This is a genomic window from Actinoallomurus soli, assembly GCF_024055715.1.
Taxonomy (GTDB): domain Bacteria; phylum Actinomycetota; class Actinomycetes; order Streptosporangiales; family Streptosporangiaceae; genus Actinoallomurus; species Actinoallomurus soli.
The window spans coordinates 113,486-168,682 of the sequence record NZ_JAMXMV010000005.1; the positions used below are offsets into that span (position 1 = coordinate 113,486).

General features: G+C 72.1%; 56 protein-coding genes (1 of these 56 running past the window's edge). 33 read left to right on the forward strand and 23 right to left on the reverse strand.

Features of this window, described 5'->3' with window-relative positions; all coding sequences use genetic code 11:
• The first annotated feature begins 13 nt into the window (after positions 1-13).
• The gene (locus tag NDW01_RS14825; RefSeq protein ID WP_252820865.1) at positions 14-601 is read left to right on the forward strand and encodes a gamma carbonic anhydrase family protein; all 588 of its coding nucleotides are present in this window, start codon (positions 14-16) and stop codon (positions 599-601) included.
• Between the two features lie 70 nt (positions 602-671).
• Here NDW01_RS14825 and NDW01_RS14830 read toward each other — a convergent pair whose 3' ends face one another.
• A complete protein-coding gene (locus NDW01_RS14830) occupies positions 672-1,193 on the reverse strand; it encodes a GNAT family N-acetyltransferase (RefSeq protein ID WP_252820867.1) in 522 nt (173 codons plus the stop codon).
• A gap of 106 nt (positions 1,194-1,299) precedes the next feature.
• Entirely contained in the window at positions 1,300-2,160 is an 861-nt protein-coding gene (locus NDW01_RS14835; protein ID WP_252820869.1) for an aldo/keto reductase, read from the reverse strand.
• A gap of 217 nt (positions 2,161-2,377) precedes the next feature.
• On the opposite strand from NDW01_RS14835, the gene NDW01_RS14840 reads away from it, so the two are divergent.
• Positions 2,378-3,301 carry a LysR family transcriptional regulator gene (locus NDW01_RS14840; protein ID WP_252820870.1) on the forward strand — a complete coding sequence of 308 codons (924 nt, stop codon included), beginning with the start codon at positions 2,378-2,380 and terminating at the stop codon, positions 3,299-3,301.
• A 15-nt stretch (positions 3,302-3,316) separates the two neighbouring features.
• On the opposite strand, the gene NDW01_RS14845 is transcribed toward NDW01_RS14840, so the two are convergent.
• Positions 3,317-3,895 (reverse strand): GNAT family N-acetyltransferase, encoded by a 579-nt coding sequence (locus NDW01_RS14845; protein WP_252820871.1) that lies wholly within the window; start codon positions 3,893-3,895, stop codon positions 3,317-3,319.
• A gap of 43 nt (positions 3,896-3,938) precedes the next feature.
• Here NDW01_RS14845 and NDW01_RS14850 point away from each other — a divergent pair, with 43 nt between their 5' ends.
• Positions 3,939-4,445 carry a DinB family protein gene (locus NDW01_RS14850; protein WP_252820874.1) on the forward strand — a complete coding sequence of 169 codons (507 nt, stop codon included), beginning with the start codon at positions 3,939-3,941 and terminating at the stop codon, positions 4,443-4,445.
• Positions 4,446-4,495: 50 nt separating this feature from the next.
• Here NDW01_RS14850 and NDW01_RS14855 read toward each other — a convergent pair whose 3' ends face one another.
• On the reverse strand, positions 4,496-5,776 hold the full coding sequence (locus tag NDW01_RS14855) for an FAD-dependent monooxygenase (RefSeq protein WP_308211713.1): 1,281 nt from the start codon (positions 5,774-5,776) through the stop codon (positions 4,496-4,498).
• 18 nt (positions 5,777-5,794) lie between these two features.
• Here NDW01_RS14855 and NDW01_RS14860 point away from each other — a divergent pair, with 18 nt between their 5' ends.
• Positions 5,795-6,052, forward strand: coding sequence for an FAD-dependent monooxygenase (locus NDW01_RS14860; protein ID WP_252821445.1), 258 nt, complete (start codon positions 5,795-5,797; stop codon positions 6,050-6,052).
• Here NDW01_RS14860 and NDW01_RS14865 read toward each other — a convergent pair.
• Complete coding sequence (locus NDW01_RS14865; protein ID WP_252820875.1) at positions 6,042-6,752, reverse strand: TetR/AcrR family transcriptional regulator; 711 nt, start codon at positions 6,750-6,752, stop codon at positions 6,042-6,044. The genes NDW01_RS14860 and NDW01_RS14865 overlap by 11 nt on opposite strands.
• A gap of 138 nt (positions 6,753-6,890) precedes the next feature.
• Here NDW01_RS14865 and NDW01_RS14870 point away from each other — a divergent pair, with 138 nt between their 5' ends.
• The 4 genes from NDW01_RS14870 to NDW01_RS14885 all read left to right on the forward strand — a co-directional run bounded on the left by NDW01_RS14870 (position 6,891) and on the right by NDW01_RS14885 (position 10,802).
• Positions 6,891-8,015 (forward strand): FAD-dependent oxidoreductase, encoded by a 1,125-nt coding sequence (locus NDW01_RS14870; RefSeq protein WP_252820877.1) that lies wholly within the window; start codon positions 6,891-6,893, stop codon positions 8,013-8,015.
• A 186-nt stretch (positions 8,016-8,201) separates the two neighbouring features.
• Positions 8,202-8,993, forward strand: a complete 792-nt coding sequence (locus NDW01_RS14875; RefSeq protein ID WP_252820879.1) for an SDR family NAD(P)-dependent oxidoreductase — start codon at positions 8,202-8,204, stop codon at positions 8,991-8,993.
• Between the two features lie 42 nt (positions 8,994-9,035).
• Positions 9,036-10,076 (forward strand): amidohydrolase family protein, encoded by a 1,041-nt coding sequence (locus tag NDW01_RS14880; protein ID WP_252820881.1) that lies wholly within the window; start codon positions 9,036-9,038, stop codon positions 10,074-10,076.
• A 375-nt stretch (positions 10,077-10,451) separates the two neighbouring features.
• Positions 10,452-10,802, forward strand: coding sequence for a hypothetical protein (locus NDW01_RS14885; protein ID WP_252820883.1), 351 nt, complete (start codon positions 10,452-10,454; stop codon positions 10,800-10,802).
• A 187-nt stretch (positions 10,803-10,989) separates the two neighbouring features.
• Here the strand turns inward: NDW01_RS14885 and NDW01_RS14890 are convergent, their stop codons facing one another.
• A complete protein-coding gene (locus tag NDW01_RS14890) occupies positions 10,990-11,862 on the reverse strand; it encodes a patatin-like phospholipase family protein (protein WP_252820885.1) in 873 nt (290 codons plus the stop codon).
• Between the two features lie 138 nt (positions 11,863-12,000).
• On the opposite strand from NDW01_RS14890, the gene NDW01_RS14895 reads away from it, so the two are divergent.
• From NDW01_RS14895 to NDW01_RS14915, 5 genes are all read left to right on the forward strand, one after another.
• Positions 12,001-12,870 carry an AAA family ATPase gene (locus tag NDW01_RS14895; protein ID WP_252778190.1) on the forward strand — a complete coding sequence of 290 codons (870 nt, stop codon included), beginning with the start codon at positions 12,001-12,003 and terminating at the stop codon, positions 12,868-12,870.
• Between the two features lie 15 nt (positions 12,871-12,885).
• Positions 12,886-14,241 (forward strand): vWA domain-containing protein, encoded by a 1,356-nt coding sequence (locus NDW01_RS14900; protein WP_252821447.1) that lies wholly within the window; start codon positions 12,886-12,888, stop codon positions 14,239-14,241.
• Between the two features lie 98 nt (positions 14,242-14,339).
• The gene (locus tag NDW01_RS14905) at positions 14,340-14,849 is read left to right on the forward strand and encodes a DUF1360 domain-containing protein (protein ID WP_252820886.1); all 510 of its coding nucleotides are present in this window, start codon (positions 14,340-14,342) and stop codon (positions 14,847-14,849) included.
• Between the two features lie 199 nt (positions 14,850-15,048).
• A complete protein-coding gene (locus tag NDW01_RS14910) occupies positions 15,049-16,137 on the forward strand; it encodes a baeRF2 domain-containing protein (protein ID WP_252820889.1) in 1,089 nt (362 codons plus the stop codon).
• Positions 16,138-16,158: 21 nt separating this feature from the next.
• Entirely contained in the window at positions 16,159-16,818 is a 660-nt protein-coding gene (locus tag NDW01_RS14915) for an HAD family hydrolase (RefSeq protein ID WP_252820891.1), read from the forward strand.
• 55 nt (positions 16,819-16,873) lie between these two features.
• On the opposite strand, the gene NDW01_RS14920 is transcribed toward NDW01_RS14915, so the two are convergent.
• Positions 16,874-18,565, reverse strand: a complete 1,692-nt coding sequence (locus NDW01_RS14920; RefSeq protein WP_252820893.1) for a cholesterol oxidase substrate-binding domain-containing protein — start codon at positions 18,563-18,565, stop codon at positions 16,874-16,876.
• A gap of 304 nt (positions 18,566-18,869) precedes the next feature.
• Here NDW01_RS14920 and NDW01_RS14925 point away from each other — a divergent pair, with 304 nt between their 5' ends.
• Complete coding sequence (locus NDW01_RS14925) at positions 18,870-20,156, forward strand: alkaline phosphatase family protein (protein WP_252820894.1); 1,287 nt, start codon at positions 18,870-18,872, stop codon at positions 20,154-20,156.
• 60 nt (positions 20,157-20,216) lie between these two features.
• On the opposite strand, the gene NDW01_RS14930 is transcribed toward NDW01_RS14925, so the two are convergent.
• On the reverse strand, positions 20,217-21,626 hold the full coding sequence (locus NDW01_RS14930) for an NAD(P)-binding domain-containing protein (RefSeq protein WP_252821449.1): 1,410 nt from the start codon (positions 21,624-21,626) through the stop codon (positions 20,217-20,219).
• 139 nt (positions 21,627-21,765) lie between these two features.
• Here NDW01_RS14930 and NDW01_RS14935 point away from each other — a divergent pair, with 139 nt between their 5' ends.
• Together NDW01_RS14935 and NDW01_RS14940 are read left to right on the forward strand one after the other, a co-directional pair.
• The gene (locus NDW01_RS14935) at positions 21,766-22,392 is read left to right on the forward strand and encodes a TetR/AcrR family transcriptional regulator (RefSeq protein ID WP_252820896.1); all 627 of its coding nucleotides are present in this window, start codon (positions 21,766-21,768) and stop codon (positions 22,390-22,392) included.
• Between the two features lie 31 nt (positions 22,393-22,423).
• Positions 22,424-22,861, forward strand: a complete 438-nt coding sequence (locus NDW01_RS14940) for a Uma2 family endonuclease (RefSeq protein ID WP_308211715.1) — start codon at positions 22,424-22,426, stop codon at positions 22,859-22,861.
• A gap of 16 nt (positions 22,862-22,877) precedes the next feature.
• Here the strand turns inward: NDW01_RS14940 and NDW01_RS14945 are convergent, their stop codons facing one another.
• Positions 22,878-23,309 (reverse strand): nuclear transport factor 2 family protein, encoded by a 432-nt coding sequence (locus NDW01_RS14945; RefSeq protein WP_252820897.1) that lies wholly within the window; start codon positions 23,307-23,309, stop codon positions 22,878-22,880.
• 112 nt (positions 23,310-23,421) lie between these two features.
• On the opposite strand from NDW01_RS14945, the gene NDW01_RS14950 reads away from it, so the two are divergent.
• Positions 23,422-25,515 carry an ABC transporter ATP-binding protein gene (locus NDW01_RS14950; protein WP_308211707.1) on the forward strand — a complete coding sequence of 698 codons (2,094 nt, stop codon included), beginning with the start codon at positions 23,422-23,424 and terminating at the stop codon, positions 25,513-25,515.
• Positions 25,516-25,527: 12 nt separating this feature from the next.
• Here the strand turns inward: NDW01_RS14950 and NDW01_RS14955 are convergent, their stop codons facing one another.
• Genes NDW01_RS14955 through NDW01_RS14965 form a run of 3 tightly spaced genes read right to left on the reverse strand, consistent with a single transcriptional unit; the run spans position 25,528 to position 28,762 of the window.
• Positions 25,528-26,346, reverse strand: coding sequence for a TrmH family RNA methyltransferase (locus NDW01_RS14955; RefSeq protein ID WP_256511886.1), 819 nt, complete (start codon positions 26,344-26,346; stop codon positions 25,528-25,530).
• Between the two features lie 26 nt (positions 26,347-26,372).
• Complete coding sequence (locus NDW01_RS14960) at positions 26,373-27,380, reverse strand: cytochrome d ubiquinol oxidase subunit II (protein ID WP_252820900.1); 1,008 nt, start codon at positions 27,378-27,380, stop codon at positions 26,373-26,375.
• Complete coding sequence (locus NDW01_RS14965; protein ID WP_252820902.1) at positions 27,377-28,762, reverse strand: cytochrome ubiquinol oxidase subunit I; 1,386 nt, start codon at positions 28,760-28,762, stop codon at positions 27,377-27,379. The genes NDW01_RS14960 and NDW01_RS14965 overlap by 4 nt, the downstream gene beginning before the upstream one ends.
• Positions 28,763-28,821: 59 nt before the next feature.
• On the opposite strand from NDW01_RS14965, the gene NDW01_RS14970 reads away from it, so the two are divergent.
• Entirely contained in the window at positions 28,822-29,997 is a 1,176-nt protein-coding gene (locus NDW01_RS14970; protein WP_252820904.1) for a winged helix DNA-binding domain-containing protein, read from the forward strand.
• 62 nt (positions 29,998-30,059) lie between these two features.
• On the opposite strand, the gene hrpA is transcribed toward NDW01_RS14970, so the two are convergent.
• From hrpA to NDW01_RS14985, 3 genes are all read right to left on the reverse strand, one after another.
• On the reverse strand, positions 30,060-33,932 hold the full coding sequence (hrpA, locus tag NDW01_RS14975) for an ATP-dependent RNA helicase HrpA (protein WP_252820905.1): 3,873 nt from the start codon (positions 33,930-33,932) through the stop codon (positions 30,060-30,062).
• 190 nt (positions 33,933-34,122) lie between these two features.
• Entirely contained in the window at positions 34,123-34,830 is a 708-nt protein-coding gene (gene pgeF / locus NDW01_RS14980) for a peptidoglycan editing factor PgeF (protein WP_252820908.1), read from the reverse strand.
• Positions 34,831-34,862: 32 nt separating this feature from the next.
• Positions 34,863-35,903 carry an NAD-dependent epimerase/dehydratase family protein gene (locus NDW01_RS14985; RefSeq protein WP_252820910.1) on the reverse strand — a complete coding sequence of 347 codons (1,041 nt, stop codon included), beginning with the start codon at positions 35,901-35,903 and terminating at the stop codon, positions 34,863-34,865.
• A 130-nt stretch (positions 35,904-36,033) separates the two neighbouring features.
• Between NDW01_RS14985 and NDW01_RS14990 the strand changes: the two genes are divergently transcribed.
• The 10 genes from NDW01_RS14990 (at position 36,034) to NDW01_RS15035 (ending at position 43,831) form a co-directional block, all read left to right on the forward strand.
• On the forward strand, positions 36,034-36,786 hold the full coding sequence (locus NDW01_RS14990; RefSeq protein ID WP_252820912.1) for a CoA transferase subunit A: 753 nt from the start codon (positions 36,034-36,036) through the stop codon (positions 36,784-36,786).
• A gap of 174 nt (positions 36,787-36,960) precedes the next feature.
• Positions 36,961-37,596: a CoA transferase subunit B gene (locus NDW01_RS14995; RefSeq protein ID WP_252820914.1), complete on the forward strand. Its 636-nt coding sequence runs from the start codon at positions 36,961-36,963 to the stop codon at positions 37,594-37,596.
• Complete coding sequence (gene pcaH, locus NDW01_RS15000) at positions 37,593-38,264, forward strand: protocatechuate 3,4-dioxygenase subunit beta (protein ID WP_252820916.1); 672 nt, start codon at positions 37,593-37,595, stop codon at positions 38,262-38,264. Before NDW01_RS14995 ends, pcaH begins: the two co-directional genes overlap by 4 nt.
• The gene (gene pcaG / locus NDW01_RS15005; RefSeq protein ID WP_252820918.1) at positions 38,264-38,812 is read left to right on the forward strand and encodes a protocatechuate 3,4-dioxygenase subunit alpha; all 549 of its coding nucleotides are present in this window, start codon (positions 38,264-38,266) and stop codon (positions 38,810-38,812) included. The genes pcaH and pcaG overlap by 1 nt, the downstream gene beginning before the upstream one ends.
• A complete protein-coding gene (locus NDW01_RS15010) occupies positions 38,793-40,046 on the forward strand; it encodes a lyase family protein (protein WP_252820920.1) in 1,254 nt (417 codons plus the stop codon). The genes pcaG and NDW01_RS15010 overlap by 20 nt, the downstream gene beginning before the upstream one ends.
• Positions 40,039-40,788, forward strand: a complete 750-nt coding sequence (locus tag NDW01_RS15015; protein ID WP_252820922.1) for an alpha/beta fold hydrolase — start codon at positions 40,039-40,041, stop codon at positions 40,786-40,788. The genes NDW01_RS15010 and NDW01_RS15015 overlap by 8 nt, the downstream gene beginning before the upstream one ends.
• The gene (gene pcaC, locus NDW01_RS15020; RefSeq protein WP_252784708.1) at positions 40,785-41,162 is read left to right on the forward strand and encodes a 4-carboxymuconolactone decarboxylase; all 378 of its coding nucleotides are present in this window, start codon (positions 40,785-40,787) and stop codon (positions 41,160-41,162) included. The genes NDW01_RS15015 and pcaC overlap by 4 nt, the downstream gene beginning before the upstream one ends.
• Before the next feature lie 116 nt (positions 41,163-41,278).
• Entirely contained in the window at positions 41,279-41,746 is a 468-nt protein-coding gene (locus tag NDW01_RS15025) for a hypothetical protein (protein ID WP_252820924.1), read from the forward strand.
• A gap of 83 nt (positions 41,747-41,829) precedes the next feature.
• The gene (locus NDW01_RS15030) at positions 41,830-42,612 is read left to right on the forward strand and encodes an IclR family transcriptional regulator (RefSeq protein ID WP_252820926.1); all 783 of its coding nucleotides are present in this window, start codon (positions 41,830-41,832) and stop codon (positions 42,610-42,612) included.
• A gap of 55 nt (positions 42,613-42,667) precedes the next feature.
• Entirely contained in the window at positions 42,668-43,831 is a 1,164-nt protein-coding gene (locus NDW01_RS15035) for a 4-hydroxybenzoate 3-monooxygenase (RefSeq protein WP_252820928.1), read from the forward strand.
• 16 nt (positions 43,832-43,847) lie between these two features.
• On the opposite strand, the gene NDW01_RS15040 is transcribed toward NDW01_RS15035, so the two are convergent.
• Entirely contained in the window at positions 43,848-44,693 is an 846-nt protein-coding gene (locus NDW01_RS15040) for a spermidine synthase (RefSeq protein ID WP_252820930.1), read from the reverse strand.
• Positions 44,694-44,765: 72 nt separating this feature from the next.
• Between NDW01_RS15040 and NDW01_RS15045 the strand changes: the two genes are divergently transcribed.
• Entirely contained in the window at positions 44,766-45,497 is a 732-nt protein-coding gene (locus NDW01_RS15045; RefSeq protein ID WP_454923416.1) for a DUF7873 family protein, read from the forward strand.
• A 414-nt stretch (positions 45,498-45,911) separates the two neighbouring features.
• On the opposite strand, the gene NDW01_RS15050 is transcribed toward NDW01_RS15045, so the two are convergent.
• Genes NDW01_RS15050 through NDW01_RS15060 form a run of 3 tightly spaced genes read right to left on the reverse strand, consistent with a single transcriptional unit; the run spans position 45,912 to position 48,511 of the window.
• A complete protein-coding gene (locus NDW01_RS15050) occupies positions 45,912-47,063 on the reverse strand; it encodes an acetyl-CoA C-acetyltransferase (protein WP_252820932.1) in 1,152 nt (383 codons plus the stop codon).
• A gap of 10 nt (positions 47,064-47,073) precedes the next feature.
• Positions 47,074-47,691 (reverse strand): TetR/AcrR family transcriptional regulator, encoded by a 618-nt coding sequence (locus tag NDW01_RS15055; RefSeq protein ID WP_252820934.1) that lies wholly within the window; start codon positions 47,689-47,691, stop codon positions 47,074-47,076.
• Between the two features lie 19 nt (positions 47,692-47,710).
• Complete coding sequence (locus tag NDW01_RS15060; RefSeq protein WP_252820936.1) at positions 47,711-48,511, reverse strand: SDR family oxidoreductase; 801 nt, start codon at positions 48,509-48,511, stop codon at positions 47,711-47,713.
• Between the two features lie 50 nt (positions 48,512-48,561).
• Between NDW01_RS15060 and NDW01_RS15065 the strand changes: the two genes are divergently transcribed.
• The 3 genes from NDW01_RS15065 to NDW01_RS15075 are packed head-to-tail and all read left to right on the forward strand — an operon-like array spanning position 48,562 to position 51,079.
• Positions 48,562-49,686: an acyl-CoA dehydrogenase family protein gene (locus NDW01_RS15065; protein ID WP_252820938.1), complete on the forward strand. Its 1,125-nt coding sequence runs from the start codon at positions 48,562-48,564 to the stop codon at positions 49,684-49,686.
• Positions 49,683-50,669, forward strand: coding sequence for an acyl-CoA dehydrogenase family protein (locus tag NDW01_RS15070; protein ID WP_252820939.1), 987 nt, complete (start codon positions 49,683-49,685; stop codon positions 50,667-50,669). The genes NDW01_RS15065 and NDW01_RS15070 overlap by 4 nt, the downstream gene beginning before the upstream one ends.
• An 11-nt stretch (positions 50,670-50,680) precedes the next feature.
• Positions 50,681-51,079 carry an ACT domain-containing protein gene (locus tag NDW01_RS15075; protein WP_252820941.1) on the forward strand — a complete coding sequence of 133 codons (399 nt, stop codon included), beginning with the start codon at positions 50,681-50,683 and terminating at the stop codon, positions 51,077-51,079.
• A gap of 60 nt (positions 51,080-51,139) precedes the next feature.
• On the opposite strand, the gene NDW01_RS15080 is transcribed toward NDW01_RS15075, so the two are convergent.
• From NDW01_RS15080 to NDW01_RS15095, 4 genes are all read right to left on the reverse strand, one after another.
• The gene (locus NDW01_RS15080; protein WP_252820943.1) at positions 51,140-52,189 is read right to left on the reverse strand and encodes an NAD(P)H-dependent flavin oxidoreductase; all 1,050 of its coding nucleotides are present in this window, start codon (positions 52,187-52,189) and stop codon (positions 51,140-51,142) included.
• Positions 52,190-52,292: 103 nt separating this feature from the next.
• Complete coding sequence (locus NDW01_RS15085; RefSeq protein ID WP_252820945.1) at positions 52,293-53,057, reverse strand: CoA-transferase subunit beta; 765 nt, start codon at positions 53,055-53,057, stop codon at positions 52,293-52,295.
• Positions 53,054-53,938, reverse strand: coding sequence for a CoA transferase subunit A (locus NDW01_RS15090; RefSeq protein ID WP_406567722.1), 885 nt, complete (start codon positions 53,936-53,938; stop codon positions 53,054-53,056). Before NDW01_RS15090 ends, NDW01_RS15085 begins: the two co-directional genes overlap by 4 nt.
• Positions 53,935-54,687, reverse strand: coding sequence for an enoyl-CoA hydratase family protein (locus tag NDW01_RS15095; RefSeq protein WP_252820947.1), 753 nt, complete (start codon positions 54,685-54,687; stop codon positions 53,935-53,937). The genes NDW01_RS15090 and NDW01_RS15095 overlap by 4 nt, the downstream gene beginning before the upstream one ends.
• Before the next feature lie 54 nt (positions 54,688-54,741).
• Here NDW01_RS15095 and NDW01_RS15100 point away from each other — a divergent pair, with 54 nt between their 5' ends.
• On the forward strand, positions 54,742-55,197 hold the 5' portion of the coding sequence (locus NDW01_RS15100) for an SDR family oxidoreductase (RefSeq protein WP_252820950.1). 312 nt of this gene lie beyond the right edge of the window; only the first 456 of its 768 coding nucleotides appear in the window; it begins with the start codon at positions 54,742-54,744; the stop codon falls past the right edge of the window.

Here is a 55,197-nt window from a genome sequence, read left to right on the forward strand (position 1 = left end):
GATGATGACGCCCATGTTGATACGTCATCGTGGGCGGCGGCCGGTCGTCGACCCGACCGCGTACGTCGCGCCCACCGCCGTGCTCGCCGGGGACGTCTCGGTCGGGCCGCGGGCACGCGTGATGTACGGCGCGGTGCTGGACGCCGAGGACGAGCGGATCGAGGTCGGCGAGTGCTCGGTCATCTGTGAGAACGCCGTGCTGCGCGGCGCCGTGACGCTCGACGACCACGTCTTCGTCGGTCCGCGGGCGACACTGCTCGGCTGCGCGGTGTCCCGTTGCGCGTATCTGGCGACCGGCGCGACCGTGCTCCAGGAGGCCGTGCTGGGACCCGGCTCGGTCGTGGCGATCGGCGCGGCGGTGCACGCCCGGGGCCGGCTCCCCGAGGAGTTCTTCGTCCCGCCGAACACCGTCTTCGTCGGCGGGCGCGTGTACGCGCCGGGAGATCCGGAGCTGCCCCAGGCGATCAAGGCGGTCGGCTTCACAGCGGTGGCCTTCGGGGTGGAGATGGCCTGGGAGGACCGCATCGCCCGCTACGAGCGTGTGGCCGAGGTCCGGTCCGCGCAGTTCGGCGCGCATGCCGACGACGAGGTGGTCGGCTGACCGGCGGCCGCGGCGATTGATGATCTACAACGTAAAGGCGGCCGCTCTCAGGCGTTGAATCCCCGGCCTCTCAGGCGTTGAGCTCGTGGCGCAGCACGCTGTAGACCATGACGTCCCGCCAGGCGCCGTCGCGGAAGCCGTAGCCGCGCAGCACGCCCTCATGGGTGAACCCGGCCTTCTGCAGCGCCCACTGCTCGGCCGTGTTCGTGACCTCGGTGATCGCCTCGATCCGGTTGACCTGCGTGTGCGCGAACAGGTACCGGACGAGCAGCCGCTGCGCCTCGGTGCCGTACCCGAGACCGCGGACCTCGGGCCGCATGGCGACGCCGATGTTCCAGCAGTACGACCTGAGCGACGTGGGCTGCTTACGCCACGAGACCAGCCCCAGCCGCTCGTCGCCGCGCACCACCATGAGGACGCCCTGGTCGTCGTCGATCAGGCCGTTCTCCTCCCAGCGCCTACGGAAACGCCACTGTTCGAACCAGCCGAGCCAGCCGTGCTCCCCGGTCGCCTCCGGATCGCCCGTCAGCCTCTCGATCACCGCGAGATCATCCCGGTCCGCAGGCCGCAACCGCAGCTCGTCATCGCCCATGGCGGCAAAGCTTAGGGTCGCCGCCGGGCGCCAACAATCGGGTGAGCCCCCCGGATCCCGTCGCCCGGCCTCGTACGGGCGCGAGTCCCAGGGGGCCACCGGCCGGTCAGGCCGCGTCCAGCTCCGCGACCTCCTCCGGCGTGAGCTCCAGCTCGGTCGCGGCGGCCGAGTCACGGATCGTCTCCGGGCGGCTCGACCCCGGGATCGGGATCACGACCGGGGACTTCGCCAGCATCCAGGCCAGGCAGACCTGCTGCGGGCTCACCCCGTGCGCCCGCGCGACCCGTTCGAAGGCGGAGTGGACGGCTCCCAGGTCACCGGCCTTGGAGATGCCGCCGAGCGGGCTCCAGGGCAGGAAGGCGACCCCCAGCTCGTCGCAGAGCCGCAGTTCGGGCTCGCTGCTGCGGAACCTCGGTGAGAACTCGTTCTGCACGGAGGCCAGGCGGCCGCCGAGGATCTCCCGCGCCTGGCGGATCTGGTCCGGGTTCGCGTTCGAGATGCCGGCCATCCGGATCTTGCCCTCGTCGAGGAGGTCGCGGATCGCCTCGATGGACTCGGCGTACGGGACGGCGGGGTCCGGCCGGTGGAACTGATAGAGGCCGATCGCCTCGACTCCGAGCCGCTTGAGCGACGCCTCGCACGCCCGGCGCAGGTGGTCGGGCGAGCCGTCGAGCGCCCAGCTCGCGCCGCCGGGCCGGGTGTGACCGCCCTTCGTCGCGACCAGCACGTCCGAGGTGTCACCGCCGTACGAGGCCAGGGCCCCGGCGATGAGCGACTCGTTGTGCCCCACATCGTCCGCGCCCAGGCTGTACGCGTCGGCCGTGTCGATGAGGGTCACGCCCGCGTCGAGAGCCGCATGGATGGTGGCGATGGAACGGCTCTCCTCCGGCCGTCCCTCGATGGACATGGGCATTCCCCCGAGCCCGATCGCGCTGACCTGGACATCGCCGATCCGGCGAGTACGCATGAAGCAACCTCCGAGACATCCTGCATGAGAAACGGTCGTCGCCCTCGCGCGGCACCTGGCGGTGGCGCGACCGGCGACCCCGGCCCCCTACCCGCGAACGGTCGGCATCCTCCGGGGCGGGCGACCTCGTCAAGCCTGCTCGCCGAGGGCATCGCCTGTCCAACAGAAGAAACCGATGAGATTCAGCAGCCGGAGTGCTCAATTAGAGTGCTCGACCGTGGAACTGCGGCATCTCGAGTACTTCCTGGCGGTGGCCGAGGAGGCGCACTTCACCCGCGCCGCCGAACGCCTGCACCTGGCCCAGTCCGGCCTGTCCGCGTCGATCCGCGCGCTCGAACGCGAACTCGGCGCGCCGCTCTTCGTCCGGAGCACCCGCCGGGTCGAGCTGACCGAGGCGGGCCGCGCCCTGCTGCCCGAGGCCCGGCGCGCGCTCGCCGGCGTCGCCGCCGCCCGTAACGCCGTCGCCGCCGTCCAGGGCCTTCTGCGCGGCACTCTCCGCATCGGCGCGGAGCAGTGCCTGTGCGTCGTGGACCTTCCCGCGCTGCTGTCCCGGTTCCGGTCCGTGCACCCCGGCGTCGAGATCCGGCTGCGCCAGACCGGCTCCGCCCACCTCGTCGAGGAGGTACGGGGGGCGCGCCTCGACCTCGCGTTCGTCGCGACCGCGGAGGAACCGCCGGTGGGCGTCGCCCTCACCCCGATCGCGACGGAGCCGATGATGCTGGTCTGCCATCCGGGCCACCGGCTCACCGCCCGCGACGCGGTCGACTGGTCGCAGCTGGAAGGCGAGTCCTTCGTCGACTTCCACGCCGACTGGGGAGCGCGCCAGGTCACCGACCGGGCCTTCGAGGCGGCCGGCCTCCGCCGGCGCGTCGCCCTGGAGGTCAATGACGTGCACAGCCTGCTCGACTTCGTCGGAGCCGACCTGGGCGTGGCCCTGGTGCCCCGGCCGATCGCGTACAAGGAGCACAAGAACGTACGCGTCCTGCCGCTGCGGGATACGCCGTCCTGGCGCGTGTCGGTCGCGCTGCCCACGGACGGACCGGCGAACAACCCGGCGTCCCGGGCGCTGCTCGACATCCTCGGCGAATGCCTCGCCCTGCCCGCCGACGCGTCCCCGCTCCCGGTACCCGCCACGCCCTGACCTCGCCCGGAAGGCTCACGGGGCGGTGTGCCGGTCGCCGGCGGCCGCGCGGGGACCGGGAGGGCGCGCGCCCGCGCGCCACTCGTCTTCGAGGATGCCGAACACCTCGGAGTCGCGCCATCCGTCCCGGATCAGCGCGACGTGGCGATGCCGTCCCTCCCACGTCATGCCCAGCTTGGCCAGCACCCGCGCCGACGCGAGATTCCGCGGATCACAGGTGGCGAAGATCCGGTGCAGTCCCAGCCGCTCGAAGCCGTGGGAGAGCAGCCGGCTCCCGATGGCCGTGCCCACACCCTGCCCCCAGGCTCGCGGGTGCACGACATAAGTGATCTCGCCTCGGCGCTGCTCGAAGCTCCGGACGTGCAGTTCGCCCATGCCGACCACGTCCTCCCCGGCACGGGCCACGTAGGCGAATCTCTTCTGGGGCACGTGCGACCATGCCTCGACCGCGGCCGCCACGAACTCCCGCGTCTGCTCCTCGGTGTTCGGCCCCCAGAGCTGGAAGCGGCAGACCGCGGCCAGGGAGGCCCAGGAGTGCACGGCCTCCCAGTCGGCGGGCTCGATCCTGTCCAGCGACACCGGGCGTTGCTCCATGGCCCCGATCCTGCCAGGCGGCGCTCTACGGCAGAATCCCGTCATGACCGTTGACCGGATCGCCCCGCCGATCATCGGGGGAGAGCGCGAGATGCTGCGCGCGTTCCTCGACTACCACCGTGCCACGCTCGCGATGAAGTGCGAGGGACTGTCCGACGAGGACCTGCGCCGCGCGTCGGTGCCGTCCTCGGCGTTGTCCCTGCTCGGTCTCGTACGCCACATGGCGGAGGTGGAGCGGACCTGGTTCCGCATCGTGATCGATGGTGAGGACATTCCCCTGGTGTGGTCGGACGCGGGCGACTACCAGGTGGCGTACGACGCGAGCGCCTCGACGCGGTCGGAGGCCTTCGCGGCCTGGCGGGCGGAGGTCGAGCACGCCCGCCGCATCGAGGAGTCCGCCGAGTCCCTGGACGTCACCGGTCATCAGCCCAAGTGGGGCGAGGACGTCTCGCTGCGCATGGTGATGCTGCACCTGATCCACGAGTACGCCCGGCACAACGGCCACGCCGACCTCATCCGTGAGGCCATCGACGGCACCGTCGGCGTCTGATCCGGGGTTCCGGATCCCGCGCTCGACGACGGCTCGAGCCGGGTAACGGCTCAGCCCATCGTGGCGAGGTAGCGCGATAGGGCCGAGACGTCGCCGGCGTCGGAGATCAGCCCGATATGGCCGTCGGGACGGATCCGCACGAGGGTGCGGTCGGCCGCGCCGTAGGCGCCGGTGAGATGGCCCTCGGTGTCGGCGATGTCGCCGGGGCCGGTCGGTCGTCCGACGACGTGGAGAGTCCGGAGGCCGGCCGGAGGGACGGCGACCGCGGTCGGTGCCCCGAAGTTCAGCAGCGTGAAGCGCCCGCCGCGGGTCAGGTCGAACAGCCGGCGTTCGCCCTCCGCCGTCGTCAGCCCGGTCGCGTCGGGGGCGCGGTCGCCGGCGCGGAGCCGGGCGGTCTCGTCGCGGTCGTCGCGCGCCAGGGCGGAGCCGCGATAACTCACGTTGAGCTGCATGGTGCTCGCGTCGCGGCGGGTGGGGATGCCCTTCTCTTCGAGCGCCTGCTCGAGCCGAGCGTTCGAGAGGGCGAGCACGCCGGGCGCGACCGGTCGCCGCTCGGCCTCGTAGCTGTCGAGCAACGCCGGCGAGGCGCCCTTCGCGACCGCCGCGAGTTTCCAGCCGAGGTTGTGCGCGTCCTGGATGCCGGTGTTCATCCCCTGGCCGCCGGCGGGGGAGTGGATGTGCGCGGCGTCGCCGGCGAGGAACACGCGACCCTCGCGATAGCGGTCGGCGAGGCGGACGTTGGCGCGCCACAGTGACGACCACTCCGGCGCGTGGAGGCGGATGCCGGTGTGGCCGCTCCGCCGCTCGGGGATCTCTTGCATGTTCGCGAGGCCGGGCTCGGGGTCCTGCCCCGGCGCGATGCCGGCCTGGTACTGGAGGACGTCGGTCGAGGGCAGCGGGCAGAGGCCGAGGAGGCCCTCCTCGTGCCGCCACATGTGCCAGGCGTCGCGATCGAGGCCGTCGACCCGGACATCGGCGACGATCATCCGCACCTCCTCGCGGGTATCGCCCTCGAAGGCGATGCCGGCCTGCTTGCGGACGATGCTGTGGCCGCCGTCGCAACCGGCCAGCCGGCGCGCGGTGACCGTCTCGGCCTCGCCGCCCTTCACGACCACCGCCGACACGGACTCGTCCGACTGCTCGAAGCCACTGAGCGCGGTGCCGAACTCGACCGCGCCGCCGAGCTCCGCCAGCCGCAGCCGCAGCGCCTCCTCGACCCGCCATTGGGGCGTGACCAGGCTTGCCGGGTAAGGGATGTCGGGGCGTTCCCCGAGCGTCTCGGTGCCGCCCAGCGTCGTCCGGCCGTCGAGAGCGGCCGACCGGATCGGCAGTCACGGAACACGCCGACAGTGCTGATCGTCCGTGCCGGCCCGACCGGGCTGACGCTGGCCTGCGAGCTCGCCCGCAGCGGCGTCTCGTTCCGTTTGATCGAGGCCGCCCCCGGTCCGCGGCCCGGCTCGCGCGGCAAGGGCGTCCAGCCGCGCACCCTCGAGGTGTTCGACGATCTCGGCGTCGATCGCGTGATCGCCAACGGCCGGATGGTCTCCCGCAGCGGCCGTGCCGCGAGCGCTCGCACACCGCGTTCAGCGGCACGGCCTACGGCGTGAGCGAGTGGATCGCGGTGATGCCGGCGAGGATGAGACCGATCCCGGCGAGGAACTGCTCGCGGTCGTCGTGCCCGCGCACCTGGTCCGCGACGGCCCGGGTGAACGGGTAGTCGTCGGGGTCGAGCCGTTCCCATGCCGTCGACACGGCGTCGAGGAACTCGGTGCGGTCCACGTCGGGCCCGAGAGCGCCGGCGCTCGCGGTGTTCGCGGCGTTCTGGCCGGCGGCGCCGAGGATGTAGTGCATCAGCGCCGACGTCGCCGTGAACCAACCGCCCTCGGGTACGCCCAGCGCGCGGACCTGCCGGCCGATGCCTTCGAAGATCCGCGGCGCCACCGTCCCCTCGGGACCGCGGGGGAGCTGCGTCGCGAGCTGCGCGGCGAGCCACGGGTGTTCTTCGACCGCGTCGAACAGGCCGAGGGCGACGGCGCGGATCCCGTCCTGTGGTGAGCCCGGTGGGTCGGTGGGCTCGATGGCCACGGCGGCGGCGACGACGGCGTCGGTGGCGGCGGCGAGAAGCTCGGCCTTGCCCGTGATGTGCCAGTAGATCGCCCCGGCGCCGGTCGCGAGGCGCTCGGCCAGCGCGCGGAAGGTGAGACCGCTCTCACCCGCCGTGTCGAGGAGTTCGACGGCGGCGCTGACGATGCTCTCCCGCGAGAGCGGCTCCTGCCGTCGTTCCGGACGACGCGTCCTGCCTGCCATGCGCTCATTCTAGGCGTCGTGGAACGCCATTCCAGCTTGACAATGCTGGAACGCCGTTCCATGCTGGCGCCTTGGAACGACGTTCCAGAGATGATCCGCCGGGTCTCCGCCGGCGGTCACGATCAGGAGGAGATCACCATGACGCGTCACGTCACGATCATCGGCGCCGGACTCGGCGGCCTCACGCTCGCCCGCGTCCTGCACGTCCACGGGATCCCGGCCACCGTCTACGAGGCAGAGCCCTCCCCGACGGCGCGCGCGCAGGGCGGCATGCTCGACATCCACCACCACAACGGCCAACCGGCCCTTCGGGCGGCGGGCCTGATCGAGGAGTTCCACGGCCTCGTCCTGGAAGGCCGCCAGGCGTCACGGGCCCTGGCCCCGGACGGGACCGTTCTGTTCGAGGAACACGACGACGGCACGGGTGGACGCCCCGAGGTGATGCGCGGTGAGCTTCGGCGGATGCTGCTCGACTCGCTCCCGGCCGGCACCGTCCGGTGGGGGCACAAGGCCGGCGGCGTTCGTGCCCTCGGCGAGGGCCGCCACGAGGTGACCTTCGCCGACGGCACCTCCGTCGTCACGAGCCTGCTGGTCGGCGCGGACGGCGCGTGGTCACGGGTCCGGCCGCTGCTGTCCGACGCCGTACCCGAGTACGTCGGCATGTCGTTCATCGAGACCTACCTGTTCGACGCCGACACCCGGCATCCGGCCGCCGCGAAGGCCGTCGGCGGCGGGACGATGTTCGCGCTCGCGCCGGGAAAGGCGATCCAGGCCCACCGGGAGAGCGGCGGGACCCTCCACACCTACGTGGCGCTCCGCAAACCGCAGGACTGGTTCGCCCGCGTCGATCTCACCGATCGCGCCGCGGCCACCGCGCGGATCGCGCGGGAGTTCGACGGCTGGGCACCGGAGCTTACCGCGCTGATCACCGACGGTGACACCGCACCGGTCCTGCGCCCCCTCTACACCCTGCCCGGCGGGCACCGCTGGGATCGGGTGCCGGGCGTGACCCTGCTCGGCGACGCCGCCCACCTCATGCCCCCGTCCGGCGAAGGCGCCAACCTGGCCATGTACGACGGCGCCGAACTCGGCAAGGCCATCGCCGCGCACCCCGACGACATCGAGGCCGCGCTCACCGAGTACGAGCAGGCCCTGTTCCCCCGCAGCGCCGCGGAGGCCGCCGACGCCACCCACCTCTACGAGCTCATGTACGGCGACGACGCGCCACACAGCCTGATCGACATGTTCACCGCGCATGAGTAGCCGCTCACCCGGAATCGGGCTGAGCCCGATGTCGCTCATCGCCTGACCATAACCTGATGAGGCGATGTCCTGGCTGGTCCTGATGGTCCCAGGAATGACAGGAACTTCTCCGCATGTCGCCCGGCAAATAGCGTTTTCCGCGGATCTTTCACATCGATCCTTTCTTTGTGAGTGAGGAGAAGTGCGATGGCGGATAGCGAGGCGGGGGCCGGTCGAGACGGCGCCGTCCGGCGGGTGGCGATCGTGACGGGTGGGAGCCGGGGCATCGGCCGATCGGCGGTGCTGGACCTGGCCGCGCACGGAGTCGATGTCGTCTTCACCTACAACTCCGAGGCCGGCGCTGCGGACGAGGTGGTCGCCGAGGCGCGCAAGCATGGACAGCGGGTCAGTGCCCTGCAGTTGGACGTGAGCGAGGTCGACACGTTCGGCTCCTTCGTCGAGGAGGTGCGCGCCGAACTCACCGCGTGGGGCACGGACCGATTCGACTACCTGGTCAACAACGCCGGGATCTGGCACACCGCCTCGTTCGCGGACACGACACCGGAGGATCTCGACCGGCTCTACGCCGTCAACGTGCGGGGAGTCTTCTTCGTCACGCAGAAGCTCATCCCGCTGCTCCGGGATCGGGGACGGATTGTGAACCTGTCCTCGGGGCTCGTGCGCTTCGTGTTCCCGGGCAAGGCCGCGTACGCGATGAGCAAAGGCGCGATCGAGCCGCTGACCAGGTACCTCGCCGCCGAACTCGCCCCGCGCGGGATCAGGGTCAACACCCTGGCTCCCGGCGCGACGGCGACCGACTTCAGCGGCGGCGTCATCCGGGACGACCCGAACTACCGCAAGCGTGTCGGGGAGATCACCGCGCTCGGCCGCCCGGCCGAGCCGCAGGAGATCGGCTCGGTGGTCGCCGCACTGCTGTCCGACGACATGCACTGGATCAACGGCGAGCGAATCGAAGCGTCCGGCGGCATGCGGCTCTAGCCCCTGACCACACCCACATCATCCAGCGAGGGAACCTGAGCCATGACCAGCACGACAAGACAACGAGTCATCGCCGTCGAGGAGCACTTCGTCACGGAACGCTATTGGAACCAGACCGAGAACCTTGCGGTGGCGCCGGGCGAGGAGATCGAACAACAATTCGTCCTCAACTTCGTGCAGAACCCGCGGATGCGCCCGCGGCTCAGCGACATCCCTACGCGACTGGCCGAGATGGACGCGGCCGGCGTCGACCTCTCGGTCCTGAGCCTCAACCCGCCCGGTGTGCAGATCTACGCCGACGCTGCCCGTGCGACGTCGCTCGCGCGCGATATGAACGACACGCTCGCGGAACTCATCCGTCGGTACCCAGGGCGATTCGCGGGCCTCGGCGCCGTCGCGCCGCAAGATCCTGAGGCCGCAGCCACTGAGGTGAGCCGAGTGATCGGGAAGCTGGGGTTCGGCGGAGTCCTCATCGGATCCCACACCCACGGCCACTACCTCGACGAGCCGGACATGGAGCCGTTGCTCGCGGCCCTCGAGCATGAGAACGCCACGCTGTACCTGCATCCGCGCTCGCCCAGCCCGCAGATGCTGGCCCCGTTCACGGACTACGGCATGGTCGCAGCACTGTGGGGATTCCAGGCCGAGGTCGGAACGCACGCGATCAGGCTGATCATGAGCGGTGTGCTCGACCGCCACCCGAACCTGAAGATCGTGCTAGGCCATCTCGGAGAGGGACTGCCGTTCTGGCTCTGGCGACTGGACAACATCTACGAGAAGACCCTTGGTTGGGCCGGCGACCTACTCGGCATGGTGAAGCTGGAACTCAAGCCCAGCGAGTACGTACTGCGCAACTTCACTCTCACCACCAGCGGTATGTGCGACCAGGACGTCTTCGCCTACACCCTGCGCAAGGTCGGGGCGGAGCGGCTCATGTTCGCAGTCGACTACCCGTACGAGGACAGTCACGTCGCCACCGAATTCCTGGATGCGGCCGACCTCACCGCCGAGCAGCGCGCCCTTGTGAGCCATGCCAACGCGGAGCGGCTGTTCCGCATCCCAAATACAGATCCACGCGAATGAGACGAGCCGGCCGCTGTCCGATCCAACACACCGCCGTAGACGGCGTGCCGCCACGAGGCGCCGTACCGGCCCCCCGGGACGTTGCTGGGACAGCAGGGGACCGGGCTGCAACGACCTCGGAGCACCTGGAGGCGAGCAGGGCCTGTGCACGTAGGGTACGGGGATGGGCCGGGCCCGGCAGGCGCCTCCCAACCCGGCCCGCGCATGCCGCCATTACTCGATGACTACCCGAGACCTCGCTGCGACGGCCGTTCGAGCTCAGCCGGTGGAGGCGGTCACGGTGGTGTTGGCGTCGAGTTCGCTGCCGGTCGGCTTGGCGTCGCCGCTGTGCGCGACGACGAAGTCCTCGCCCAGCACATCCTTGGCCACCCGCAGATGATCGAGGTCTGGCTCTCCGCACTCGGCGACATGGCCATCGATGGCCTTCATGATGCGCTCCACCGTGCCGTGGTCGTGCCCCAGGCGCTGCTCGGCGTAGACGGCCACGCCCAGCTTGAGCAGCAGTTTCTGCGCGCGCCGGTGCTCGTTCCACTCCTCGATGGCCTCGACGCCGATCGTGCCGTGTTCGACGGCGGCGGCACAGCCGGTCGGGTCACCGCGGCGAGATCAGAGAATCTTGCCGGTGTAGAGACGACGGGTTGTCGCGACGATGAAATCCGTAGACGAGTCGCCGTCGCCGATCGGCGCATCGGCCAGAGGCTCTCGAACAGCGGCCGGACGACTTAGACCAGCATCAACGCCGCACGAGGGTTGGCTGCCGGATCGAGCCGACGTCCGGGGGAAAAGTGGGGGGATGGCTCCGTGCCCCCTCGGACCCATGCGCAGCGTAGGTTCGAGCCCATGTCCTGCCATCTCAGCCACGGTGCGTCGATCGAGCACGGCGACTACCTCACCCCGCCGGCCTCGTGACCCCTCACGCCGATCCGGAACCGGGTATCAGGTGACGGACGGCGTCGGCCTCGTGGCGGCCCTGGGCGCGGCCCGCGTGTGCCGCGGCATCCCGGACCGATGGGTCGAGGGGATTGGGGCCCATCGCGGCGAGGGACGCCTCGTCAGGGTGGATGACCGTGACGGTGGAACCCCGGCCGCGCAGCTGTTCGACGACCTCGTCCAGCGGGCCGCCCCAGGGCGGGACCGGGGCGTCGGCGGGGACGGGGGACAGGATGAGGACGCGGTCGTATCCCAGCGCGAGGTCGGCGTTCTCGTTGGAGTGGGCGCCGCCGTCGACGTACTTGCGGCCGTCGATGGAGACCGGAGGCCAGATCCCGGGAACGGCGCAACTGGCCGCCACCGCGTCGACCAACCCGACGCCGGACGCCGGGTCGAAGATCCGCCGCTCGCCCGTCTCCGCGTCGACGGCGACGATGGCGATCGGGCGTTCCGGCCAGTCGAAGGACGGCAGACGTGAGGCGATGGCCTCCCGTCGTTCCTTCTCCGGGACCGTACGGGCCTCTCGCGCCCACGCGCCGATGCGGCGGCGCATCTCCAGCGCGTCCTCCGCCCCCGCCATGACCTCCGCGATCGTCGAGGCATAGGCGGGCAGGTCAAGCTCGGCGGGGATCTCACGCGCCTGCAGCGCGGGGTCGACCTGCCGCCGGAACAGCTCCTCCAGCGGCAGGCCACTGCCCACCTGGGCGGTCACGGCGGATCCGGCCGACGTGCCGACGATCAGATCGGCGCCGAGCACGCCGGCGCCGGCGTCCGCCAGGCCCACGAGGACCCCGGTCTCCCAGGCGATCCCCGCGACGCCGCCGCCCCCGAGGACCAATGCGCTTCGTACGGTCATGTCCCCATCCTGACGTCCGGCCCCGGCCGGGCGCTTCCGCGTCCGTGGTGATCGTTCTCACGGCGTGCGCCGGGAATTCGCCCGACCGGCGGCGTGGGGTAGGTTCGAACGCGGTTCGGTTCGTTCCCTGGAGCGCAGATGACCCTCAGCTCGCCCGCCGACGTCCGTGAGCGTCTCGCGGCCGTCGACTACCTGGCCGACGACGCGATCGCGACGACCGTCTACCTCGCCGCCGCGCTCGGCAAGCCGCTCCTGGTCGAGGGCCCCGCCGGGGTCGGCAAGACGGAGCTGGCCAAGGCCGTCGCCTCGATCACCGACGCGCGCCTCGTACGGCTCCAGTGCTACGAGGGCCTCGACGAGGCGCGCGCCCTGTACGAGTGGAACTACAAGAAGCAGCTGCTGCGCATCCAGGCGGCCGGCGACCAGTCGTGGAGCGCCACGCACGACGACATCTTCAGCGAGGAGTTCCTGCTGGAGCGGCCGCTGCTGACCGCCATCCGGCGCACCGATCCGACGGTCCTGCTGATCGACGAGATCGACAAGGCGGACGTCGAGGTCGAGGGACTGCTCCTGGAGGTGCTGTCGGACTTCCAGGTGACCATCCCCGAACTCGGGACGATCACGGCGGCGCGCCGGCCGATCGTCGTGCTCACCTCCAACGCGACCCGCGAGCTGTCCGAGGCGCTCAAACGGCGTTGCCTCTACCTGCACCTGGACTACCCGTCCCCGGAGCGCGAGCGCGACATCGTACGGGCGCGGGTGCCCGGCATCGACGAGACCCTGGCGGCCCGGCTCGCCCAGGTCGTCGCGGTCCTGCGCGAACTGGAGCTGAAGAAGCCCCCGAGCATCGCCGAGACCGTCGACTGGGCGCGTACCCTGCTGGCGCTCGGCCTCGACCGGCTCGACGGGGAGGCGATCGCCGCGACCCTGGGCGTCGTCCTGAAACACCACTCCGACCAGGAACGCGCGCGCAAGGAGGTCGTCGCCGGCGATGCCGCGGCTCGATGAGATCCGGGGGTCGTGATGGCCCTGCTGGACCGCCACCTCGGGTTCGTCGCGGCGCTGCGGGAGGCGGGCCTGCCCGTGTCGCTCGCCGAGGGGCTGGACGCCGTTCACGCCCTGGCCGCGATCGACCTCGCCGAGCGCGAGTCGCTCCGCGCGGCGTACGCGGCCACACTCGTCAAGCGGCAGGCGAGCCGGGAGGCGTTCGACACGCTGTTCGACCTGTGGTTCCCGCCGGTGACGGGCAGTCCCGAGGAGGCGCGGGAGCGCCCGGCGTACGGCGACCCGGAGGTGCGGCGGCTCCGTGACGAGCTGAGCCGCCTCCTGCTGGACGGCGACGACGACCTCCTGCGCGCCTTCGCCCGCCAGGCCGTCGGCACGTACGGCCGCGGGTCCGGCGGAGGGGCCGGTGAGAGCCGGTGGTTCTCCTACCAGGTGCTGCGGACGCTGTCCCCGGAGACGCTGATGGCCGGGCTGCTGACCGCCGTGCTGACCGAGCGCGGCGGCCTCGACGAGAAGGTCGCCCGCCGTACGTTCACGCGCCGCGTCGAGCGCTTCGAGAGGCTCGTCGCCGAGGACGTACGGCGGCGGATCGCCGAGGACGGCGGCGCCGAGAAGGCCGCCCGCGGCGCCGTGCGGCGGCCGCTGGACGAGGTGGACTTCCTCCGGGCGACGCGCGCGGACCTGGCCGCGATCCGGCGTGAGATCCATCCGCTGGCCCGGCGGCTCGCCGCCCGCCTCGCCCACCGCCGCAGGCACGGCAGGCGCGGGCGACTGGACTTCCGCAGGACCGTGCGCGCGTCGCTGTCGACCGGCGGAGTCCCGCTGACCACGCACCACCGGCCGCCGCGCCCGCACAAGCCCGAGCTCGTCGTCCTCTGCGACGCCAGTGACTCGGTCTCCTCGTTCGCCCACTTCACGCTGCTGCTGACGTACGCGCTGCGCGAGCAGTTCGCCCGGGTCCGGGCGTTCGCGTTCATCGACGACCTGGACGAGATCACGCGGTTCTTCGCGCCGGGCGCCGACGTCGTCGAGGCGATGACCCGGATGACCCGGGAGGCGCGGCTGGTCTGGATCAGCGGGCACAGCGACTACGGGCGTGCGTTCGGCGTCTTCGAGGACCGCTACGCGGACGCCGTCACGCCCAAGACGTCCCTGCTGATCCTCGGGGACGCCCGGAGCAACTACGGATCGCTGAACCTGGAGACGGTCGAGCGGCTCGCGGGGCGGGCACGGCACGCGTACTGGCTCAACCCCGAACCCGTACGGGACTGGGACACCGGGGACTCGGCGGCCTCGGCGTACGGGGCGGTGGTGCCGATGCGCGAGTGCCGCAACCTCACCCAGCTCGCGGACTTCGTCGAGTCCCTGGCGTGAGCTGCCCGCCTTCGGGGGCGAAGGAGGTTCGGGGCGGGTTCTCCGGGTAGCTCCTTCGCCTGTCGGACGAGGCAATGCCGCGCGTAAGAGGAGTTTCCGTGAATTCGGTGATCGACACCGTCAAGGAGAACGAACGCGAGTACAGCCAGGGCGAGCAACGGCCGCTGCGGTCCTACGCGGGGACGCTCGCCGTCTACGGCGTGGCCGTCGGCGGCGCCGCGCTGGTCGCCCGGTTGACCGGGCGCCGGGCCCCCCGTCTGGGGTTGTGGGACGTCGCGCTGATGGCCGTCACCACCCACAAGGCGTCCCGCACGCTCGCCAAGGACTCGGTGACCAGTCCGCTGCGGGCCCCCTTCACCCGGTACAAGGGGACGGCCGGCCCCGCCGAGCTCGCCGAGGAGGTCCGGGGCAAGGGCGTCAAGCATGCGATCGGTGAGTTGATCACCTGCCCGTTCTGCATGGCGCAGTGGATCGGCACCGCCTACGCGGTCGGGATGACCTTCGCACCGGACGCGACCCGGCTGGCCGGGGCGACGATGACGGCCGTGGCGGGCGCCGACTGGCTTCAGCTCGCCTACGCGCGACTCCAGAAGGCCGCGGAGGGCTGAGACGGCCGGCGGGCCGCGATGCGCGGCAAGCCGGGAGGCACGACGGGCCGGGAAGCGCGACCGACGGGCCGCGGTGCGCCGGGAGCCGGCGCGTGGGGTGCGGCGCGTGCACGGACGGCTGCGGCGGGTGCCGGAGAGCCGTTCGCTTCGGCGGAGCGAATCGTGGGTTTGGGACAGTCTCGGCGGGTAGGCGGCCAGCATGGACCTTAGCTTCCTCAAGTCGCTGTACGACAGTTCGGGCCCGTTCGCCTCCGTCTACCTGGACATCAGGCGGATCACGGAGGACGCTCCGAAGGCCATCGAACTGCGCCGCAAGGCCCGGCAGCGGGAACTGGCCGACCAGGGAGCCCCGCCCGCGATGATCGAGGCGATGGCGCGGCTCGTCGATGAGGAGAACGGCCGGCGGGAGTCCGGCACCCTCGCGATGTTCGCGGCGGACGGCGAGGTCGTCCACCATGAGGTGCTGCAGGGGCCGCCGCCCGTCGAAGTGGCCCACTACTCGCGGCTTCCCCACGTCAAGCCGATGCTCGTCCAGCGCGGGGAGCCGATGGCCTACGTCGCCGTCACGGTCGACCGGCTCGGCGGCGAGCTCACCTGCGTGTCCCGGGACGGCCACCGACGCGTGATCCACGTCAAGCCGGAAGAGGACTTCCCCGTCCGCAAGACCAAGGCCGGCGACAGCTTCCGCACGGACAAGCAGCAGCGGGCCGCCGAGGAGGTCTGGCGGACCAACGGGAAGAAGGTCGCCCACGAGATCGCCGTGGCCGTCGACGACCGCGGCGCCGACCTCGTCGTGCTGGCCGGTGACATCCGCGCCCGCAAGGCCGTCGAGGGAGAGCTGCCCGAGGTGGTGCTGGCGCGCCTGGTCGACGCCGGCGGAGCGGGCCCGTCCCTGGAGGACGAGATCGCCCGGGCCGTCGAGCACAAGCGCGAGGAACAGCGCGCGGCGCTGCTCGGTCAGTTCGACGAGCAGCTCACCAAGAAGGGGCGCGCGGTCGAGGGCCTGGCCGGTGTGACGGACGCGCTGCGCAAGGGCCAGGTCGCGACCCTGTTCCTGGAGGACCGGCCGGACTCGCCGGCCACGCTGTGGGTCGGCCCGCACCCGACCGACGTCGGCACCTCGGCCGGGCTCCTGCGCGAACTGGGCGTCACCGACCCCGTCGAGGAGCGCGCCGACGCCGCGCTGATCCGGGCGCTGGCCAGCACGGACGGGGAACTGCGGCTGCTGCCGGCGGAGTCGTTCCGGGCGGAGGCCGGCGTCGGGGCGTTGCTGCGGTATGTGGACTGAGCGGCCGGGGAGTCACGACCGATGACCGAAGCGGTGATCTTCGATGTCGACGGCACGCTCGTCGACACCAACTACCTGCACGCCGTGACGTGGTGGGAGGCGTTCCGGCAGTACGGCCACGGCGTCGACATGGCCGCCGTCCACCGGGCGATCGGCATGGGGTCCGACAAGCTGCTCGATCAGCTGCTGCCGGACGACCGTGACCGCGGCGAGGACGACGCGATCCGCGCGGCCCACAAGACCCTGTACCGCCTGTTCTGGAAACGGCTGCGCGCCTTCGACGGAGCCGCGGACCTGCTGCGTGCCTGTGCGGCGCTCGGCCTGAAGGTCGTCCTGGCCAGTTCCGCGGAGGGCGACGAGATGGAGGCGCTGCGCGCCGCGCTCGACGCGGACGACGCCATCACCGCCGCGACGTCCTCGGCCGACGCCGAGGAGAGCAAACCGGCTCCCGACATCGTCCAGGTGGCCCTGGAGAGGGCGGGCGTGCCGGCCGACCGGGCGATCTTCGTCGGCGACACCGTCTGGGACATACGGGCCTGCCAGAAGGCCGGCCTGCCGTGCATCGCCGTGCTGACCGGCGGCATCGGCGCGGACGAGGTCCGGGAGGCCGGTGCCGTCGCCGTCTATGACGGACCGGCGCACCTGCTCGCGGAGCTCGACCGCAGCCCGATCGCCGGGTGACCCGGGGCGCCCGCCTCGCGGACGGACGAGGCGGGCGCCCCGGATCGGGGCCGGCTCACGGCAGGAGGACGTCCAGGAACGTGTTACTGAAGACGCGGTACGGGTCGTACGTGTTCAGCGTGGCCCGCGCCGCGTCGAAGCCGTCGCCGGCGGCCTGTCCCGCGTTCACGGCGCTGCGGACGGTCGAGGTGAGCACGGTGGTGTCGGCCCATGCCGCGTCAGTCGTGATCGCCCACGCCTTGGACCACTCGGGGCGTACGGTCGCGTACGAACCGGTGTAGTTGGCGAAGATCCACTGCTCCATCTCCCGATAGAACGCGTTGCACTGCGGTGTGCCCGGAATGGTCCCCATGTCGAGCCAGACGCAGACGTCCCACTCCGGGTGGTCGGGGCGCGGCCGTACCGACGAGAGCTGTGGCGTGACCGCGCCGCCGACTCCGGTCTCGGACGGCTGGTCCAGGCCGGTCACCCGGATCTCGACCGGGCCGTTCATCGGATACCGGCCCTGGGCACGGTAGGCGTTGATCCGGGAGACGTACCGGATGTAGAACTCGCTGACGACGCGCTGGACGTTCGCCCGCGCGGTGAGCACGGCGTACCCGGCCTCGACGATCCGCAGGGTGGTCGGCTGGACGTACAGCAGGGTGTTCTTCGACCAGCCCCAGACGTCCCACGTGCCGGTGGTGATGAGCCCGGAGCCGACGATCGACATCTCGAGGTTCTCGAAGGCCGGGGTGACCGACACGTCACCGGCGACGATCTGCTCGATGTAGTCGGACTGCTGCTGGTCGATGAAGTTCGCGAAGGTGTAGTTGTACGGGGCGGTGACCTGCTTCGACAGCAGGGGCTTGGACGGGCTGACCGTCCAGAGCTTGATCCACGGGACGGTCGTGAACGGGAACCAGATCACCTCGATCCGCCCGCAGGCGTCCAGCAGGCTCGCGAACGAGTTCGACCCCGCGGCGGACGGCGCGGCGAAGACGTCGGTGACCTGGATGTCGTACCGGCTCTGGCAGCGCAGGCGCTGGTTGACGCCGACCTCCAGGGTCACCTCGGTGACGAACGCCCGGCCCAGGTGGGTCAGGAACGCCTTCATCGCGGGATCGGTCCGGGTGAACGTCTTCAGCGTGAACGCGTTCCCGCTCCAGACGACCGCGGTGAGGGACCGGATCAGGTTGCTCAGCGAGCCGTAGCCGGTTCCGGGGAGCCGGCTCTCACCCTGGGCGGGGATCGCCGAGCCGTGCGCGTTGATCGCCAGCGCGCCGCCCAGGGTGATGTCCCCCGGGGCCGGGATGGCCGCGAACCCCAGCCCGGCCGTCTCGAGCGCGGCGAGCAGGGCGTCCATCGTGACGCCGGTCTGGGCGGTGACGGTGGAGGAGCCGATGCCGACCGCCGTCAGGTGCTGCGTCGTGTCGACGAGGATGACCTTGCCGGTGTCGGCGCCGTTCGGCAGGAGGATCGGCGACCAGTTGTGCCCCATTCCCTTCGGCCGGAGGCGGTAGCCGTTCTGCTGGGCCCAGTTCGCCGCGGCCACGACGTCGGCCGGGGTGGTCGGCGCACAGGTCAGTGCGTTCTCGATGGTGATCTCTTCGGACCAGTTCTGGTAGGCCTGCCGGTACAGCGGCAGGGGGAAGCCCGGCGCGTCGGCTCGGGCGGGCACGCGGAAGGCGGGGATCCAGGTGGTGAGGGCGGCCGCGCCCGCGGCCGCGAGCAGGCCACGGCGGGACAGGTGGGAGGAGGAGTCCATGGGTGCTCCCGGGGGGAGCGGCGGTCCGGGACGGCGGACCGCCGGAATGCAGCGAGAAGACGGCGGGTGCCGGCCTGAGCGTCCCGCCGGGTGACTCGGCCGTGGAGGGGACCGAGCCGTCAGAGCGCGTGAGCGTCGACGCTTGCGCCGGTTATACGGCGGCCCGAGCTCTTGGTCAAGCACTTGCTTGGTGACACGTGTCCTGGCGTGCCATGTCCGGAACCGGCCTCGTGATCGGCCGCTCCTCGCCGGACGCAGCCGTCATACTCGGCTCGGCATCCGATCATCACGCTGGGAGGCGACGGTGGGCGAGGTCAGCCGACGCGGGTTCATCGCCGGGACGGCCGGGGCGGTGGCGGCGGGCGTCGTCGCGGGCGAGGCCCTCACGGAGGGCCGGGCGGAGGCGGCCGTCCGCCTGCCCGCGCCGCAGCGATCGGGCATCGACCACATCGTCGTCGTGATGATGGAGAACCGCTCCTTCGACCACTATCTCGGCTGGCTGCCGGGCGCGGACGGCCGGCAGGCCGGGCTGACGTACACCGACCGCGACGGCGTCCCGCACGAGACGCACCACCTGACCGTGCCGCACGGCTGCGGGTTCAACGACCCCGACCACTCCTACGAGGGCGGCCGGGTCGAGTTCAACGCGGGCGCCTGCGACGGCTGGCTGCGCGCGGGCGACAACGACCTGCTCTCCATCGGCTACTTCGAGGCCGCCGACCTCGGGTTCTACGGCCGGGCGGCGCGGGACTGGACGGTCTGCGACCGCTACTTCGCCGCCATGATGGCCCCGACGTTCCCCAACCGGTTCTTCCTGCACGCGGCGCAGACCGACCGGCGCACGACGTCGGTGGACAAGCTCGCCACCATGCCGACGATCTGGGACAGTCTGGCCGCGAAGGGCGTCAAGGGCCGCTATTACTACAGCGACGTGCCGTACACCGCGCTCTGGGGCACGCGCTACCTCGGGATCAGCCACCCGATCGCGGAGTTCTACACGGCGGCCGCGACCGGGACGCTCCCCGCGGTCTCGTTCGTCGAGCCGGGCTTCCTCGGCGAGGCGGTGCCCGGCCTGTCCGAGGACGAGCACCCCCTCGCCGACATCCGTCTCGGTCAGCACTTCCTGGGCAAGGTGCACGATGCGGTGGTCTCCGGCCCGAACTGGTCCAGGACGGTGCTGGTGGTCACGTACGACGAGTGGGGCGGATTCTTCGACCACGTCGCGCCGCCCGCCGGCCCGGACCCCAACCCCGATCTCGGCGCGGGCCTGCGCGGCTTCCGGGTGCCCTGCGTGGTCATCTCGCCGTGGGCCCGGCGCGGCCACGTGGCGCACCACGTGTACGACCACACGTCGATCCTGAAGATGATCGAGTGGCGGTTCGGCCTGGCTCCGCTGACCGTACGCGACGCGGCGGCGCGCAACCTGGCCGAGGTCCTCGACTTCGGCCGGCGGCCCCGGCTCAAGGTCCCGAGGTACGACGTGCCACGTCCGCTGACCTTCGGCTGCGTCCTCCCCGACCACGCCCATTCCGGCGAGGACTGGCCGGACCTCGCCGAACTCGCCCGGCACCGCCGCTTCGCCACGCCCTGACGGGCCGCGGCCCCGGCCGGCGCGTGACGCCCCGACGGTCCGGCCTGAGGGCGGGGGCGTTCAGGCGGGGGTCAGGACGTAGTCCTCCCGGTGGGCGCGCCGCGTGCGGGCCCAGTACTCGAAGGTGAAACCGGGCCACAGCGTGCGGTTGACGCCGTGCTCGTCGAGGTACCAGCTCACGCAGCCGCCCTCGTTCCAGACCGCCCGGCGCAACCTCTTCTGCAGGCGGTCGTTGTACCGCCGCTGGGCCTCGGGCCGTACCTCGATCGTCTCGGCGTTCTCCTGCGAGAGCATGCGCAGGCAGCTCAGCACGTGCTGCACCTGCGACTCGATCATGAACACCACCGAGGTGTGGGCGAGCCCGGTGTTGGGACCCAGGAGCAGGAAGAGGTTCGGGAAGCCCGCCACCGTGACGCCGTGGTGGGCCTCGATGCCGTCGGCCCAGGCCTCCTGGATCTTCAGCCCGTCCCGTCCGACGATGTGCTGCTCGGACAGCGCCTCGGTGACCTTGAACCCGGTGCCGTAGATGATGACGTCCACGTCGTACGCGGTGCCGTCCGCGGTCACCAGCCCCGTCTCGGTGATCTCCTTGATCGGCTCCGTGACCACGTCGACGTGCGGGCGGGTCAGCGCCGGATAGTAGTCCGAGGACAGCAGGATGCGCTTGCATCCGATCGTGTAGTCGGGGGTGACCTTCGCGCGCAGTTCCGGATCGTCGATCTGCCGCTCGATGTGGCGGCGGGCCCGCCGCTCCATCGGCGCCATGAGCCGCGGGTCCAGGGCGAAGCCGACCGCGCGGGCCTCCAGACCCCAGTAGATCGCGTCACGGAAGGCGCGCTGCGCCCCGGGAACGTGCCGGAAGACGCGCCGCACCCGCTCGGACAGCAGGAAGTCGGGCTTCCCCTGGACCCACGGCGGCGTGCGCTGGAAGACGTGCAGCCGGCCCGCCTCGTCGGCGACCCGCGGAATGAACTGGATCGCCGACGCTCCGGTGCCGATGACGGCGACCCTCTTCCCGGACAGGTCGGCCGAGGAGTCCCACTGAGCCGAGTGGAAGGCCGTCCCCTGGAACCGCTCGGCGCCGGGGATGTCGGGAATGGACGGCACGTGCAGGGCGCCGATCGCGGAGACGACGGCCTTCGGAGTGAGCACCTCGCCGGACGCCAGGGTGACCCGCCAGTGGCGGGCCGTCTCCTCCCACTCCATCGCCTCGACGGTGCAGCCGAAGCGCAGGTGCGGGCCCAGGTCGTACTTGTCCACGCAGTGGCGCAGGTAGTCCCAGATCTCCGGCTGCGGGGCGAACATCCGCGACCAGTCCGGGTTCAGCTCGAAGGAGAAGGAGTACATGTGCGACGGCACGTCGCACGCGCACCCCGGGTACCGGTTGTCGCGCCAGGTGCCGCCGAGGTCGCCGGACTTCTCCAGGATCACGAAGTCGTGGAAGCCCGCCCGCTTCAGCTGGATGGCCATGCCGAGGCCGCCGAATCCGGAGCCGATGATCGCGATCTTCACTGCGCCTCCCGGGCGGCCGTCGCTCTCGTTCGGAGTTACCACTAGTAACTTACCAGCGGTAGGTTACCGTCGGTAGATGGTGAGATAGAGTTCACACGTGATCCGCAACGACTCCGTGAAGCCGCGCCGCACCCGGATGTCCCGCGCCGACCGTGAGCGGCAGATGCTCGACGTCGCCGAGGAGGTGTTCGCCGAGCGCGGCTACGGCGCGGTCTCCATGGAGGAGATCGCCGAGCTCGTCGGGCTGTCCAAGCCGATGCTGTACGAGTACTTCGGGTCGAAGGAGGGCCTCCTGCTCGGCGTCATCCGGCGGGCACGGGGAGAGCTGCGTGAGGTCACCGAGCGCGCGGTCGAGGTGGGCGGAACCCCCGAGGAGATGCTGCGGCGCGGCTACATCGCCTACTTCCGGTTCGGCGAGGCCCACCATCGCGCCTGGCTCGTCCTCCTTCAGGAGCCGGTGCTGGTGCGCAGCGCGGCCGAGGAGATCGAGGGGATCCGCCGTCAGCAGAGCGAGATGATGGTCGGGCTGCTCGCCGCGCACCTGCCGGACCGGCCGCGCCGCGCCCTGGAGGCCTACGCCGAGAGCGTCATCGGCGCCTGCGAGCGGATGGCCCTGTGGCGGGCGCGCAACCCGGAGGTCACCCCCGAGGAGGCCGCCGACCACCTCATGGACCTCACCTGGACGGGCCTGGCCACCCTCAACTCGTCAGGCGGGAGCGCCTGACCACGACGGGTCTCTGAACCGAGAGTGGTCGATTGAACACAACCGCATCGTTTATCAGCTGCTCCTGCAGCTTCTCGCCGTAGTACAGGGTCAAGGGCGGCAGATCTGGAATGACATCACGCTCTTCCTCGGGCCGCAGCGGGATCGCTACCGGCCGGATTCGACCGTGGTACCGGCCGAGCCGAAGATGTGGGCGAAGGATCATGTCTACGGTGACCAGGTGCTCCTCGTGGTCGCGGTGGTATCGGCGAGCAGCATGACCGACGACCATGAGGTGAAACCGCGGCAGTACGCGGCGGGCGGCGTGCCGCTCTGCCTGGTGGTGGACGCCTTCGCGCGCAAGGTCCGCCTGCTGTCCCAGCCGGGGGCCGATGGCTATGAGCGGGAGACGGACGTCGCACTCGGCCGCCCGCTCGACCTGCCGGAGCCCTGGAAGCTGACCATCGACACCGCCGCGCTCGCGGAGTGACCGGTCCGGGCGAGGATCAGCCGATCGTGCGCCAGCACTGCTCCTGGACGAGTTCGCGACTGCGCCAGCCATCGGGCGTACGGACGAGCCGGTGGTGATACCAGCCGCCGCCGCGGACGAATCCGGGCTCCGTCGCGGCGACCGTCGACCGTGAGGGGGCGAGGGTGTCGGCGAACGACGCGCTGAGCCGCGCCTCGTCGCCGTCGACCGTCATCGTCACCGCCCCGATCAGGTGCTGCCGGCCCGGCCAGGCCGCCAGCACCTCGGCGAGCCAGCGCTTGACCGCCTCACGGTCGCCTCGCACGCCACCGGACGCCGAGAAGTCGATGATCGCGTCGGCGGTGAAGACGGAGTCGAGGAGCGCCCACTCCCCGCCGTCGACGGCCCGGACATAGCGGGCGAGCACCTCACCGAGCGCGAGCCGGTCGGAGATCTCCTGAACGTCCATCTCCGGATCATCCGTCTCGCCAAACGAACGATCAATACCCGAACGGTGCTACGAGCGGTGATCACCTCCGAACGGAGGGACACTGCGGTCGGCTGCCACTGGGGGAGGCGCGATGCGACGCGGTTCGACCACGCGGACCGGGAACGGACGGGCGGGGAGCGAACGGGACGGGGACGATCGGGCACGTGCGGAGCGCGGCGGAAACGGGCGGGCCCGCGACCGGGATGCCCGCCACGGGCGGGCCGGAGACGCAGGGGCCGGAGACGAGCGGGCGCGGCAGGTCCGGGACGAGGCGCGGCCGGCGGACGCGGGGGAGGGCGCCGTCGTCGGGGAGATGGCGGCGCTGCCCTGGCAGGCGCACTTAGGGGAGCTGGCAGCCACGAGCCTGGCGGGCATGAGCCGCCGGCTGCCCGCCCTGGTCGGCGCGGCCATCCGCCTGGCCTGGCGGGCGAGCCGATTCGACACGACGGCGACCGTCCTGCTGAACCTCGCCGCCGGCGTCTTCACCGCGTACGGGCTGCTGGCCACGTCCGGCGTGCTGACGGCGCTGTTCGCCGGCGGGGCGACGCCCGACCGGGTGCGGGCGGCCCTGCCGGCGCTGGCGCTGGTCGCGGGGGCGGCGGCGTTGCGCTCCGGGCTGCAGGCGGGGGCGGGCTGGGCGCAGGCCCGGCTCAAACCCAAGGTCAACCGCATGGTCGAGACCCGCCTCTTCGACCTGACCATGCGGGTGGACCTGACGGCCTTCGACGACACCGACTTCCACGACGCCATGCACCGGGCCCGCCAGCGGGGCCTGTACGAGGCGTCGGCGGTGGTCCAGGAGGCGATCGACATCCTGACCGGCCTCGTCGGGCTCACCGCGGCGGCCGGGGCGCTCGGCCTGCTCCATCCCGTACTGCTGCCGCTGCTGCTCCTGACGGCGGTGCCCGACGGGTGGGCGGCGGCGCGATCGGCCCGGATGCGTTACCTGGCGATCTTCACCTTGTCCCCGGTGCGCCGGCGCAAGTGGGTGCTCGCGGAGCTGATGGCGGACCGGGACTCCGCCGCGGAGATCCGGGCCTTCACGATGCGCGGTTTCCTCGGCCGCGAACACGACCGGCTCGGTGCCGAGGAGTGCGGGGTCCACGTCGGCCTGGCCCGTCGGCAGACGGTCGTGCAGGTGCTCGGTGAGATCGTCGGTGGTCTGGCGACCGGGGCGGTGTACGTCGTGCTGGGCGTGCTGCTCGCGACCGGCGCCGTGCCCCTGCCCGTCGCGGGAACCGCGGTCCTGGCGATCCGCAGCGGGAAGACCTCGCTCGCCTCGCTCCTGTTCGCGGTCAACCAGTGCTACGAGTCGGGCCTGTACTTCGCCGACTACCTCGACTTCTGCGCCCAGGCCGAGCAGCGGATCCCCGAGCCGCGGAACGGACCGGTGCCGGTGACCTTCGCCGCCATCTCCGCCGAGGACGTCTGGTTCACCTACCCGGGAGCGGAGGAGCCCAGCCTCCGCGGCGTGTCGGTCCGGATCCGCGCGGGACAGGTCGTCGCCCTCGTGGGCGAGAACGGCTCCGGCAAGACGACGCTGGCCAAGATCCTGGCCGGTCTGTACCGGCCCGACGCGGGCGAGGTCCGCTGGGACGCCGACCGCCTGTCCGAGGTCGACCTCGAACGTCTCCGCGAGAACGTCGCGATGATCCCGCAGGACTACACCCACTGGCCGATGACGGCACGGCACAACATCGCCATGGGCCGTACGCCCGACGACGCCGGGATCGCCGAGGCGGCCAGGGCCTCCGGGGCGGATGAGGTCATCGAGCCGCTCTCCCACGGGTACGGCACGCTGCTCGACCGGCGTTTCAAGGACGGCCATGAGCTGTCGGGCGGGCAGTGGCAGCGGATCGCGGTCGCCCGCGGCTTCTACCGGGACGCTCCGCTGCTGATCTGCGACGAGCCCACCGCCGCCCTCGACGCCCGTGCCGAACACGCGCTGTTCGAGCGGATCCGCGGCCACGCCGACGGCCGTACGGTGCTGCTGATCACCCATCGGCTCGCCAGCGTCCGCCACGCCGACCAGGTCTACGTCCTCGACCACGGCAAGGTCGTCGAGGAGGGGCCGCCCGCTGCGCTGCTTGCGGCCGGCGGCGTCTTCCGTGAGCTCTACGATCTGCAGGCGCGGGCGTACCGGCTGGAGACCGGACGGCCCGGCGAACGAGATTCGGGGCGATGAGCCCGGCGGGCGTCAGAGGGTGGCGTGCCGCCGGATCCACTCGTACATCGCGACGCCGCTGGCGACACCGGCGTTGATCGAGCGGGTGGAACCGAACTGGGGGATGTGCAGGACGACGTCGGCGGCCTCCCGGGCCTCCTCCGACAGGCCCGGCCCCTCCTGCCCGAACAGCATGAGGCACGCGGTCGGCAGCTCCGCGCTCTGGATCGGACGGGATCCGGGCAGGTTGTCGATGCCGATGATCGGCAGGTCGCGCTCGCGGCACCAGGTCACCAGGTCGCTCGTCGCCGGATGGTGCCGTACGTGCTGGTAGCGGTCGGTGACCATGGCGCCGCGCCGGTTCCAGCGCCGCCGGCCGATGATGTGCACCTCCGCGGCGAGGAACGCGTTGGCGTTGCGGACGACCGCGCCGATGTTGAAGTCGTGCTGCCAGTTCTCGACGGCGACGTGGAAGGGGTGCCGCCGGGTGTCGAGGTCGGCGACGATCGCCTCGTTGCTCCAGTACCGGTACTCGTCGACGACGTTGCGCCGGTCGCCGCCCGCGAGCAGGGCCGGGTCGAAGCGCGGGTCGTCCGGCCAGGGCAGCGGATGCGGCCCGACCCCCACCGGCTCGGTCTCGCTCTCCGGAGCGCCCACCGGCGCCACGCCGTCTCGGGGACCGGCCACGGTCCCTGCGCCGTCTCGCGGGTCGATCACGGTCGCCGCGCCGTCTCGCGGACCGGCCACGGGCGCCGCGTCGCGTGGCGGAACGAGATGAGGCGCCGTGGTCTGCTCCGGGCTCGTGCGGCTCGTCGGATCCTGCGGGGGGTGTGGTGCGACGTCGGACGTCATGCGCCCGAGCATAGAAGGTCGTCACGCTAGTCCGGCTCGGCGTGCCTGCTGCGCTGGAACAGCGTGAAGAGCCAGACGAGCGACGGCACCAGGAGGACCAGCCCGATGAGCACCGAGGCCAGCGTCGTGCGCAGGACGGTGGGCTGGGCGGCGGCGTTCATCACGGTGACGTGCGGCGGCAGGAGCAGCGGGTACTGCGCGACGGGCCAGCCCCAGATCACCGCGGCGACGGCGATGGCCGCGGTGATCCGCGCGAGGGCGTAGCGCCGTGCCGCGAGCAGCGCGAGGGAGACGATCCCGGCGACCGCGGACAGGACGACGATGGGAAGGGCCCGGCCGATCAGGCCGGAGTACAGGCGCGGCGCGTCCTGGTGGATGACGAAGATGCCGCCGATCACGACCACGCCCGTGACCACCGCGGCGATGATCCCGCGGTGCCGGAACGCGTCCGCCAGGTCCCGCCGGCCCTCCCGGCGCGCGTCCGCGGTGAGGTAGACGGCCGCGAGGTACGCGGTCGTTCCGATCGCGAGCACCCCTCCGAGGAACGAGGTGGGGTTCACCCAGCTCCCGATGATGTCGCCCTTCGCGAGGCCGGCCGGGACCCGCCCGGAGGCGACGCCGCCCGCGATGGCGCCGAGGAAGAAGGGGGTCACCACCGAGGACAGCGCGAACGCGCCGCCGAACAGCCGCAACTGCCAGAGCTCGGTGCTGGCCTTGCGGAACGCGAACGCCGCCCCACGCGCGATGATGCCGAACGCGACCAGCGTCAGCGGGATGTACATCGTGGAGGCGACCGACGCGAACACGATCGGGAAGCACGTCCAGAAGATCACCAGGACGAAGATCAGCCACACGTGGTTGGCCTCCCACACCGGCCCGATCGAGTGCTCGATGAGACGGCGCTGGCCGTAACCGCGACGCGGGCTCCCCGCCAGGGCATCCCAGAACCCACCGCCGAAGTCGGCGCCGCCCAGCAGGGCGTACATCATGACCCCGGCCCAGGCCAGGGCCAGTACGGCCTGCGCGGCGGTCACGGTGTGTACTCCTCGGTCCAGCCCTCCTGCGGCGCGGTGACCCGCTGACGCCGCAGGCGGTCGAGCACGTACACGGCCGCCACGGTCAGGACGGTGTAGACGGCCAGCAGCGAGAGGAGGCTGATCCACAGCCCCGGCACCGGGTTGACGGCATCGGACGTGCGCATGTACCGCCAGACGATCCAGGGCTGCCGGCCCACCTCGGTGGTGACCCAGCCGGCCTCCAGGGCGACGACGGCGGCCACGCCCGAGATCGCCGAGAGCCGCAGGAACCAGCGGGACCGCGGGAGGTCACGGTGCCGCCACCAGGCGAGCGCCAGCCAGAGCCCCAGCAGCACCAGCCCGAACCCGATGGCCACCATGACCTGGAATCCCAGGTGCACCGGGTTGACCGGAGGGCGGTCGGCGGGCGGGACCTCGGAGAGGCCGTGCACGACCGTCCCGGGCCGGTACCCGACGAGCAGCGACAGTGCGTCCGGGACCCGCAGGGCGTACCGCATCCTCCCGTCGCTGTACAGCCCGCCGATCGACAGGGGCACGTGCGACCCGGTCTCGTTGAGGCCCTCGATCGCGGCGAGCTTGGTCTGCTGGTTGGTCGCCAGGAATCTCGCCATCGAGTCGCCGACGATGACCTGCACCGGGGCGATGATCGCGGCCGCGGTGAAGGGGAGCAGGAACCCGATGCGGTGGTACCGGTCCCGGCGGCCGCGGAGCATGCCCACCGCGTAGACGCCCGCGATCCCGAAGCCGGAGACCATGAACGCGGCCAGGATCATGTGGAGGACCTGGCGGGGCATCGCCGGGTTGAACATCGCCGCCCACGGCCGGACGTGGACGGGCATCCCGTTCACCAGGTCGAAGCCGCGGGGCTGGTTCATCCAGGCGTTCGCCGACACGATGAAGAACGCGGACGCGACGCCGGCCACGCAGACCGGCAGTCCGGTCAGCACGTGCCAGCGGCGCGGCAACCGGTCCCACCCGTACAGGTAGATGCCCAGGAAGATCGCCTCGATGAAGAACGCGAACCCCTCCAGCGCGAACGGCAGCCCCACGACCTGGCCGTACCTCGCCATGAGCCCGGGCCACAGCTGGCCCATCTCGAACGACAGGATCGTGCCCGAAACCGCGCCGACGGCGAACAGCACTCCCATCGCCTTGGCCCAGCGGTGCGCCAGACGGATGTAGTCCTCGTTCCCCGTACGGTGCCCGCGCCACTCGGCGAACACGGTGAACGCGGGCATGCCGACGCCGAAACACGCGAGGATGATGTGCCAGCCGAGGGAGAATCCCATCTGCCCCCGCGCCGCGAACAGGTCGATCGGGCCACCTCCGGCCCCGAACGGTTCCGGCATGGCGACCGTGTACCCGCGGAGCACGAACATCACTCTCCGTGATCGCCGCAAATCCCGGAAATGTCGGCCGGTCCGGTCATAATCGGCGGATGACCGTACGGGCGATCAAGATCGAGGAGCGCCGGGCGCGCCTCGGAGCACGGCACCACCTGGCGGATCCGGCGGACACCGCCGTCGACGTCGCCCGCGCGCTCGTGGCGCTGCACGGCACCGACCCGGCGTCGGTGCACCTCGCCGCGGCGGCCCGCATGCGGGTTCCCGACGTCGGCGCGGTCGAGCGGGCGCTGTACGACGACCGTCTGCTGCTGCGGATGCTGGCCATGCGGCGGACCGTGTTCACCGTTCCGGCCGAGCTGGCCCCGGTCGTCCAGGCGGCCTGCTCCGACGAGGTGGCGCGGCGTGAGCGCCGTAAGACCGTGCGGTACATCGAGGAGGCGGGTCTCGGCGACGACGCCTGGCTGCGGGAGGTCGAGGAGGCCACGGTCGCCGCGCTGCGGGCCCGTGGTGAGGCCTTCACGCCCGACCTGTCCGCCGACGTGCCGCGGCTGAAGGAGCGGATCGTGCTGTCGGAGGGCAAGGCGTACGAGGCCCGGCCGACCATCGCGAACCGCGTGCTGCTCGGCCTGGCCGTCGAGGGCCGGATCATCCGCGGCCGGCCGCGCGGCTCATGGACGAGCAGCCAGTTCAGCTGGTCCCCGGCCGAGGCGTGGTGGCCCGGCGGCCTGCCGCGCGTTCCCGCGGAGGAGGCGCGCGCCGCGCTGATCCGCCGATGGCTCGGCGCGTACGGGCCCGGGACCGCCGCCGACCTGAAGTGGTGGACCGGGCTCACGCTCACCCAGGTCAGGAGGGCGCTGGAGCTGATCGCGGTCGAGCGGGTCGAGCTCGACGGCGAGGACGGGTACGTCCTGGCCGAGGACGTGGAGCCCGTGCCCGATCCCGGTCCCTGGGTCGCGCTGCTGCCCGCCCTGGACCCGACGGTCATGGGCTGGGCGGGCCGGGACTGGTATCTCGGCGAGCACGGCCCGCTCCTGTTCGACCGCAACGGCAACGCCGGTCCCACGGTCTGGTGCGACGGGCGGGCCGTCGGCGGCTGGGCGCAGCGCGCCGACGGCGAGGTGGTCTGCCGGCTGCTGGAGGACGTCGGCACGGAGGCCGCCGCCGCGATCGCCGCCGAGGCCGCCCGGCTCACTTCCTGGCTGGGCCCCGTCCGGCTCGCCCCGCGCGCCCGGGGCCGCTCCCCGATCGAGGCGGAGCTCGTCGCCTAGAACGTGCCTCCAAGCCGCGCAGCAGGACGGCGGGGCTTTGAGACAGGCCCCAGGACCGGGGCTCAGGAGCCGGTGGCCTGGTCGAGGGCCTTGAGGATGCGCTTCTCCGAGACGGGGTAGGCGGTGCCGAGCTGCTGGGCGAAGACGCTGACCCGCAGCTCCTCGATCATCCAGCGGACCCGCCGGATCTCGGCGTTCCCGGGCCTGGCGTCGCGGGCCCGGATGTAGGCGGCCTCGACCTGCTGGACGCGCTGCATGCGCAGGCGGTCGCCGTGCGGGTCGTCGGGGAGCTTGTCGAGACGGCGTTCGATCGCGCGCAGGTAGCGCAGAAGGTCGGGCAGCCGCCGCCGGCCGGTGACCGTGACGAAGCCGGGGTAGATCAGCCGGGACAGCTGCGCCCGGATGTCGGTCAGCGCGGGGATCAGCGTCGGGCTGTTCGTGCTCTTCAGCCTGCGCTCGACCTGGTGTGCGGCCGCCAGGACGCGCTGCACGTGGCCGAGGACGTCGGCGGCGGTGTCGGCGAGGTCGGCGCGGACGTGGTCGGTCAGGCGCCGGAACCCCGCCTCGTCCCAGGCGGGGCCGCCGCCCTCGGTGATGAGATGGTCGGCGGCGCAGGCGACGCAGTCGTCCAGCAGCTTCGGGACGCTGCCGTGGGGGTTGTGGCTGAGCACCAGCTTGGCCTGGTTGTCCAGTCTGCTCTGCAGGTACTTCAGCGGGGAGGGGCTGTTCAGCAGGACGAGCCGCCGCGTGCCGCGCCACATCGCCCGCTCCTGCTCGGCCTCCGTGGCGTACGTGCGCACGGCCACGCTGTCGCCCTCGTCGGTGAGCGCCGGATACGCCCTGACCCGGCCCTGCTCGTACACCCGCGGGAGCGTGCCGATGTCCCAGGCGCGCAGGCCCTTCCGCTCGAGGTCGTCGGCGGCCTTCGACAGCGTCGCGGACACCTTCGGCGCCAGGCGGCGCTTCAGCGCGGCGAGGTCCTTGCCCTCGGCGAGGGTGCGCCGCCGGTCGGTCACCCGGTAGGTGATCTTCAGGTGATCGGGGACACGGGACAGGTCCCAGGCCTCGCGCGGGACCGTGACGCCGGTCATCGCGCGCAGCTCGCGCTCCAGGGCGTCGAGGAGCGGCCCGGAGCCGGGGGTCATGCGGGCCAGGACCTCGCGGGCGACGTTCGGCGCGGGGACGAAGTTGACGCGCAGCTGCTTGGGCAGCGACCGGATCAGCTCGGTCACGAGGTCCTGCCGCAGACCGGGGATCTGCCAGTCGAACTCCTCGCCGTCGACCTGGTTCAGCACCGGCAGCGGGATGTGCACGGTCACGCCGTCGGCGTCCGTGCCCGGCTCGAACTGGTACGACAGCCGGAACCGGTGCCCGTCCGCCTGCCAGGCGTCGGGGTAGTCGGCCTCGCTGACCTCTCCGGCGGCGTCGTTGACCAGCATCGCCGTCGAGAAGGTGAGCAGCTCCGGCTCGTCGCGCTGCGCCTTCTTCCACCAGGAGTCGAAGTGGCGCGCGGAGACGACGTCGGCGGGGACGCGCTCGTCGTAGAACGCGAACAGGGTCTCGTCGTCGACGACGATGTCGCGGCGCCGCGCCCGGTTCTCCAGCTCCTCGGCCTGCTCCAGCAGCCGGCGGTTGTCGCGCAGGAACCGGTGGTGGGAGTCCCAGTCGCCCTCGACCAGCGCGTGACGGATGAACAGCTCCCGGCACAGCTCCGGGTCGATCCTGGCGTAGTTCACCTTGCGCTGCGCCACGATCGGCACGCCGTACAGCGTGACCCTCTCGTACGCCATCACCGCGCCCTGGTTCTTCTCCCAGTGCGGTTCGCTGTAGGTGCGCTTGACCAGGTGGCCGGCGAGCGGCTCGACCCACTCCGGCTCGATCTTGGCGGCCATGCGCGCCCACAGCCGGGACGTCTCGACCAGCTCCGCCGCCATCACCCAGCGCGGCGGCCGCTTGGCGAGCGCGGAGCCCGGGAAGATGGCGAACCGGGCGCCCCGGGCGCCGAGGTACTCACGGGGGCCGCGCCGGGCGTCGTCCTTGCCGCCTCCGCCGTTCTTCTTCTCGGTGTCCAGCAGGCCGATGTGCGACAGCAGGCCCGCCAGGAGCGAGACGTGGACGCGCTGCGGGTCGGCGGGCGTGGTGTTCATCGTGACGCCGAGGTCCCTGCCGACCTGCCGCAGCTGCCCGTAGATGTCCTGCCACTCGCGGATGCGCAGGTAGTGGAGGTACTCCTGCTTGCACAGCCTGCGGAACTGGTTGCCGGACAGCTCCTTCTGGCGCTCTCGCAGGTAGTTCCAGAGGTTGAGGTACGCCAGGAAGTCCGACTCCTTGTCGGCGAACCGCGCGTGCTGCTGGTCGGCGGCGGCGCGGTTGTCCGCCGGACGCTCGCGCGGGTCCTGGATCGACAGCGCCGCGGCGATCACCATGACCTCGTCCACGCAGCCGTTCCGGTCGGCCTCCAGCACCATGCGGGCCAGCCGCGGGTCCACGGGGAGCTGCGCGAGCTTGCGGCCCAGCTGCGTCAGCCGGTCCCCGTCGAGCGCGCCGAGCTCCTGCAGGAGGTTCACGCCGTCCTTGACGTTGCGGCGGTCCGGCGGGTCGATGAACGGGAAGTCGAGGATGTCGCCCAGGCCCAGGTCGGTCATCTGCAGGATGACCGAGGCGAGGTTGGTGCGCAGGATCTCCGCGTCGGTGAACTCCGGGCGCGCGAGGAAGTCCTCCTCGGAGTACAGCCGGATGCAGATGCCCTCCGAGACCCGGCCGCACCGGCCCTTGCGCTGGTTGGCCGACGCCTGCGAGATCGGCTCGATCGGCAGCCGCTGGACCTTCGTACGGTGGCTGTAGCGCGAGATGCGGGCGGTGCCCGGGTCGATGACGTACTTGATGCCCGGAACGGTCAGCGACGTCTCCGCGACGTTGGTGGCCAGGACGATGCGGCGGCCGCGGTGCGACTGGAAGACCCGGTGCTGCTCGGCCGTCGACAGCCGGGCGAACAGCGGCAGCACCTCGGTGTTCTTGAGTTTGCGCTTCTCCAGGGCGTCGGCGGTGTCGCGGATCTCCCGCTCGCCGGACAGGAACACCAGGACGTCGCCCGGCTCCTCCAGGGCGAGCTCGTCCACCGCGTCCATGATGGCCTGGACCTGGTCGTCGTCCTCCTCGACCGGGCGGTAGCGCACCTCGACCGGGTAGGTGCGGCCGGACACCTCGATGATCGGCGCGTCGTCGAAGTGCTTGGAGAACCGCTCGGGGTCGATCGTCGCCGAGGTGATGATCACCTTGAGGTCGGGGCGCTTGGGCAGCAGGCGCTTGAGGTACCCCAGGATGAAGTCGATGTTCAGGCTGCGCTCGTGCGCCTCGTCGATGATCAGCGTGTCGTAGCGGCGCAGCATCCGGTCGCGGGACATCTCGGCGAGGAGGATGCCGTCGGTCATCAGCTTGACCAGCGTGTCCTCGCCGGAGTGGTCGGCGAAGCGCACCTGGTAGCCGACGGTCTCGCCCAGCTCGGTGCCCAGCTCCTCGGCGATCCGGTCGGCGACGGTCCGCGCGGCCAGCCGGCGCGGCTGCGTGTGCCCGATCAACCCCTTGACACCCCGGCCCAGCTCCAGGCAGACCTTGGGAAGCTGGGTCGTCTTGCCGGACCCCGTCTCACCGGCGACGATCACGACCTGGTGGTCCGCGATCGCCTTGAGGATCTCGTCCTTCTTCTGGCTGACCGGAAGGGCCTCGGGATAGGTGACCGCGGGGATCGCGGCGCGGCGGCGGGCGACGCGGCGCTCGGCGGCCTCGACCTCCGTGGCGACCTCCGCGAGGATCTTCTCGCGGGCCTCGGCGGCGCGCACCTTGCGCAGTCCGTCGAGACGACGACGTAGCCGATGCCGGTCGCGCAGCATCAGCTCGGGCAGGCGGGTCTGCAGGTCGGTAATCGAAGATCCCATCGCAACCGGAAGAATAGGCAGGCAGCCGGACAGTCCAGCCTCCGGCGTCCACCGTGCCCGATCGGCGGGCACTGCGCCACCCGATTTCCGCCGCCCTCAGGCCGGCGGACCGGGGCGCACGTTCCAACACCGTTTCGTCGTGATCTGTTCCGGCACGATCATCCGCGCCGGCTCTCGCTCGGTATCGCGCTCACTCCAGCCAGATGAGCCCGGCGAACCGGCCGGTACGGCCCTCACGGCGGTAGGAGTACAGCTCGGGGCTCTCGATGGTGCAGCGCGCGTCGTGCCGTACGTCGGTCACGCCTGCGGCGGTGAGCTGCGCGGTGATCCCGGCCCTGATGTCGAGCGCGGGCGTCCCCTGCGGGGTCGTCGACCAGGCCGCGGGCAGCACGGCGGACACCTCGTCGCGCAGCTCGGCGGACACCTCGTAACACGAGCCGCAGGCGTTCGGGCCGATCAGCGCGACCATCCGGGCCGGGTCGGCGCCGCGCGCCGCCATCGCCTCGACCAACGCGGGGACGACACCGGCGGCCGTGCCCGCGCGGCCCGCGTGGGCGCCGCCCACCAGCCGCGCGACCGGATCGGCGACCAGCACCGGAGCGCAGTCGGCGACGAGTACCGCCAGGGCCAGGCCCCTCTCGCCGGTGTGGACGCCGTCGAGGGCCGGCGGGTCGTCGCCGAAGGGCTCGGTGACGTACCGGACGTCGGCGCTGTGCACCTGGCGCATGTACACCACCCGTTCGACCCCGAGCTCGGCGGCGGTCTTGGCGCGGTTCTCCCGGACCGCGGCCGGATCGTCTCCGACGCCGCCCCCGAGGTTGCGCGAGTCGTACGGCGCGGCGCTCGTCCCGCCCGACCGGTCGGTGAAGACCGCGCCCACTCCATCGGCCAGCTGCATCGGCCCGCTCCTCCCGCTCTCGGCCCCCGACGTTACCGGGTTCTCGGGTGCTCGTCCGGGTCCGCGCCCGTCGCCGCCCACGCGGCGAGGATCCCGCGCTCCTTCTCCGGGGCGATGCCCTGTCCGCCTTCGGCGGCCCGGTCCCTGGTGATCTTCTCCTCCAGGATCCAGGACCACGTGTCGCGGACCGTCTCGGCGACCGGGCGGCAGCGCAGCCCGGCGCGCAGCGCCTTCTCGGAGGAGGGCAGCCAGACGCCCGCCGACGCGGAGCCGTCCGCGGTCCACATCGGCAGCTCGGTCCACTCGTCCACCTTCTGGGCGAGGAGGAAGTCGTCGTCCACCCACGTCGGCACGGCCTCCGACCCGGTGACGCGGACGCACTCGTCCAGCAGCGCGCCGAAGGTCGTGTTGCCCGGAACGCCGCTCAGCAGGAACCGTCCGGCCGCGCCGTCCGTCAGCCGCGCCAGACCGAACGCGGCGATGTCCCTCGCGTCGATCAGCTGCATCGCGCGGCCGGGGTCGCCCGGTGCGAGGACGGGCCCGCCGGCCGCGACGCGGGTCAGCCACCACGTCAGCCGGGGCACCTGCTCGCGCGGCCCGACGATCAGTCCCGGGTTCAGGATGAGGACCCGGCCGTCGAACCCGGACTCGACCGCGCGTTCGCATCCGGCCTTGAGGGCGTTGTACGGGACGTCGGCGTCCGGACCGGCGTCCGGCGGGCACGGCAGCAGCGCGGAATCCTCGTCGACCCGCCGCTCCGGCCAGTCGGCGTAGGCGTGCACGGACGAGACGAACAGGTAGGCGTCCGCGTGGCCCGACAAGGCCCGCGCCGACCGCCCGACGACCCTGGGCACGTACCCGCAGGTGTCGATGACCGCGTCCCAGCGGCGGCCCTCGACGAGCCGGCGCAGGTCGTCCTCGTCCTCTCGGTCGCCTCGGATCACCTCGGCCCCGGGCACGTCCGTGCCGCTCCGCCCGCGGTTGAAGGTCGTGACCCGGTCGCCCCGCCGGAGCGCCTGCGTCACGAAGTCACGGCCGAGGAAGACGGATCCGCCGATCACCAGGAGTCGCATGATCCGATCGTCGATCATCCCGCCCGGCCCGAGCGACATCTTTCGCGAGCGGCGGAAGCCGGACCCCGGGATTTCCGCTCAGCGGAAGGAACGCGGTGGCCGGGGCGGGGCGGATTGGCAGGGTGGGGGCATGGACAAGGTGCTTCCCTCGGCCGCCGAGGCCGTGGCGGACATCGGCGATGGCGCGTCGATCGCGGTCGGCGGGTTCGGGCTGTGCGGCGTCCCCTTCACGCTGATCGACGCGCTGTACGAACGGGGCAGCTCGGAGCTGTCCATCGTGTCGAACAACTGCGGCACCGTCGGCCGGGGGCTGGGACGCCTCCTGGACGCCGGTCGGATCATCCGGGCGATGGGGTCCTACGTCGGGGAGAACAAGGAGCTCGCCCGGCGCTACCTGTCGGGGGAGATCGAGCTGGAGCTCGTGCCGCAGGGGACTCTGTCCGAGCGCCTGCGCGCGGGCGGGAGCGGCATCCCGGCGTTCTACACCCCCGCGGGCGTGGGCACGCTCGTCGCGGAGGGCGGTCTGCCGTGGCGGTACGGGCCGGACGGCGACGTCGTCGTGGCCTCCCCGCCGAAGGAGGTCCGCGAGTTCGGCGGCCGGTCGTACGTCCTGGAGGAGAGCGTCCGGACCGACTTCGCGCTCGTCCGCGCCGCGCGCGGGGACCGGCACGGCAACCTGGTGTTCGACAAGGCCGCCCGGAACTTCAACCCCCTGTGCGCCATGGCGGCCCGGACCGCGATCGCCGAGGTCGACGAGCTCGTCGACTTCCTCGATCCGGACGAGGTCCATCTGCCGGGGATCTTCGTGCGGCGCGTGGTCGCGCTCACCCCGGAGCAGGCCGCCGACAAGCCGATCGAGAAGCGCACGGTGAGTGGGAAATGAGCTGGAGTGAGGCCGCCGCAGCGAGTGGAGTGGCCGGGGGAGGAACGAGTCCGGCCGCGGAGCGAGTGAGAAGGTCGAGCGGCCAATGAGCTGGAGTGAGGCCGCCGCAGCGAGTGGAGTGGCCGGGGGAGGAACGAGTCCGGCCGCGGAGCGAGTGAGAAGGTCGAGCGACCAATGAGCTGGAGCAGGGACGAGATCGCCGCGCGGGCGGCGGCGGAGCTCTCCGACGGGATGTACGTCAATCTGGGCATCGGGCTGCCGACGCTCATCCCGGGGCACCTGCCCGCGGGTGTGGACGTGGTGATCCACTCGGAGAACGGCGTGCTGGGCGTCGGCCCGTACCCGGCCGAGGACGAGGTCGACCCCGACCTGATCAACGCGGGCAAGGAGACGGTGACGATCCGTCATGGGGCGTCGTTCTTCGACTCGGCGATGTCCTTCGGGATGATCCGCGGGGGGCACGTCGACCTGGCCGTGCTGGGCGCCATGCAGGTGTCGGTCCGCGGCGACCTGGCGAACTGGGCCGTTCCCGGGAAGATGATCAAGGGGATGGGTGGGGCGATGGACCTCGTCCACGGCGCCCGGCGGGTGATCGTGGTGATGGAGCACACCGCCAAGGACGGCAGCCCGAAGATCGTCGAAGAGTGCTCTCTGCCGCTGACCGGCGCGTCGTGCGTCCAGCGGATCATCACCGACCTGGGCGTGCTGGACGTCACCCCGGACGGCCTCGTCCTCGTCGAGACCGCGCCCGGCGTGAGCGAACAGGAGATCCGCGACCGCACCGAACCCCCGATCGGAGCATCTCGATGACCGACCCGAATCCGCCCTATCTGTACCCGCCGTACGGGAGCACGCCGCTGCGGGCGCCGTCCCGGCCGCTGGTCATGCCCGAGTACGGGCCCGACGCGATCGAGCTGGTCAGCCCCGTCTTCGGCCACGAGGAACTGGGCGTGCTCGACAACGACCTGACCAAGCACCACTCCGGCGACCCGCTCGGGGAGCGGATCGTCGTCACCGGCCGGGTCCTGGACTCCACCGGCCGCCCCGTCCCGGGCGCGCTGGTCGAGATCTGGCAGGCGAACGCCGCCGGGCGCTACATCCACCTGCGCGAGCAGCATCCGGCGCCGCTGGACCCGAACTTCACCGGCGCCGGCCGCTGTCTCACCGACGCCGACGGCCGGTACCGCTTCGTCACGATCAAACCGGGCGCCTACCCGTGGGGGAACCACCACAACGCCTGGCGGCCCGCGCACATCCACTTCTCGGTCTTCGGGACGGCGTTCACGCAGCGGCTGGTCACCCAGATGTACTTCCCGGGCGACCCGCTGTTCGCCTACGACCCGATCTTCCAGTCGATCCCCGACGAGAAGGCCAGGGAACGCCTCGTCTCCCGGTTCGACATCGACACGACCGTGCCGGACTGGGCCCTCGCCTACCAGTGGGACATCATCCTCGGCGCGACCCCGATGGAGGCCTGATGACCGAGCGGCACATGACCACCCCCTCGCAGACGGTCGGCCCGTTCTTCGGCTACGCCCTGCCGTACGCCGACGGTCCGTACGTCGTGCCGGAGTGGCATCCGGACGCGATCCGGATCCGCGGCCGGGTCCTGGACGGCGCCGGCGAGCCGCTCCCGGACGCGCTCGTGGAGATCTGGCAGGCGGACGCGGACGGCAACGTCGCCCGGGGCGGCGGTGCGCTGCGGCGCGCCGGCAAGGACTTCTCCGGCTTCGGCCGCTGCGGCACCGACGCGGCCGGGAACTACTGGTTCTCCACGCTCAAGCCCGGCGGCCCGGCCCCGCACATCGCGGTGCTGGTCTTCGCCCGCGGCCTGCTCAAGCCGGTCGCGACCCGCATCTACTTCCCGGGCGAGCCCGGCAACGCCACGGACCCCGTGCTGTCCGCGGTGCCGGACGACCGGCGTGACACGCTGGTCGCCGTACGGGAGGGCGAGCGGTCCTACCGCTTCGACGTCCACCTGCGTGGAGAACGGGAGACGGTCTTCTTTGAACGGTACTTCGGCTGACCTGCTGTCCCCGGTCGCCGCCGGAACCGCGGCCGAGGCGGCGACGTCCGCCGAGGCGTGGGTGCGCGCCCTGATCGACGCGGAGGCGGCCCTGGCCCGGGCCCAGGCCCGGCTCGGGCTGGTCTCCGATGACGTCGCGCGCGCCCTCGCCGGCGCCCGGATCGACCCGGCCGACCTGGCCGTACGGGCGCGCGGCGCGGGCAACCCGGTCGTGCCGCTCGTCGCCGCGCTCCGCGAGGTCGCGGGCGACCAGGTCCACGCCGGCGCGACCAGCCAGGACATCATGGACACCGCCGCGATGCTGGTCGCCTCGCACGTCCGCGCGACGATCCTCGCGGACCTCGGCCGTACGGCGGACGCCCTCGCCGGCCTGGCCCGCCGGCACCGGGACACCCCCATGGCGGGGCGGACCCTCGGCCGGCAGGCCGTGCCCACCACCTTCGGGCTGCGGGCCGCCGGCTGGCTCACCGCGGTCGCAGAGGCACGGGACCGGCTCGCGGCCGTGCGGCTGCCCGCCCAGCTCGGCGGTGCCGCCGGGACCCTGGCCGCGCTCGGCACCGCCGACCTGCTGCCGCTGTTCGCCGAGGAGACCGGACTGGCCGAGCCGGTGCTGCCCTGGCACACGCTGCGCGCGCCCGTCGCCGAACTCGGCGCCGCGCTCGCCCTGGTCGCCGGCGCCCTCGGCAAGATCGCCACGGATGTCGTGCTGCTCGCCCAGACCGAGATCGGGGAGGTCGCCGAGCCGGCCGCGCCCGGACGCGGCGGGTCCTCGGCGATGCCGCACAAGCGCAACCCGGTGCTCGCCACGATGATCAGGTCCGCCGCGCTGCGGGTTCCCGCGTACGTCCAGATCCTGTTCGCCGCGCAGACCGCCGGCCTCGACCGGCCGACGGGGGAGTGGCACGCGGAGTGGCAGCCGTTCAACGACTGCCTGCGCCTGGTCGGCGGCGCCGCCGAGACCGCCGCCGAGTTGACCGCGGGCCTGGAGGTACTCCCGGACCGCATGCGCGCCAACCTCCGCGACGAACTCCTCGCCGAGTACGTCGCCGGCCGGCTCGCCGAACGGGAGGGCCGGGCGGCCGCCAAGGAGACGGTCGCGCGGGCGGTCCGCGAGGGACGCCCACTCGGCGACCTGCTCGCGGAGGACATCGACCTGGCCGAGGTGATCGGCCGCGCGCCGGAACTCGTCGACCGCGCCCTCGACGCCTACGCCGGAAAGGACCGGAGTGAGTGAGCTGAACCATCGTCTCGACGGCCCGGAGGAGGCGCCCGTCCTGATCCTGGGCCCCTCCCTCGGCACGACCCTCGACCTGTGGCGGCCGCAGCTGCCGGCCCTGACCGGCTCGTGGCGGACCCTCCGGTTCGACCTCCCCGGCCACAACGGTTCCCCCGCGCTCCACGGCTCGGTCGCGGACTTCGCGGACGCGGTCGTGGACCTGCTCGACGGCCTCGGCGTCGGCCGCGCGGCCTACGCCGGAGTGTCCCTGGGCGGGGCGATCGGCACCAGCCTCGCGCTGCGTTACCCGGACCGGCTGACGAGCCTGGCCCTGTGCTGCACCTCGGCCCGGTTCGGGGACCCGGGCCCGTGGCACGAGCGCGCCGCGCGGGTCCGGGCGGGCGGACTCGAGCCGCTGACCGGCATGTTCCTCGAACGCTGGTTCACCGCCGGTTACGCAGGCCCCGGTGTGGCCGCCGTACGGGACATGCTCCGGCGGATCGACCCGGAGGGGTACGCCGCGTGCTGCGAGGCGCTCGCCGGCTTCGACGTCCGGGACCGGCTCGGCGACGTGACCGCCCCCACGGTGATCATCGCGGGTGCCGTGGACGTGGCCACCCCGCTCGACCACGCCGAGATCCTCGCCGGCGGCATCCCGGGCGCGGAGCTCGTCGTGGTGCCCGGGGCCCATCTGGCCGGCCTGGAGAACCCCGGTCCGGTCACCGAGGCGCTGGTACGCCACGTGGAGAGGACGGCATGAGCGAGGGAATGAGGGTTCGCCGGGAGGTCCTCGGCGACGCGCACGTCGACCGCGCGCAGGCCCGTACGACGGAGTTCACCGCCGACTTCCAGGACTTCATCACGCGGTACGCGTGGGGGGAGATCTGGACCCGGCCCGGCCTGGACCGCCGGACGCGCAGCTGCATCACGCTGACCGCGCTGGTCGCCCGCGGGCACCTGGACGAACTCGCGATGCACGTGCGCGCCGCCGTCCGCAACGGCCTCACGGTCGACGAGATCAAGGAGGTCCTGCTGCAGACCGCGGTATATTGCGGTGTCCCGGCGGCCAACTCCGCCTTCGCGGTGGCCCAGCGGGTCCTCGCGGAGGAAGGGCTCATCGCCGAGAGTGAGTGATCGATTTCTCTCCGTGTTCGCTCTGAGCGTAATCTGTCGCTCACGCTCCGCGTCGGCGGGTGCGTGATCGAGTTCCCCGATCCCCCCAGGGAACGCGAAGCACGGGAGGTAGGGTCATGGACGTGGCGGACACCGAGCGGCGGATCAGCCAGCTCAACAACGACGTTTACGCGATCTACGACCAGCTGACGATCATTCAGCAGACGCAGCAGTCGCACGGTCGCCAGCTGACGGCACACGGCCGTCAGCTGGCGGAGCATGGCCGTCAGCTGACAGAACATGGCCGTCAGCTGACCGAGCAAAGCCGTCAGCTGACCGAGCACGGCCGTCAGCTGGCGTCCCTGAACGACACGGTCACCCGCATCTGGACCACCCAGCAGGACCACGGCGAGCGGCTCAACCACCTCGACAGCGCCATCGCGGTGCTGACCGAGAAGGTCGAAGGGTACGACGAGCGCTTCGCCCAGGTCGACCAGCGGTTCGGGCAGATCGACGAGCGGTTCGGGCAGATCGACGAGCGGCTCGACGAGCAGGGCAGGAAGCTGGACCTGATCATCGAGGCGCTGAACATCCGCGCCAACTGATCGGGGCGCTCACGCCCCGCGACCCGGTGCCGGGTCGCGGGGCGTTGCCTATCGTGAAGGTCCAGGGTGAGAAAGCGGGAGCGATGCCGAGTGTCGATCGCCCGCCCAGCGTGGCGGGCAAGGTGATGGCCATTCTCGAGTCGTTCGCGCCCGGCGGCGTCCGGCTGACCCTCACCGAGATCTGCGGCCGCGCGGGGCTGCCGCTCGCCACGGGGCATCGCCTCGTCCGGGAGCTGACCGGCGGCGGCTTCCTCGAACGCCTGCCCGACGGGTCGTACCGCATCGGAACCCGTCTGTGGCGCATCGGTGCACAGGCCTCGGCGGCGCGGAGCCTGCGCGAGCTCGCCCTGCCGCACATGGAGGAGCTGTACGCGGCCACCCACGAGAACGTCCAGCTCGCGGTGCTCAGCGGCGACAAGGCGCTCTACCTCGAACGGCTGCGCGGACCCCGGTCGGTGCCGATCGTGACGCGGGTCGGGGCCGAGCTCCCGTTGCACGCCACGGGGGTGGGCATGATCCTGCTCGCCTTCGCCGAGGGCGACTTCGCCGAGAAGGTCATCGCACAGGGGCTGCCGTCGTACACCCCCCACACCGTCACCGACGCCGATCGCCTGCGGGCGTGTCTCGTGGAGGTGCGGCGCTCCGGATACGCCGTGACCCGTGAGGAGATGTCCCTCGGGACCTGCTCGGTCGCGGCCCCGGTCCGTGACCCCGCCGGTGCGGTGTTCGCGGCGTTGTCGCTCGTCACCCGGCGGAACGTCGTGGATCTGCGGCGTCTGGTGCCGGCGGTCCTCGCGGCGGCGAACGCGCTGGCCCGGGACGTCGACGCCCATGGCGGTTCCGCTGAGTGGAAGGACTGGGGGTGACAACGGGGGCGCCGGCGCGAGGATCGTGCCGAGGACATTCGAAAGAGGATGATCGATGCGCACCCAAGTCGCGATCGCCGGGGCCGGACCCGCCGGACTGCTGCTCTCCCACCTGCTGCGGCTGCGCGGCATCGACTCGGTCGTACTGGAGAGCCGGGACCGCGCGTACGTGGAGAAGCGGCAGCGGGCCGGGATGCTGGAGCAGGGCACCGTGGACGTACTCCGCGAGAGCGGCGTCGGAGAACGGCTCGATCGCGAAGGCCTCACCCATCACGGCCTCGAACTCCGCTTCGCCGGCGCCGCGCACCGGATCCCGCTGTCCGAGCTGACGGGCGGGCGCACGGTGACGGTCTACGCGCAGACCGAGATCGTCAAGGACCTGATCGCCGCGCGGCTGGCCGCCGGGGGAGAGATCCACTTCGAGGCCGAGGTGCTGGAGGTCGACCCGAGCACGCCGACGGTGACCTTCCGTCGTGACGGGCGCGTCGAGACGCTGGAGTGCGACGTCATCGCGGGCTGTGACGGCTTCCACGGCGTGTGCCGCCCGGCCGTTCCGGACACGCGGATCCGCGAGCGCGAGTACCCCTTCGCGTGGCTGGGCATCCTCGCCGACGTCCCGCCGTCGACGGACGAGCTGATCTACGCCTACAGCGAGCGCGGGTTCGCGCTGCACAGCCTGCGCTCCCCGAAGATCAGCAGGCTGTATCTCCAGGTCGACCCCGCCGAGGACCTCGCCGCGTGGCCCGACGAGCGGATCTGGTCCGAGCTGCGCGCGCGGTTCGCCACCGACGACGGCTGGGAGCTGCGGGACGGGCCGATCCTGGAGAAGTCGATCACGCCGATGCGCAGCTTCGTCGCGGAGCCGATGCGCCACGACCGCCTGTTCCTCGCGGGAGACGCCGCGCACATCGTGCCGCCCACCGGAGCGAAGGGCCTGAACCTCGCGATCTCCGACGTCGTCGTCCTCGCCGAGGCGCTGGGCGCCTGGTACGGCTCCGGGACGACCGGGCTGCTCGACGCCTACTCCGACACCTGCCTGCGCCGGGTGTGGCGGGCCGAGCACTTCTCGTACTGGATGACGACGCTGCTGCACAAGGACCCGCGCCAGGACGCCTTCGGGCATCGGCTTCAGCTGTCCCACCTGGAGTACGTCGCCGCGTCCACGGCGGCCGCGACGACGCTCGCCGAGAACTACGTCGGCGCCGCGCCCTTGCTCTGAGGATGTGGGCGGACGGTCAGAAGATCCCCTTGGGCGGGGGAGGCGACGGGCGGGCGGTCGCGTCGGTGACCGGGGCGGCCCCGGCCGTGAACCGCGCCAGCTCATCCCCGTCCAGGACCCGGCCGGGGAAGGGGTCCCCGGCGGCCCTGCGGGTGAGCTCCGCCACGGGCGGAGGTGTCCGCCCGGCGATGAGGATCAGATTGCCGAACCGGCGGCCGCGCAGCACGGCGGGATCGGCGATGAGGCACACCTCCGGGAGGACGGCCCGCAGCGTCGCGACCTGCGCCCGGGCGAAGGACAGCGGTGCGCCGTCGGCGACGTTCGCGGCGTACCACCCGTCCGCGCGCAGCGCCCGGGCCACGGCGCCGGCGAACTCCACGGTCGTCAGGTGCGCGGGCGACCGGGTTCCCGCGTACGCGTCACCGACCACCAGGTCGAAGGAGTCCTCGTGGGCCCGCGTCAGGACCTCACGGGCGTCGCCGTGCCGGATCCGGATCCGATGGCCCTTCTCCAGCGGGAGTTCGCGCCGGACGAACTCGATGAGCGCCGCGTCGACCTCGACCACCTGCTGGGTCGAGCGCGGCCGGGTCGCGGCGACGTAGCGCGGCAGGGTGAGGGCGCCGCCGCCCAGGTGCAGCACCCGCAGCGGACGCCGCTCCGGAGCCGCCAGGTCGACGACGTGGCCGAGCCGCCGCACGTACTCGAAGTCGAGGTAGGCCGGGTCGTCGAGGTCCACGTGGGACTGCGGCGCGCCGTCCAGCATGAGGACGTGGGCCCGGGGGCGGTAGGGATCGGGGACCAGCTGCGCGATGCCGGAGTCGACCTTCGCCTCCACGGTTCGAGCGCTCTGCCGGTGTGCCACCGGCCCACATTAATGGACCTGCGCGCCGAACGAAGATCGCGATACCGTGCGTGCTGCCAGAAAGGGGGCATGGTGGCGAAACTGAACCAGATCATCGCCGTCGAGAAGGGGATCAAGAGCGGGACGCTCCGCGACCTGACCGACGCTCATCACGGGCTGCAGAAGCAGGCTCTGCTGTCCGGCATCTCGCGTACCTACCAGCCGAAGGACGAGGAGGGCGAGCAGCTTCCGCCCGAGTCGACCCGGGTGCAGGTGAAGGCCGATGAGGTTCTGCGCCGGACGGCCGAGATCATGACGCGGCTGTTCGACGTGACCGCCACCAAGGACTGGGCGAACTGCGAGGCCAGGGCGGACGTCACGGTCGACGGCCAGACGCTGCTGCGGGACGTCCCCGTCACGTACCTGCTCTTCCTGGAGAAGCAGCTCACCGACCTGCACACCTTCGTCAAGAAGCTTCCGGCGCTGGACGCCGCCGAGACCTGGGCGTTCGACGACTCCGCGGACGCCTGGCGGACCGAGCCGGTACGCACGATCCGTACGAAGAAGGTCCCGCGTAACCACGTCAAGGCGGAGGCGACGGACAAGCACCCGGCGCAGGTGGAGGTCTACTACGAGGACGTCGCCGTCGGCTACTGGACCACGGTGAAGTTCTCCGGCGCGCTGCCCGCCCGGCGGATCAACGAGCTGCTGGAGCGGGTGGAGAAACTGCAGCAGGCCGTGAAGTTCGCCCGGGAGGAGGCGAACGGGACCGAGGTCACCGACCGGCGGGTCGGAGACGTGGTCTTCCGCTACCTCTTCGGGTAACGTCTCAGACTCCCTCGCCTTGCGCGAGGGAAGCGCGAGGAGCGCAAGCTGAAACTGAAGTTCAGTCTGATCGCGGTGACAGTGGGGGTTCGAGTCCTCCTCCCGGCACCCGTGCCGGGATGGCCCAACATGGCAGAGGCGGCCGCTCAAGCTCAGGCTCTCGCTCCAGATTCAGCATTCGCCGCCGAACGCCGGATCAAGTGAGAACGGACGGAACTCGTCGGGGTGCCGGTTCGAGCCCGGCATGCGCCTCTCCGCGGCGCGTTAGCTCAATAGGCAGAGCACGGCGATCTCAGGACTGATCCGTTCTCTTAAACGCCGCCGGCGTGCGCAAATGGGCGGCAACCCGGGGTCCGGGAGATGGACAAAGCTCCCGGACCCCACCGCCGCGCGTCGCCGAATCCCACCGCCGGATCAGAGACGTTCGATGATGGTGACGTTGGCCTGCCCGCCGCCCTCGCACATGGTCTGCAGGCCGTACCGTCCGCCGGTGCGCTCCAGTTCATGCAGCAGCGTCGTCATCAGCCGGGCGCCGGTCGCTCCGAGCGGGTGGCCGAGCGCGATCGCGCCGCCGTTGGGGTTGGTCACGGCCGGGTCGGCGCCGGTCTCCTTCAGCCAGGCCAGCACGACCGGCGCGAACGCCTCGTTGATCTCCACGACGTCGATGTCGCCGATCGTCATCCCGGCCCTCTTCAGGGCGTACGCGGTCGCCGGGATGGGCGCGGAGAGCATCCGGATCGGGTCCTCGCCGCGTACGGACAGGTGGTGGACGCGGGCGCGCGGGGTCAGGCCGTGGTCGCGTACGGCGCGTTCGGAGGCGAGGAGCAGGGCCGCGGCGCCGTCGGAGATCTGCGACGCCAGCGCGGCGGTCAGCCGGCCGCCCTCGACGAGCGGTTTCAGCGCGGCCATCTTCTCCAGGGACGTGTCGCGGCGGGGCCCCTCGTCGGCGGTGACGCCGCCGTACGGGGCGATCTCCCGGTCGAACCGGCCCTCGTCGATGGCGCGGACCGCGCGCCGGTGGGACTCCAGCGCGAACTCCTCCATCTCCGCCCGGCCGATGCCCCACCGCTCGGCGATCATCTCGGCGCCGCGGAACTGCGAGACCTCCTGGTCGCCGTAGCGCGCCTCCCAGCCGCGCGAGCCCGCGAACGGACCGGCGAACCCCAGCTGTGCCCCGGCGATCATCGCGTACGCGATCGGGACCTGCGACATGTTCTGCACGCCGCCCGCGACGACGAGATCGCAGGTGCCGCTGAGCACGGACTGGGCGGCGAAGTGGACGGCCTGCTGCGAGGAGCCGCACTGACGGTCGACGGTGACGCCCGGCACCTCCTCCGGCAGTCCCGCCGCCAGCCAGCAGGTACGGGCGATGTCACCGGCCTGCGGCCCCACCGTGTCGACGCACCCGAAGATCACGTCCTCGACCGCCTCCGGGTCGGCGCCGGACCGCTCGACCAGCGCCGTCAGCACGTGCGCGCCGAGATCCGCCGGGTGAACCCCGGCCAGGCCGCCGTTCCGCCGGCCGACGGGCGTACGGACCGCCTCGACGATGTAGGCCTCCGCCATCACATGCCTCCTACTCGTGCTGGATCCCCCCGAGGACCATGGCGAGGTACTGCCCGGCGATCTCCTCCGCGGTCAGCCTGCCGCCGCGCTGGTACCAGGTCGCCGCCACCCAGACGGTGTCGCGGATGAAGCGGTAGACGAGGGCGGTGTCCAGGTCCGCCCGGAACGCGCCCTCACGGACGCCGCGCTCCAGCAGCGTCATCCACATGTCCTCGAACCGGCGCCGCGACTCGGTCAGGTATGCGAACCGGGGGCCGGTCGCCAGGTGCCGCGACTCGTTCTGGTACATCACGACCGCCGGCCGGTGCCGGTCGATGCAGCGGAACGACTCGACGACGAGGGCGGTCAGGGTGTCGCGCGCCCCCAGACCCGCGGCGAGCACCCGGTCGTACGCCGCCCACATCTCGTTCAGGAAGGTCGAGAGGATCTCATCGGCCATCGATTCCTTGGAATCGAAGTGGTAGTAGAGGCTGCCGCCGAGGATGCCGGCGGCGTCCGCGACCTCCCGCACGGTCGTGGCGGCGTAGCCGCGGGTGGCGAAGACCTCCGCGGCGGTGGCGAGCAGCTCGGCCCGCCGTTCGGCTCGTGCGGCGGCGGTGCCCTCGGCGTCACGCCGTCGTGGACTCATGGGATACCTCGGAGCTGGCTCAGGGGTGCTGGCTGGAGACGGCGACGACCTCGCCCGTCATGTACGACGAGTAGTCGGTGGCCAGGAAGACGATAACGTTGGCCACCTCCCACGGCTCCGCGTACCGGCCGTACGCCTCCCGGCGCGTCAGCTCCGTCAGCAGGTCCTCGCTCGTCACCTTCACCAGGTGCGGGTGCATGGCGAGGCTGGGCGCCACCGCGTTGATCCGCACGCCGTACTCCGCGGCCTCCAGCGCGGCGCAGCGGGTCAGCGCCATCACCCCGGCCTTGGCCGCCGCGTAGTGCGACTGCCCGCGCTGCGCCCGCCAGCCGATCACCGACGCGTTGTTCACGATCACACCGTGCCCCTGGCCGCGCATGATCCGCAGAGCCGCACGGGTGCAGCGCATGGTGCCGTTCAGCGTGACGTCCAGCACCCGCGACCACTGCTCGTCGGCCATCTCGACGAGGTCCGCCGTGCCGCCGAGGCCGGCGTTGTTGACCGCGACGTCGATCCGGCCGAAGCGCTCGGCCGCCGCGGCGAACAGCCGCCGTACGTCGTCCTCGGAGGTCACGTCGCAGGGTGCGGCCGCCACCAGGTCCTCGCCGAACTCGTCCGCCAGCTCCGTCAGCGACCGGCCGAGCCGTCGTTCGTGCGCGTCACTGATCATCACCCGCGCGCCCTCCTCCAGGCAGCGCCGGGCCGTCGCCCCGCCGATGCCCGCGCCGGCCGCCGCCGTCACCACGACGACGCGGTCGCGCAGGAGCCCGTGGCCGGGGACGGGCGTCGCCCGGGTGGAGGGAGTGCCGGTCTCGCTCACGTGGGTTACTCTACCAAACACTTGTTAGAAAGAATCTGAGGCGGACGGCCATGGATCTGGACCTGTCGTCGGTGGAGCCCTTCCGGGCCGAGGTGCGCGACTGGCTGCGCCGGAACGTTCCGGCGACGCCGTCGCCGTCGCTGGAGACCGAAGAGGGCTTCGCCGCCCACCGGGAGTGGGAGCGGACGCTCGCGGCGGCCCGGCTGTCCGTGGTGTCCTGGCCCGAGGAGTACGGCGGCCGGGGCGCGTCCCCGCTGGAATGGCTCGTCTTCGAGGAGGAGTACTACGCCGCCGGCGCCCCGGGCCGGGTGAGCCAGAACGGCATCAACCTGCTCGCCCCGACGCTCTTCGCCCACGGCACCCCGGACCAGCGCGAACGCGTCCTGCCGCCGATGGCCTCCGGAGAGGTGATCTGGGCCCAGGCCTGGTCCGAGCCCGGCGCCGGCAGCGACCTGGCCGCCCTGCGCGCGACCGCCACCCGCGTCGACGGCGGCTGGCGGCTGAACGGCCAGAAGACCTGGAGTTCGCGCGCCGCCTTCGCCGACCGGGCGTTCGGGCTGTTCCGCTCCGACCCCGCCGCCGAACGCCACCGCGGGCTGACGTACCTGATGTTCCCGCTCGGCGCCGACGGCGTGACCGTACGGCCCATCGGGCGGCTCGACGGAAAACCGGCGTTCGCCGAGCTGTTCCTCGACGAGGTGTTCGTGCCCGACCGGGACGTCATCGGCGACCCTGGTCGGGGCTGGGCCGTCGCGATGAGCACGGCCGGCAACGAACGCGGGCTCACCCTCCGCAGCCCCGGCCGGTTCCTCGCCGCAGCCGACCGCCTCGTGACACTGTGGCGCGCGCACGGCGCCGACCCGCTGCTGCGCGACCGCGTCGCCGACGCCTGGATCAAGGCGCGCGCCTACCGGCTCAAGGGGTTCGAGACGATCTCCCGCGCCGACGACGTCGGCGCCGAGGCCAGCGTGAACAAGGTCTTCTGGTCCGAACTCGACGTCGAGCTGCACGAGACCGCGCTCGACATCCTCGGCGCGGACGCCGAACTCGACGGGGACTGGCTGGAAGGCTACGTCTTCTCCCTCGCCGGCCCGATCTACGCCGGCACGAACGAGATCCAGCGCAACGTCATCGCCGAGCGCGTCCTCGGCCTGCCCAGGGAGACCCGGAGATGAGGTTCGCCCTCGACGCCGAGCAGCGGCTGTTCGGCGACACCCTGCACGAGCTCCTCACCGGGGCCGGCACTCCCGCCCTGACCCGCCGATGGGCGGCCGGCGACCACGACCGCACGCTGTGGTCCGCGCTGGGTGAGGCCGGGGTGTTCACCCTGACGGTGCCCGAACGCCACGGTGGGACCGGGCCGCTCCCGGTCGAACTCGTCGTCGCCGCGCACGAGCTGGGCCGCCACGCGGCGCCCGGACCGGTCGTCGAGACCCTCGCCGCGGGCGCGCTCATCGACGGGAGCGGCGACGCGGGTCCGGCCGCCGAATGGCTGCCGAGGATCGCGGGCGGACAGGCCGTCGTCTCGCTGGCGTCGCCCGGCCAGGTCCGCCGCGCCCTCGACGCGGACGCCGCCGACCTGGTCCTGCTGGCGGATGGGGAGTCCCTGTCGTCGGCCGCGCCCGCAGGCCCCGCCGTACGCTCTCTGGACCCCGCACGCCGGCTGTTCCCGGTGCGCGCGGCGGAACGCCTGACCGCCGGACCGGCCGTGTCCCGCGCCGCCGCGACGGCGTACGACCTGGCCGCGCTGGCCTGCGCCGCGCAGCTGCTCGGCCTGGGACGGGCCCTGCTCGACGCGACGGTGGAGTACGCGCGGACGCGGCGGCAGTTCGGCCGCCCGATCGGGGAGTTCCAGGCGGTCAAGCACCACCTGGCGAACGCCTTGACCGGCCTGGAATTCGCCCGGCCGCTGGCGTACGGCGCCGCGCTGTCCTTCGGCTCACCGGACTTCCCGCGCGACGTGTCGGCCGCCAAGGCCGCGGCCTCCGACGCGGCGTACGCGGCCGCCCGGATCGCCCTCCAGACGCACGGCGCGATCGGCTACACCGACGAGTACGACCCGTCCCTGTGGATCCGCAAGATCCGTGCGCTGCGCTCGGCCTGGGGCACCCCCGCCGAGCACCGCGCCCGCGTCCTGGACGCGCTGCGCCACGGGTAGGCTGCCGGTTCATGCCGGGAACCGGGGAGACCGATCTGGCGCGGCTGCTGGCCGGGCTGGACCCGGTGCCGCACGACGGTGAGTACGTCTTCGTCACGCTGGCGGACCGGCGGACGCCGGCCGGAGCCGACCCGGTCTTCGCCTTCGACGAGGACGAAGGCCGGACGCTGGTCCTGCCGCGGGCTCAGGCCGAGGAATCCGGGTTGACCGGTGTCTTCCCCAGCGCGTGGATCACGCTGCGGATCCACTCGTCGCTGGAGGCCGTCGGAATGCTCGCGGCCGTCACCGCCGCGCTGGCGGAGGCGGGTATCGCCTGCAACGCCGTCTCGGCCTTCTACCACGACCACCTCTTCGTCCCGTACGACCGCGCCCGCGACGCGCTCGCCGTCCTCCGGACGCTCGCCGGATGAACACACAGGCGACGTACGGCCGAGGGTTCTCATCGCCGGGACGACGGAAGCCCTCGGCGCTCAGCCGGTGGTCAGGCCCGGGAGGGCCGTCATGATCGCGGTGGCCTCCGCGACGACGCGGTCGATCAGGTCCCGGCAGGAGGGCAGGTCGTCGATGACGGCGACGGCCTGGCCGGAGGCCAGCACGCCGAGGTCGGGGCGGCCGTCGACCATGGCGGCCTTCAGCAGCATCGGGGTGTTCGCGGCCATCAGCACCTGCGACCAGGACAGCTCCTTGCCGTGCCGCATCGCCAGCCCGTCCCGGACCATCGTGCGCCACGACGTCCCGGACACCCGCTTGAAGCGGGCGGCGTTGCGCAGCGCGCGGGCCAGGCCGGTGACCCGGCCGGAGCGCTCCAGCGCGTCGACCAGGTCCGTGCGCAGGACCCGGTGCGGCATGCCGTCGACCCGCCGGGTGACGACGGTGTCGGCCATGCCGAGGTAGACCCGCTTCACCGCGTCGGGCACCGGACTGTCGGAGGTCAGCAGGAAACGCGTGCCCATCGCCACACCGGCCGCCCCGTACGCCAGCGCCGCCGCCAGGCCCCGGCCGTCGAAGAAGCCGCCCGCCGCGATCACCGGGATGTCCACGGCGTCGAGGACCTGGGGGAGCAGCAGCGTGGTGGCGACCGGGCCGGTGTGCCCGCCGCCCTCGCCGCCCTGGACGAGGACGGCGTCGGCGCCCCACGCCGCCACCTTCTCGGCGTGCCGGCGCGCTCCCACGGAGGGGATGACGACGACGCCGGCGTCCTTCAGCCGCGCGATCAGCTCCGGTCTGGGCGCCAGCGCGAAGGACGCGACCCGTACGCCCTCCTGGATGAGCAGGTCGATCCGCTGCGCGGCGTCCGCGGCGTCGGCCCGCAGGTTGACCCCGAACGGCGCCTCGGTGCGCTCCCTCACCTCGCGGATCGCGGCGGCGAGTCCGTCGAGCGTCATGGTGGCGGAGGCGAGGATGCCGAGGCCGCCCGCGTTCGCCACCGCCGACACCAGGCGCGGACCGGCCACCCAGCCCATGCCGGTCTGCACGACCGGGTGCCGCACCCCGGTCAGTTCGGTCAGCGCCGTCCGCACGGTTCGACCCTCTCTCGTCTCGCACCGGTCGGGTCCGGGTCCGGCCGGCGCCGTCCGCGCGGTTCGAACCCCGGAGCCGGCCGACGCCGCTGCGTCCGCTCCCTCATCGGCGGGAGCCTTCCGGGACCTCGCGGTCGCGCAGGCCGTCGGGGTCGAGGACCTCGCGGATGACGCGCAGCTCCTCCGCGTCCGGGACGCGGGTGGTGGGGACCGCGTCGGGGACGGCGAGGTCGAAGCCCGTGGCCGCGACGACCTGGTCGAGGGTCACGCCAGGGTGGACCGAGCGCAGTCGCATCCGCCGGTCCGGGGTGGCGAAGTCGAGGACGGCCAGATCGGTGACGACGACGCGGATCTCATGAGCACCCCGGTCGTACCCGACGCCGCTGACCATGTCGACCGTCTCGACGAACACCCGCGGCGAGTGGCGGGGGATCCAGTAGCTGGTCGTGTCGCACCGGGTGTTGCCCGGCACGCCGCGCACGCCGAGCAGCTGGGCCTTCGGGCGCGCCCAGTCGCCGATGCACGAGATGTTCGTGTTGCCGAACCGGTCGATCTGGCTCGCGCCGAGCATGACGTGGCGGCGGCCGTTCAGCACCAGCCACAGGTGCTCGCGGAACGGCAGCCAGCCCTCGACCTCACCAGGGCTCTCGCCGAGCGCGGGAACGTCGCCGGTCAGCAGGCACACGCCGTCGTGCGTGAGCAGGCCGGGCTCGAACGTCAGCCGGGCGAGCCGGGCGGCCAGGACGGTGACGGCGCCGCCGATGCCCGCAGCGAGGGTCTCGCCGTCGCCGCGGAACGCCTCCGCGCACGCCGTCACGCACACCTCGGCCCTCGTCGCGCTCGTCGAGGCCTCGCTTCGCTCGGTCATCGGCCCTCCTCCTGCCGCCAGGCGCGGACGGCGGACTGGTAGGCCGCCTCGTCGCCGGCCAGGAACCGCTCGCGGAACGCCGTCCAGGCCGCCGGGTCGCCGGCCGCGGCGGCGTACGCCCGCTGGAACGCCTCGTCGCGGCCGTGGTCCGGTTCGCAGGAGGTGAAGTGGGCGCCGTTCGGCGTCTCGACGACGCCCGTCACGTGGGACCGGCTGATCAGCAGGCTCTGCACCGGGCCCTCCTTGAGGAGGTCGGCCGTCTCGACGAGGCGTTCGCACGAGACGTACGTCCGGGCCGCCGCCTTGGCGAACAGGTCGTCGAGGTACGGGTCGGGGCCGAGGTACTGACCGTTGCCGCGCCGGTCCGCCCGGTTGAGGTGGATCAGGGCGACGTCCATCGTCAGCGCGGGCATCGCGACCAGCTCCTCGCGGCCGTCGTACGGGGAGCGGACCGTCCTCAGCTCGGGGTTCACGCGCATGACGTCGGAGCCGAGGCCGGAGGGGGTGGGCAGGAAGGGCAGTCGGTGCGCCGCCGCGTACAGCCCGAACATGAACATGCCCTCGTCGTACTCGGTGAAGGCGATCGTCCCCTGCTGCCGGGCCCGGCGGAAGTGCGGTTCGAGGGGGATCGAGTCGAGCGTCGCGAACGGCGCGACGACGCGCCGGACCTTGCCGTACGCGCACAGCAGCCCGACGTCCGGGCCGCCGTAGGAGATCACGGTGAGGTCGGTGAGTCCGGAGCGGCAGATCGCCCGGACGAGGGCCATCGGCTTGCGCCGCGAGCCCCAGCCGCCGATGCCGACGGTCATCCCGGACTCGATCGAGCCGACCACCTCCTCGATCGGGAGCTCCTTCGCGGCGGCGTTCGACGCGGTGGTCACGTCGTCTCCTTGTCCGCGACGAAGGCGGCGCGGTGGCGGTCGCCGGCGCCGGCGAGGTTCAGCTCGAAGGTGAAGCCCTGTTCGAACCGGTAGCTGCGTTTCGGATCGACCGGGTCGATGCCGTTCAGCGACTCCTTGGCCCGGCGGATGACGTACGGGTCCTTGGCGGCGATCGTCCCGGCGAGCTCCAGCGCGCGGTCGCGCAGGTCGGCGGCGGGAACGACCTCGAGCACGGACCCGTGCCGGTGCAGCTCCGCCGCGGTGACGGTACGGCAGGTGTAGACCATCGCCCGCATCAGGTGCTGCGGCACGAGCCGGGCCAGGTGGGTCGCCGCGCCGAGGGCCCCGCGGTCCACTTCGGGCAGGCCGAAGTAGGCGTCCTCGGCCGCCACCACGATGTCGGCGTTGCCGACCAGGCCGATGCCGCCGCCCAGGCAGAAGCCGTGCACCGCCGCGATGACCGGCACCGCGCACTCGTAGACGGCCGCGAACGCGGCGTAGCAGCCGCGGTTGGCCCCGAGCAGCGCCGTGTGCCCTTCGGCGGCCTGCATCTCCTTGATGTCGACGCCGGCGTTGAAACCGCGCCCCTCGGAGCGGAGCACCACCGCGCGGACGGCCGGGTCGCGGCCGGCGGTCAGCAGCACGTCGGCCAGGTCCTGCCAGCCCCGGGCGGTCAGCGCGTTGACGGGTGGAACGTTCATGACGACCTCGGCGACGCCCGGTCGGTGAAGCGTGGTGGAGATGCCCATGCGCTACCTTTCCACCAAACGTTTGTTAGAAGTATCGTACAGGGGGAGGGTGCGATGGCCTACACGCTCGATCTCAGCGGCAAGGTCGCGGTCGTGACCGGGGGCGTGCGCGGGGTCGGTCTCGGCATCAGCCGGGCGTTCCTCGACGCCGGCGCCGAGGTGATCGCCGTCGCCCGCCACGCGCCGGAGCGGCCGCCGCCCGGTCTGGGGTTCGTCCCGCTCGACGTACGCGACGCCGGCGCCGTACGGGACCTCGTCGAGAGCCTCGACCGGCTCGACGTCCTGGTGAACAACGCGGGCGGCACCCCGTACCTGCCGGCCGCCGACGGCGATCCCCGCACGCACGCCAAGATCATTGAGCTGAACCTCGTCGCCCCCCTCTTCGCCGCCCGGGCGGCCAACGCGGTCATGCAGCGCGGCGACGGCGGCTCGATCATCATGGTCGGCAGCGTGAGCGGGGTGCGCCCGTCGCCGGGCACCGCGGCGTACGGCGCGGCGAAGGCGGGCCTG

Excerpts from the sequence above, each read along its gene's own strand:
- NDW01_RS14825 (WP_252820865.1), top strand. The coding sequence starts at position 14 with ATGTTGATACGTCATCGTGGGCGGCGGCCGGTCGTCGACCCGACCGCG.
- NDW01_RS14830 (WP_252820867.1), bottom strand. The coding sequence starts at position 1,193 with ATGGGCGATGACGAGCTGCGGTTGCGGCCTGCGGACCGGGATGATCTC.
- NDW01_RS14835 (WP_252820869.1), bottom strand. The coding sequence starts at position 2,160 with ATGCGTACTCGCCGGATCGGCGATGTCCAGGTCAGCGCGATCGGGCTC.
- NDW01_RS14845 (WP_252820871.1), bottom strand. The coding sequence starts at position 3,895 with ATGGAGCAACGCCCGGTGTCGCTGGACAGGATCGAGCCCGCCGACTGG.
- NDW01_RS14850 (WP_252820874.1), top strand. The coding sequence starts at position 3,939 with ATGACCGTTGACCGGATCGCCCCGCCGATCATCGGGGGAGAGCGCGAG.
- NDW01_RS14865 (WP_252820875.1), bottom strand. The coding sequence starts at position 6,752 with ATGGCAGGCAGGACGCGTCGTCCGGAACGACGGCAGGAGCCGCTCTCG.
- NDW01_RS14870 (WP_252820877.1), top strand. The coding sequence starts at position 6,891 with ATGACGCGTCACGTCACGATCATCGGCGCCGGACTCGGCGGCCTCACG.
- NDW01_RS14875 (WP_252820879.1), top strand. The coding sequence starts at position 8,202 with ATGGCGGATAGCGAGGCGGGGGCCGGTCGAGACGGCGCCGTCCGGCGG.
- NDW01_RS14880 (WP_252820881.1), top strand. The coding sequence starts at position 9,036 with ATGACCAGCACGACAAGACAACGAGTCATCGCCGTCGAGGAGCACTTC.
- NDW01_RS14885 (WP_252820883.1), top strand. The coding sequence starts at position 10,452 with ATGATCGAGGTCTGGCTCTCCGCACTCGGCGACATGGCCATCGATGGC.
- NDW01_RS14890 (WP_252820885.1), bottom strand. The coding sequence starts at position 11,862 with ATGACCGTACGAAGCGCATTGGTCCTCGGGGGCGGCGGCGTCGCGGGG.
- NDW01_RS14895 (WP_252778190.1), top strand. The coding sequence starts at position 12,001 with ATGACCCTCAGCTCGCCCGCCGACGTCCGTGAGCGTCTCGCGGCCGTC.
- NDW01_RS14900 (WP_252821447.1), top strand. The coding sequence starts at position 12,886 with ATGGCCCTGCTGGACCGCCACCTCGGGTTCGTCGCGGCGCTGCGGGAG.
- NDW01_RS14910 (WP_252820889.1), top strand. The coding sequence starts at position 15,049 with ATGGACCTTAGCTTCCTCAAGTCGCTGTACGACAGTTCGGGCCCGTTC.
- NDW01_RS14915 (WP_252820891.1), top strand. The coding sequence starts at position 16,159 with ATGACCGAAGCGGTGATCTTCGATGTCGACGGCACGCTCGTCGACACC.
- NDW01_RS14920 (WP_252820893.1), bottom strand. The coding sequence starts at position 18,565 with ATGGACTCCTCCTCCCACCTGTCCCGCCGTGGCCTGCTCGCGGCCGCG.
- NDW01_RS14930 (WP_252821449.1), bottom strand. The coding sequence starts at position 21,626 with ATGGCCATCCAGCTGAAGCGGGCGGGCTTCCACGACTTCGTGATCCTG.
- NDW01_RS14945 (WP_252820897.1), bottom strand. The coding sequence starts at position 23,309 with ATGGACGTTCAGGAGATCTCCGACCGGCTCGCGCTCGGTGAGGTGCTC.
- NDW01_RS14950 (WP_308211707.1), top strand. The coding sequence starts at position 23,422 with ATGCGACGCGGTTCGACCACGCGGACCGGGAACGGACGGGCGGGGAGC.
- NDW01_RS14955 (WP_256511886.1), bottom strand. The coding sequence starts at position 26,346 with ATGACGTCCGACGTCGCACCACACCCCCCGCAGGATCCGACGAGCCGC.
- NDW01_RS14965 (WP_252820902.1), bottom strand. The coding sequence starts at position 28,762 with ATGTTCGTGCTCCGCGGGTACACGGTCGCCATGCCGGAACCGTTCGGG.
- NDW01_RS14970 (WP_252820904.1), top strand. The coding sequence starts at position 28,822 with ATGACCGTACGGGCGATCAAGATCGAGGAGCGCCGGGCGCGCCTCGGA.
- hrpA (WP_252820905.1), bottom strand. The coding sequence starts at position 33,932 with ATGGGATCTTCGATTACCGACCTGCAGACCCGCCTGCCCGAGCTGATG.
- pgeF (WP_252820908.1), bottom strand. The coding sequence starts at position 34,830 with ATGCAGCTGGCCGATGGAGTGGGCGCGGTCTTCACCGACCGGTCGGGC.
- NDW01_RS14985 (WP_252820910.1), bottom strand. The coding sequence starts at position 35,903 with ATGCGACTCCTGGTGATCGGCGGATCCGTCTTCCTCGGCCGTGACTTC.
- NDW01_RS14990 (WP_252820912.1), top strand. The coding sequence starts at position 36,034 with ATGGACAAGGTGCTTCCCTCGGCCGCCGAGGCCGTGGCGGACATCGGC.
- NDW01_RS14995 (WP_252820914.1), top strand. The coding sequence starts at position 36,961 with ATGAGCTGGAGCAGGGACGAGATCGCCGCGCGGGCGGCGGCGGAGCTC.
- pcaH (WP_252820916.1), top strand. The coding sequence starts at position 37,593 with ATGACCGACCCGAATCCGCCCTATCTGTACCCGCCGTACGGGAGCACG.
- pcaG (WP_252820918.1), top strand. The coding sequence starts at position 38,264 with ATGACCGAGCGGCACATGACCACCCCCTCGCAGACGGTCGGCCCGTTC.
- pcaC (WP_252784708.1), top strand. The coding sequence starts at position 40,785 with ATGAGCGAGGGAATGAGGGTTCGCCGGGAGGTCCTCGGCGACGCGCAC.
- NDW01_RS15025 (WP_252820924.1), top strand. The coding sequence starts at position 41,279 with ATGGACGTGGCGGACACCGAGCGGCGGATCAGCCAGCTCAACAACGAC.
- NDW01_RS15030 (WP_252820926.1), top strand. The coding sequence starts at position 41,830 with ATGCCGAGTGTCGATCGCCCGCCCAGCGTGGCGGGCAAGGTGATGGCC.
- NDW01_RS15035 (WP_252820928.1), top strand. The coding sequence starts at position 42,668 with ATGCGCACCCAAGTCGCGATCGCCGGGGCCGGACCCGCCGGACTGCTG.
- NDW01_RS15050 (WP_252820932.1), bottom strand. The coding sequence starts at position 47,063 with ATGGCGGAGGCCTACATCGTCGAGGCGGTCCGTACGCCCGTCGGCCGG.
- NDW01_RS15055 (WP_252820934.1), bottom strand. The coding sequence starts at position 47,691 with ATGAGTCCACGACGGCGTGACGCCGAGGGCACCGCCGCCGCACGAGCC.
- NDW01_RS15065 (WP_252820938.1), top strand. The coding sequence starts at position 48,562 with ATGGATCTGGACCTGTCGTCGGTGGAGCCCTTCCGGGCCGAGGTGCGC.
- NDW01_RS15070 (WP_252820939.1), top strand. The coding sequence starts at position 49,683 with ATGAGGTTCGCCCTCGACGCCGAGCAGCGGCTGTTCGGCGACACCCTG.
- NDW01_RS15075 (WP_252820941.1), top strand. The coding sequence starts at position 50,681 with ATGCCGGGAACCGGGGAGACCGATCTGGCGCGGCTGCTGGCCGGGCTG.
- NDW01_RS15085 (WP_252820945.1), bottom strand. The coding sequence starts at position 53,057 with ATGACCGAGCGAAGCGAGGCCTCGACGAGCGCGACGAGGGCCGAGGTG.
- NDW01_RS15095 (WP_252820947.1), bottom strand. The coding sequence starts at position 54,687 with ATGGGCATCTCCACCACGCTTCACCGACCGGGCGTCGCCGAGGTCGTC.